This window comes from Aeromonas sp. HMWF015 (assembly GCF_963878965.1).
GTDB classification, from domain to species: Bacteria; Pseudomonadota; Gammaproteobacteria; order Enterobacterales; family Aeromonadaceae; genus Aeromonas; species Aeromonas veronii.
In genome coordinates this window covers 1-40,990 of record NZ_CAWNZT010000213.1, presented here as the reverse complement: position 1 = coordinate 40,990, position 40,990 = coordinate 1, and the positions used below count along the sequence as shown (strand labels likewise).

General features: G+C 61.7%; 38 protein-coding genes. 28 read left to right on the top strand and 10 right to left on the bottom strand.

Features of this window, described 5'->3' with window-relative positions:
* Positions 1-130 precede the first annotated feature (130 nt).
* The 3 genes from AACS18_RS11750 to AACS18_RS11740 are packed head-to-tail and all read left to right on the top strand — an operon-like array spanning position 131 to position 3,948.
* Positions 131-1,495, top strand: coding sequence for a sucrose-specific PTS transporter subunit IIBC (locus tag AACS18_RS11750; protein ID WP_043818633.1), 1,365 nt, complete (start codon positions 131-133; stop codon positions 1,493-1,495).
* Positions 1,495-2,910 (top strand): glycoside hydrolase family 32 protein, encoded by a 1,416-nt coding sequence (locus AACS18_RS11745; protein WP_108612367.1) that lies wholly within the window; start codon positions 1,495-1,497, stop codon positions 2,908-2,910. Before AACS18_RS11750 ends, AACS18_RS11745 begins: the two co-directional genes overlap by 1 nt.
* Positions 2,911-2,937: 27 nt before the next feature.
* The gene (locus AACS18_RS11740; RefSeq protein ID WP_108612366.1) at positions 2,938-3,948 is read left to right on the top strand and encodes a LacI family DNA-binding transcriptional regulator; all 1,011 of its coding nucleotides are present in this window, start codon (positions 2,938-2,940) and stop codon (positions 3,946-3,948) included.
* Between the two features lie 91 nt (positions 3,949-4,039).
* Here AACS18_RS11740 and AACS18_RS11735 read toward each other — a convergent pair whose 3' ends face one another.
* The 4 genes from AACS18_RS11735 to AACS18_RS11720 form a co-directional block, all read right to left on the bottom strand.
* On the bottom strand, positions 4,040-4,768 hold the full coding sequence (locus AACS18_RS11735) for an MgtC/SapB family protein (RefSeq protein WP_108612365.1): 729 nt from the start codon (positions 4,766-4,768) through the stop codon (positions 4,040-4,042).
* Positions 4,769-4,986: 218 nt separating this feature from the next.
* On the bottom strand, positions 4,987-5,391 hold the full coding sequence (locus tag AACS18_RS11730) for a hypothetical protein (RefSeq protein WP_108612364.1): 405 nt from the start codon (positions 5,389-5,391) through the stop codon (positions 4,987-4,989).
* A gap of 380 nt (positions 5,392-5,771) precedes the next feature.
* Positions 5,772-7,043 (bottom strand): NAD(P)/FAD-dependent oxidoreductase, encoded by a 1,272-nt coding sequence (locus AACS18_RS11725; RefSeq protein WP_108612363.1) that lies wholly within the window; start codon positions 7,041-7,043, stop codon positions 5,772-5,774.
* Between the two features lie 54 nt (positions 7,044-7,097).
* Positions 7,098-7,283: a YgaP family membrane protein gene (locus tag AACS18_RS11720; protein ID WP_108612362.1), complete on the bottom strand. Its 186-nt coding sequence runs from the start codon at positions 7,281-7,283 to the stop codon at positions 7,098-7,100.
* A gap of 88 nt (positions 7,284-7,371) precedes the next feature.
* Between AACS18_RS11720 and AACS18_RS11715 the strand changes: the two genes are divergently transcribed.
* The 9 genes from AACS18_RS11715 to AACS18_RS11675 are packed head-to-tail and all read left to right on the top strand — an operon-like array spanning position 7,372 to position 17,097.
* A complete protein-coding gene (locus AACS18_RS11715) occupies positions 7,372-7,686 on the top strand; it encodes an ArsR/SmtB family transcription factor (RefSeq protein WP_005338008.1) in 315 nt (104 codons plus the stop codon).
* On the top strand, positions 7,686-8,099 hold the full coding sequence (locus tag AACS18_RS11710; RefSeq protein ID WP_069554757.1) for a YeeE/YedE family protein: 414 nt from the start codon (positions 7,686-7,688) through the stop codon (positions 8,097-8,099). The genes AACS18_RS11715 and AACS18_RS11710 overlap by 1 nt, the downstream gene beginning before the upstream one ends.
* Before the next feature lie 13 nt (positions 8,100-8,112).
* A complete protein-coding gene (locus AACS18_RS11705) occupies positions 8,113-8,583 on the top strand; it encodes a YeeE/YedE family protein (protein WP_181363266.1) in 471 nt (156 codons plus the stop codon).
* 41 nt (positions 8,584-8,624) lie between these two features.
* The gene (locus AACS18_RS11700; protein ID WP_108612360.1) at positions 8,625-9,665 is read left to right on the top strand and encodes an efflux RND transporter periplasmic adaptor subunit; all 1,041 of its coding nucleotides are present in this window, start codon (positions 8,625-8,627) and stop codon (positions 9,663-9,665) included.
* Complete coding sequence (locus AACS18_RS11695) at positions 9,658-12,834, top strand: efflux RND transporter permease subunit (RefSeq protein WP_108612359.1); 3,177 nt, start codon at positions 9,658-9,660, stop codon at positions 12,832-12,834. Before AACS18_RS11700 ends, AACS18_RS11695 begins: the two co-directional genes overlap by 8 nt.
* Before the next feature lie 27 nt (positions 12,835-12,861).
* The gene (locus AACS18_RS11690; RefSeq protein ID WP_108612358.1) at positions 12,862-14,001 is read left to right on the top strand and encodes an efflux RND transporter periplasmic adaptor subunit; all 1,140 of its coding nucleotides are present in this window, start codon (positions 12,862-12,864) and stop codon (positions 13,999-14,001) included.
* Positions 13,994-14,683: an ABC transporter ATP-binding protein gene (locus AACS18_RS11685; RefSeq protein ID WP_108612357.1), complete on the top strand. Its 690-nt coding sequence runs from the start codon at positions 13,994-13,996 to the stop codon at positions 14,681-14,683. Before AACS18_RS11690 ends, AACS18_RS11685 begins: the two co-directional genes overlap by 8 nt.
* Positions 14,684-15,898, top strand: a complete 1,215-nt coding sequence (locus AACS18_RS11680; RefSeq protein WP_108612356.1) for an ABC transporter permease — start codon at positions 14,684-14,686, stop codon at positions 15,896-15,898. It begins immediately after the preceding gene.
* Positions 15,898-17,097, top strand: a complete 1,200-nt coding sequence (locus tag AACS18_RS11675; protein ID WP_108612355.1) for an ABC transporter permease — start codon at positions 15,898-15,900, stop codon at positions 17,095-17,097. The genes AACS18_RS11680 and AACS18_RS11675 overlap by 1 nt, the downstream gene beginning before the upstream one ends.
* Here the strand turns inward: AACS18_RS11675 and AACS18_RS11670 are convergent.
* Positions 17,094-19,556 carry a diguanylate cyclase domain-containing protein gene (locus AACS18_RS11670; protein WP_108612354.1) on the bottom strand — a complete coding sequence of 821 codons (2,463 nt, stop codon included), beginning with the start codon at positions 19,554-19,556 and terminating at the stop codon, positions 17,094-17,096. The two genes, AACS18_RS11675 and AACS18_RS11670, sit on opposite strands and share 4 nt — an antisense overlap.
* Positions 19,557-19,986: 430 nt before the next feature.
* Between AACS18_RS11670 and AACS18_RS11665 the strand changes: the two genes are divergently transcribed.
* Together AACS18_RS11665 and AACS18_RS11660 are read left to right on the top strand one after the other, a co-directional pair.
* Positions 19,987-21,003, top strand: a complete 1,017-nt coding sequence (locus tag AACS18_RS11665; RefSeq protein WP_108612353.1) for a lipoate--protein ligase A — start codon at positions 19,987-19,989, stop codon at positions 21,001-21,003.
* A gap of 202 nt (positions 21,004-21,205) precedes the next feature.
* Positions 21,206-22,900, top strand: coding sequence for a pyridoxal phosphate-dependent decarboxylase family protein (locus tag AACS18_RS11660; protein WP_108612352.1), 1,695 nt, complete (start codon positions 21,206-21,208; stop codon positions 22,898-22,900).
* Positions 22,901-23,058: 158 nt separating this feature from the next.
* Here AACS18_RS11660 and AACS18_RS11655 read toward each other — a convergent pair whose 3' ends face one another.
* The 4 genes from AACS18_RS11655 to AACS18_RS11640 form a co-directional block, all read right to left on the bottom strand.
* Positions 23,059-23,688, bottom strand: a complete 630-nt coding sequence (locus tag AACS18_RS11655) for an NAD(P)H-binding protein (protein WP_108612351.1) — start codon at positions 23,686-23,688, stop codon at positions 23,059-23,061.
* A gap of 182 nt (positions 23,689-23,870) precedes the next feature.
* The gene (gene bamE / locus AACS18_RS11650; protein WP_005337980.1) at positions 23,871-24,209 is read right to left on the bottom strand and encodes an outer membrane protein assembly factor BamE; all 339 of its coding nucleotides are present in this window, start codon (positions 24,207-24,209) and stop codon (positions 23,871-23,873) included.
* A gap of 125 nt (positions 24,210-24,334) precedes the next feature.
* Positions 24,335-25,039: a DUF1566 domain-containing protein gene (locus AACS18_RS11645; RefSeq protein ID WP_108612350.1), complete on the bottom strand. Its 705-nt coding sequence runs from the start codon at positions 25,037-25,039 to the stop codon at positions 24,335-24,337.
* A 1-nt stretch (position 25,040) separates the two neighbouring features.
* Complete coding sequence (locus AACS18_RS11640) at positions 25,041-28,052, bottom strand: DUF1566 domain-containing protein (RefSeq protein WP_108612349.1); 3,012 nt, start codon at positions 28,050-28,052, stop codon at positions 25,041-25,043.
* A gap of 221 nt (positions 28,053-28,273) precedes the next feature.
* On the opposite strand from AACS18_RS11640, the gene AACS18_RS11635 reads away from it, so the two are divergent.
* Genes AACS18_RS11635 through AACS18_RS11575 form a run of 13 tightly spaced genes read left to right on the top strand, consistent with a single transcriptional unit; the run spans position 28,274 to position 39,107 of the window.
* Positions 28,274-28,477, top strand: a complete 204-nt coding sequence (locus tag AACS18_RS11635) for a Flp family type IVb pilin (RefSeq protein ID WP_005350403.1) — start codon at positions 28,274-28,276, stop codon at positions 28,475-28,477.
* Positions 28,477-28,890, top strand: coding sequence for a prepilin peptidase (locus AACS18_RS11630; protein WP_181363265.1), 414 nt, complete (start codon positions 28,477-28,479; stop codon positions 28,888-28,890). Before AACS18_RS11635 ends, AACS18_RS11630 begins: the two co-directional genes overlap by 1 nt.
* A gap of 9 nt (positions 28,891-28,899) precedes the next feature.
* Positions 28,900-29,790: a Flp pilus assembly protein CpaB gene (gene cpaB, locus AACS18_RS11625; RefSeq protein WP_108612348.1), complete on the top strand. Its 891-nt coding sequence runs from the start codon at positions 28,900-28,902 to the stop codon at positions 29,788-29,790.
* A 19-nt stretch (positions 29,791-29,809) separates the two neighbouring features.
* A complete protein-coding gene (locus AACS18_RS11620; RefSeq protein WP_108612347.1) occupies positions 29,810-31,207 on the top strand; it encodes a type II and III secretion system protein family protein in 1,398 nt (465 codons plus the stop codon).
* Between the two features lie 11 nt (positions 31,208-31,218).
* A complete protein-coding gene (locus AACS18_RS11615) occupies positions 31,219-31,767 on the top strand; it encodes a pilus assembly protein FlpD (protein ID WP_108612346.1) in 549 nt (182 codons plus the stop codon).
* Positions 31,768-31,770: 3 nt separating this feature from the next.
* Positions 31,771-32,904 (top strand): AAA family ATPase, encoded by a 1,134-nt coding sequence (locus AACS18_RS11610; RefSeq protein ID WP_108612345.1) that lies wholly within the window; start codon positions 31,771-31,773, stop codon positions 32,902-32,904.
* On the top strand, positions 32,904-34,217 hold the full coding sequence (locus AACS18_RS11605; RefSeq protein WP_108612344.1) for a CpaF family protein: 1,314 nt from the start codon (positions 32,904-32,906) through the stop codon (positions 34,215-34,217). Before AACS18_RS11610 ends, AACS18_RS11605 begins: the two co-directional genes overlap by 1 nt.
* A complete protein-coding gene (locus AACS18_RS11600) occupies positions 34,214-35,098 on the top strand; it encodes a type II secretion system F family protein (RefSeq protein WP_108612343.1) in 885 nt (294 codons plus the stop codon). Before AACS18_RS11605 ends, AACS18_RS11600 begins: the two co-directional genes overlap by 4 nt.
* 3 nt (positions 35,099-35,101) lie before the next feature.
* Positions 35,102-35,986 carry a type II secretion system F family protein gene (locus tag AACS18_RS11595; RefSeq protein ID WP_108612342.1) on the top strand — a complete coding sequence of 295 codons (885 nt, stop codon included), beginning with the start codon at positions 35,102-35,104 and terminating at the stop codon, positions 35,984-35,986.
* Between the two features lie 19 nt (positions 35,987-36,005).
* Positions 36,006-36,764 (top strand): tetratricopeptide repeat protein, encoded by a 759-nt coding sequence (locus AACS18_RS11590; RefSeq protein ID WP_108612341.1) that lies wholly within the window; start codon positions 36,006-36,008, stop codon positions 36,762-36,764.
* Positions 36,761-37,234, top strand: coding sequence for a TadE/TadG family type IV pilus assembly protein (locus tag AACS18_RS11585; RefSeq protein WP_005359316.1), 474 nt, complete (start codon positions 36,761-36,763; stop codon positions 37,232-37,234). Before AACS18_RS11590 ends, AACS18_RS11585 begins: the two co-directional genes overlap by 4 nt.
* Positions 37,231-37,722: a pilus assembly protein FlpK gene (locus AACS18_RS11580; protein WP_108612340.1), complete on the top strand. Its 492-nt coding sequence runs from the start codon at positions 37,231-37,233 to the stop codon at positions 37,720-37,722. Before AACS18_RS11585 ends, AACS18_RS11580 begins: the two co-directional genes overlap by 4 nt.
* On the top strand, positions 37,722-39,107 hold the full coding sequence (locus tag AACS18_RS11575; protein ID WP_108612339.1) for a vWA domain-containing protein: 1,386 nt from the start codon (positions 37,722-37,724) through the stop codon (positions 39,105-39,107). Before AACS18_RS11580 ends, AACS18_RS11575 begins: the two co-directional genes overlap by 1 nt.
* 49 nt (positions 39,108-39,156) lie before the next feature.
* Here the strand turns inward: AACS18_RS11575 and yiaY are convergent, their stop codons facing one another.
* Positions 39,157-40,308: an L-threonine dehydrogenase gene (yiaY, locus tag AACS18_RS11570; protein ID WP_005359322.1), complete on the bottom strand. Its 1,152-nt coding sequence runs from the start codon at positions 40,306-40,308 to the stop codon at positions 39,157-39,159.
* Positions 40,309-40,690: 382 nt separating this feature from the next.
* Between yiaY and AACS18_RS11565 the strand changes: the two genes are divergently transcribed.
* A partial coding sequence (locus AACS18_RS11565) for a phosphorylase family protein (protein ID WP_445206798.1) occupies positions 40,691-40,990 on the top strand: 300 nt, incomplete at its 3' end.

The window sequence follows — 40,990 nt, the reverse complement described above, 5'->3', positions numbered from 1 at the left end:
GCTCCGAACTGGATGCCTTTTTGCGATCAGGCGCAAGCGGCTGTTGAGCTGAGGCTAGAAGCCCGGCTCGACAGCCCCTACTCTCATGTGACAAGGGCCCGCCAGCGTGGCGGGTCATAAGAGGAAGAATATGAATATCAGTGCGATAGCCAAGGATCTGGTGCCCCTGCTCGGGGGCAAGGAGAATATCGTCAGCGCTGCCCACTGCGCCACCCGGCTGCGGTTGGTGCTGGCCGATGACAGCAAGGTAAACAAGGCCGCCATCGACAAGCTGGAGGGGGTCAAGGGGTGCTTTAGCAACGCGGGCCAAATTCAGGTGATCTTCGGCACCGGTCTGGTCAACAAGGTCTATGCGGAGTTTGTGGCGTTGACCGGTACCGGCACCGCCAGCAAGGCGGAGCTGACCGACATGGCGGCGGCCAAGCTCAACGTGGCTCAACGGTTGGCGCGAACCCTCTCCAACATCTTCGTGCCGATCATTCCGGCCATCGTTGCCTCGGGCCTGCTGATGGGGCTGCTCGGCATGGTGCGCACCTACGGCTGGGCCAATGCCGACAGCGCCCTGTTTGTGATGCTCGACATGTTCAGCTCGGCGGCCTTTATCATATTGCCCATTCTGATCGGCTTTACGGCGGCGCGGGAGTTTGGCGGTAATCCGTACCTCGGGGCGACCCTTGGCGGTATCCTCACCCACCCGGCGTTGACCAACGCCTGGGGCGTGGCCGGTGGCTTCAAGACCATGGACTTCTTCGGGCTCGATGTCGCCATGATCGGCTATCAGGGCACCGTCTTCCCGGTGCTCTTGGCGGTCTGGTTTATGTCCCATCTGGAGAAACAGCTGCGCAAGCGCATTCCGGATGCGCTGGATCTGATCCTCACGCCGTTCCTCACCGTCATCATCACCGGTTTCGTGGCGCTGCTCTTTATCGGCCCGGCGGGTCGGGTGCTGGGGGATGGTATCTCGTTCGGTCTGAGCGCCCTCTATGAGCAGGCTGGCTGGCTGGCGGGGCTGGTATTTGGTGGCACTTACTCGCTGATCGTCATCACCGGCATTCATCACAGCTTCCATGCCATCGAGGCGGGGCTGCTGGCCAATCCGCAAATTGGCGTCAACTTCCTGCTGCCCATCTGGGCTATGGCCAACGTGGCGCAGGGCGGGGCTTGCCTCGCGGTCTACTTCAAGACCCGTGATGTGAAGATCAAGGCCATTACCGTGCCGGCGGCCATGTCCTGCCTGCTGGGTATCACGGAAGCGGCGATCTTTGGCGTCAACCTGCGCTACATCAAGCCCTTCTTGGCCGGTTTGTTCGGCGGGGCCTGCGGCGGCGCCTACGTGGTGGCGGCCAAGGTCGGCATGACGGCGGTGGGCCTGACCGGTATTCCCGGTATGGCCATCGTCCAGCCCATGAGCCTTATTCATTACATCATCGGGCTGGTGATCGCCTTTGGCGCCGCTTTCGCCGCTTCCTACCTGCTCAAGTACAAGGTGGAGTGATGAAGGAAAGCGATCTTCTCAACCAGATTGTCCGGTCGCTGCTGGCCGGACAGCTCAAGGCGGCGGCCGATCCCCATCGGCCCCGCTGGCATCTGGCAGCCCCGGTGGGGCTGCTTAACGATCCCAACGGCTTTATCGAGCACGATGGGCGCTACCACCTTTTCTACCAGTGGAACCCGCTGGGCTGCGAGCACCGCAACAAGGGCTGGGGCCATGTCACCTCCACCGATCTGCTGCATTGGCAGCACGAGCCGGTGGCGCTGTTGCCCACCGAAGCCTATGAGAGCCACGGCTGCTATTCGGGCTCTGCGGTGAGCGACGAGCAGGGGCGTCTGACCCTTATCTACACCGGCAATGTCAAATACCCGGATGGCAGCCGCACCGCCTATCAGTGTCTGGCCCGGGCCGACGGTGAGGGGGGCTTCGAGAAGCTGGGGCCTGTGCTGGATCTGCCCGAAGGCTACAGCGGCCATGTGCGCGACCCCAAGGTGTGGCACGACGGCCAGCAGTGGCTGATGGTGCTGGGGGCCCGCACCCTGAATGACAAGGGTGAAGTGTTGCTCTATCGCGGCGACACCCTGCAAAGCTGGCAGCGGGTGGGCTCCATCGCCGGTAGCGGGCATGGCGGTCTCGGTGAGTTTGGCTATATGTGGGAGTGCCCAGATCTCTTCCCGCTGGGGGAGCGCCATGTGCTGATCAGCTGCCCGCAGGGGATTGCTCCAGCAGGCGAGGATTATCGCAACCTCTACCAGTGCGGCTGGCTGGCGGGCAACTTCGACGGCGAGCGCTTCGAGCACGGGGCTTTCCACGAGCTGGATCTGGGCTTCGAGTTCTATGCGCCGCAAACTACCCTGGACACTCAGGGTCGCCGCCTCTTGTTTGGCTGGCTGGGTCTGCCGGAGGAGAACGAGATTAGCCAGCCCACTGTCGCTTACGGCTGGATCCACCAGATGAGCTGCCCGCGGGAGCTGTTCTGGCAAAATGAGTGGCTCTGCCAGCGGCCGGTGGCGGAGCTTGCGGCATTGAAGGGAGAGCTGACCCGTTTCGATGGGACGCTTGGCGAGTTTCCGGGGCTGGCCATCGACTCGGCCTGGCTTGATCTGGATCTCTGCGGTGAGGGGAGCCTCTGGTTCGGTGCCGTGGCCGAGCTGGTGTGGCAGCCGGGGCGCATCACCTTGCGGCGCCAGAACTGGCAGAGCGGAGCGTGGGAGACTCGCAGCAGCCCATGGGCTGGCGGGCGGATCACCGTGCTGTGCGATCGCTCCAGTCTGGAGTGTTTCATCGATGAGGGTCGTCACAGCCTGTCGGCGCGCTACTTCCCCGGAGAAAAGCCACAACTATCATCAGGTAACGGCGATGATGGCTGCAAAATTTGCCTCAATCACTGGCCGCTGTCGGCATGCCTAGTACAATAGCCCGGTTCTAGTCAGCCGGGAGGCCAGGTGGAGAAGAAGAAACGGATCACGATTGCCCAGATCGCCGAACTGGCGGGGGTGTCCAAGGCGACCGCCAGTCTGGTGCTCAATGGGAAGAGTGCGGAGTACCGGATCGCCGACGATACCCGCAAGCGCATTCAGGCGGTGGCGGAGGAGTGTCACTACCTGCCGAGCTTTCATGCCCGCTCCCTGCGCGAGACCCGCAGTTACACCTGGGGGCTGGTGATCCCCGATCTCACCAACTTCGGTTTTGCCCGCATCGCCCGCGCCCTCGAGGCCCACTGCCGGGAGGCGGGTATACAGCTGCTGATCGCCTGCTCCGAGGATGATCCCGCTCTCGAGCAGCGGGTGGTGGACAACCTCATCAGCCGTCAGGTGGATGGGCTGATTGTCGCCTCCAGCGGCCACAGCGATGACATCTATGCCCGCATTCACGACCGCCTGCCGGTGGTGCAGCTCGACCGCCATATTGGCGAGTCGCGCCTGCCCATGGTGATCTCCGATGCCTGCAAGGCGACCGCCGAGCTGGTGCGGGACATGGTCAGCGAGTGCGGAGAGGAGATCTACTACTTCGGTGGCCTGCTGGATCTCTCCCCCAGCCGTCACCGGCTGGCGGGCTATGAGCTGGGGCTCCATCGCGCCGGTTTTGAAGCCGATGCAGCCCGGGTGCGTCATCGCGACTATCAGCCGAGCTCCGGTTATCAGCTGATGGCCGAGCTGGTGGCCGAGCTGGGAGCGCCTCCCAGGGGGCTCTTTACCGCCTCCTTTACTTTGCTGGAAGGGGTGCTGCGCTACCTCAACGAGGCAGGGCTGATGGAGACAGGGATGCGCCTGTGTACCTTCGATGATCACGACCTGCTCGACTGCATTCCCATGCGCATCGACTCGGTGGCGCAGGATTGTCCGGCGCTGGCCCTCGCCGCTTTCGAGCTGATGCAGCAACTGATTGCGGGCAATCCCCCGGCGCAGACTGCCCAGGTGATCACCCCCAAGGTGCGCTGGCGCAGTCGCCGCTAGCCACTCTTCGCCCATCCATATGAGAAAGCCCCGCCATTGCTGGCGGGGCTTTTTGCTGTTGGCGGATGGAGCCATGACTCTGGCTGACAGCTCAGTCGGTGGTACTGGTGCGCCAGAACACCTGCTTGATATGGGGGTGGATGGCCAGCTTTTGCATCAGGGCATCCAGCTCGTCGCCATCGATGGAGGTAGCCAGCAACACCGCCGAGATCTCCAGATCCCCCTCGCCAAACGGCTCGATGTCGAGCTCGCTCAGGGGGTAGTTGGCCTGCTCCAGCATCTCCTCGAGCCAGTGCAGCACCTCCTTTTGATGCTCGCGCGGGGTCAGGGCCGTCACCTTGTAGGTCACTTCGGTGTCGGTATTGTCCACCGGGCGACGGTTGATCTGATTGACCAGCGGTCGCAGCAGGGTGTTGGCGGCGAGCACAAACAGGGCGCCCAGAATTGCCTCCATGGCCAGCCCGGCGCCACAGGCGGCGCCGACTGCTGCCACGCCCCAGAGAGTGGCGGCGGTGTTGATTCCGCGGATATTGCCCGACTCGCGCATGATGACGCCGGCGCCGAGAAAGCCGATGCCGGAGACGATATAGGCCACCACATGGACCACGTTGTAGTTGCCGCCGTGCAGGTCATAGATACGTTGGGCCAGACTGACGAACAGGGCGGCCCCCACGGCGACCAGCACGTTGGTGCGAAGGCCAGCGGTACGTTGGCGGTACTGGCGCTCCAGCCCGACCAGACTGCCGAGCACAAAGGCGAGCAGCAGGCTGGCCAGGGTGTCGAGCAGGGAGAGCATGTCAATTTGTTGCCACATCTTCATGGCGTACTCCTTCTGATAAGTGCTGGCTTGGCGCAATCCATGATGAAACGCCGGGAGGCGGATGGATCAGGGGATGATTGCGCGGCTGGCCAGCAGACAAACAAAAACGCGGCGTCCCGGGGCGCGAGCATCATCGGATGCCCTGACGCTTGGAAAGGACGCAACAAGCGGGGCCAGCGTGGCTGGCCCCTTTCACTGTGGTTAACGCAGGTGTGCGGTCAGTTGAGTTCGGGATCGCAGTTGATGCGCGGGCGCAGTTGCCAGCGCACCGGATGTGCTACTCCGACCTGATGAACGAACTGCACCAGATAGCGTCGCTGGGGCGGGGTGCACTGCAGGTTGAGCACCAGCTCTCGCCCGCCGCCGCGACCCGGCTTCATCGATTGCATCGGTTGCAGCCCCGCCGGTTGCAGGGTGTGGTTCACCATATCCAACACCTGCTCCATATCGGCGCGATCCTCACAGCGGATCTGCAGCCGGTAGTGGTGCTGACGCTGTTTGCCGCCCAGCCAGCGTGGCAGCATGCCACGGCCGAGCCGGCTCAACAGGGGGTGAGCCCGGGTTGCAACAGAACCTGTTGCGACCGCGCGATCCGCAGCCGGTTTGATTGAGATAAAACGCATAGCAGCCTCCTTGTGGGAAGCAGAAACTATGCAGGCATGGCGACCGTGGCGGTTGGCCACTGGTTGCCAGACGTCAAGTGTAAAAAGGGAGAAGAGGGGAGTGGATTTCCGCTTCTCGCAGGGTTGCGAGTTGCGGCAGAGAAAGACCTGCGGCTAGCTCGCGACCTTGGTACCGACGATGAGGGTCGGTCTACAACTGTCACTTGATGAGTTGCCCACTGATGGTCTCCGCTATTGATAAGAGGCTCGAATGATAGCCGAGGTGGCAGGCAGGGTAAACCCCGCGCTGCCCGCAGCAACATCTTGAAACATAATCGAAAGCCCCGTTTTGCCGAGCAGGGCCGCCAAAAGCAGACCCGGCGAGGGCCGGGTCTGCAGGGTCATTCGGTCTTGTCGATGCCGAGGTATTTGAGCATCAGTTTCTCGTAGATGGGCTCGGTATCCCCCACCTGCATCTTGTGCAGGAAGTACTTCTCGAAGGCGATCTTGGCCAGATGGACCCACTTTCCTTTCTTGAACCAGGCGACGTTGCGCGGCGGGATCTGCGGCATGGCGACGAAAGCGGCACCTGTGTCCCCCATGTCTGCCAGACAGATGGCATTCCATACTGCCTTGGTCACCGGCGGTTGGCCGCTGAGCTCCGCCTTGATGTTGTGGCTCAGGGTGCGCACCATCGCCTCAATCATATAGCCGGTCTTGGGCACCCCGGTTGGCACCGGCGTCTTGTACGGCGGGGCAATGGCGATGCAGACCCCGGCGGCGTAAATCTGCGGGAAGGCGGGGTTGCGCTGGTGTTCGTCGACGATGACAAAGCCGCGGGGATTGACCAGCCCCTCGATGCCCCGCAGCGGTGCAATGCCGACAAAGGCGGGCAGCATCATGGCGTGTTTGTAGGGCAGAGTGTGGGTGCGCTTGATGTTGCCCTCATCGTCCAGCTCCTCCACCGTCATCTGGCCATCTTGCGCCGCCACGGTGCGGGCATTGCAGATCCACTGCACGTCGCGCATCCGCAATTCGCTCTCCAGCATCCCCTTGGAGTCACCCACGCCGTTGAGACCCAGATGGCCGATGTAGGGCTCGCTGGTGACAAAGGTCATGGGCACATTTTTTCTCACCTTCTTGTCGCGCAGGTGGCGATCGAGGATGAACGCATACTCGTAGGCGGGGCCGAAGCAGGAGGCGCCCGGCATGGCGCCGACAATCACCGGGCCGGGCTCATCTACCAGGGCACTGACACTGTGGCGGCACTCTTCGGCGTGGGAGAGGGTGCAGACGCTGGTGGTGCCACCGGATTCGGGGCCAGCCCCCGTCACCTCGTCAAAGGCGAGGGCCGGGCCGGTGCAGATCGCCAGAAAGTCGTAACGCAGGGTCTGGCCATCGGAGAGGGTGAGCTGCTGCGCCGCCGGTTGCAGCTCGGTCAGGGCGGCATGGATAAAGCGGATCCCCTTTTTCTTCACATGGGGTTCGATGGGGATCGAGGTCTCCTTGCGCTCCCGCCACTGGACGGCAATCCAGGGGTTGGAGGGGGTAAATTCAAAGTCCGGCTTGTCATTGATGAGGATCACCTCATGCTGCTTGCCCAGTTCGGCCTTGAGTTCGTAGGCGGCAGACATGCCCCCGAGACCCGCGCCGATGACGATTACCGTTGCCATGTTCAGCCTCCTGCGTTTATTACACGCTCATGTGAGCCGGGTCATCCGACCCTGTTATTTAAATCCTATCCGTTTGAGGATCATCGCTGCCGGGCAGAAACCGGTGAAGGCGCTCTGGATCAGGTTGACCCCGACAAAGGCACTCAACCAGACAAAGCCCGGATGAACCCAGGTGGTAAAGATCAGCGAGAGCAGCAACATGCAACCCGCGACGATTCTGACTCCGTTATCTACTGTCATGGTCTTTCTCCTTCTCTACTTTAGATGTTGCTAATTTAGTGTTGTTTTATACAATAGAACAAATATCAGCAATTGCTAATTTACTCTTATGAGCCAATTCGACGAGATGAACAGACATGCGACAGCCGCCGCCTCCCTGCTCAAGGCGTTGGCTCATCCCGAACGCCTGATGGTGCTCTGCCAGCTGGTGGAGGGGGAGAAGGGGGTCGGGGAGCTGCTGGCCCATAGCCAACTCGGGCAGTCGGCCTTCTCCCAGCAACTTTCGGTATTGAAGCGCTACGGCCTGATCCGTTCGCGCAAGGTCTCCCAGCAGATCTACTACTCGCTGGTGAGCGAGGCGGCCGCCGATGTGTTGGGCGCGCTGCAAACCCATTTTTGTCACTCAGAAAATAAGGAATCTTGATGATGGAAAGCCAATGGCTGCTCTCTTTGGGCGGTGGCATGCTGGCGGGGCTGTCGGCCCTGATCCTGATGTTGTTCAACGGCCGGGTGGCCGGGATCAGCGGTATTCTGGCCGGTGCGCTGCAACACCGTGCGCCGTGGCGGGTGCTGTTTCTGCTGGGGCTAGGGGCGGGTGCCTGGTTGGCGCTGACCCTGGGCTGGGCCACCATGCCTGCATTCACCACGCTGCCCGGCTGGCCCGTTGTGCTACTGGCCGGTCTGCTGGTCGGGGTCGGTACCCGTCTTGGCAATGGCTGCACCAGCGGCCACGGCATCTGTGGCATGGGGCGGCTCTCCCTGCGCTCCATCGTCGCCACCCTGACCTTTATGGCGGCAGGCTTTATCACCGTCTTCGTCACTCATCATCTGCTGTAAGGGGCTGATCGCCATGAAGTTGCTGACAAGTTTGTTTGCGGGTGTGTTGTTCGGACTGGGGATGGCCATCTCCGGCATGGTGGATCCCGCTCGGGTCACCGGTTTTCTCGATCTGGCCGGGGCCTGGGATCCCAGCCTCGCCTTCGTGATGGGAGGCGCCCTGCTGGTCTTTATGCCGGGTTACTTCTTGCTGGTGAAACCCCGTCGTCAGAGCGTGCTGGGGGAGCCCATCGTTGCCGTACCGGCCCCTCGGCTCGAGCGCAGGCTGATCGGCGGGGCTGCGCTGTTTGGCATCGGCTGGGGATTGGTCGGTATCTGCCCGGGGCCTGCTCTGAGTCTCATTTCCAGCGGGCAGCCCATGATAATGTTGTTTATAGCAGCCATGGTGGCCGGGATCTTGCTGTTTGACAAAGGACTGGCCAGGGTGCTGACCAAGGCGCCAGTTCGGGGAGTGGATAAGGTGCGCCAGTCCCATACCGCCTGATCCCGTGAAGTGACTGATTACGCCAGGGAAGGAGAGTAATGATGGAAAAGATCCGGTTGCTGGGGATCACCATGTTGGTGATGACATCGCAGGCCATGACATCCCCCCGGGCCTTTGCCGCGGACGGGGAGCCAGAGCCCCTGTTGACAGTGGCGCCACAGCCGGTGACCGACTGGTTGACGCTGGATGGTACCGTCAGTGCCATCAATCAGGGGACGGTGGCGGCCCAGACCAGCGGCCGGGTCTCCCGCATGCTGGTGGATGTGAACGATCAGGTGCAAGCGGGGCAACCGCTGCTGGAGATCAGCGGCAAGGAGCAGTTTGCCGCCGTCACGGGTGCCGAGGCACGGCTGGCCCGGGCGCAGGCCCAGCAGGTGGAGGCAGAGCGCCAGCTTGCCCGCTTTCAGGCGCTGATCGCCAAGGGGGTGATCACCCGCGCCCAGCTCGATAATGCCCAGGCGACGGATCGCGCCGCCCGCGCCGAGGTGAATGCTGCCGATGCGGCTCTCACTCAGGCCCGCGAGGCCTACGGTTATACCCGCATTCTGGCTCCCTACGCCGGAGTGGTGACCAAACGGCTGGTGGAGTTGGGGGAGACAGTCGCCCCCGGCACCCCTCTGCTCTCCGGCTTCTCCCTAGACACACTGCGGGTGGAGGTGGAGTTGCCCCAATCCGCCCTGACGCTTGCTCGTGAGCCTGCGGATGTGCAGGTGCTGCTGCCCGATGGCAAAACCGTTACTCCGGTCAAATTGACCCGCTTCAACTATGCCGACAGCCAGAGCCACGCCTTCAGATTGCGCCTCGACTTGCCGCCGCAAACCGCCGGGGTATTGCCCGGCATGTGGCTCAAGGTGCAGCTCAAGCAGGGTGAGCGTCAGGTGTTGCAGGTACCGGATCGCGCCCTGTTGCGGCAAGGGGAGTTCAACGGCGTCTATCTGCAGCAGCCCGCTGGCTGGGCGCTGACGCCGGTGCGGGTTGGCCACTGCTTGGCGGGGCAGTGCGAGATCCTGGCCGGGTTGCAAGCGGGCGACAAGCTGGCCCCCGATGGCTGGGCGCAGCAGCAGGAGGTGGCCCATGAGTAGCGAGCTGAACGGCAACAGGGAGAGGCCGGGGCCTGCCGGTCGGCTGGCTGCGCTGTTTCAGGGCTCGGCCATCACTCCGTTGCTGGCGCTGGTGGGGCTGTTGCTCGGCCTGTTTGCGGTGCTGGTGACCCCCAAGGAGGAGGAACCGCAGATCGATGTCACCTTCGCCGATGTCTACATTCCCTTCCCGGGAGCCACCCCGGCAGAGGTGGAGTCTCTCGTCACTACTCCTGCCGAGCAGGTGGTCTCCCAGATAAAGGGGATCGATACCCTCTACTCCTTCTCCCAACCCGATGGCGCCCTGCTGGTGGTGGTGTTCAAGGTGGGGGTGAGCCGCGAGCAGGCCATTGTCGATCTCAACAACCAGCTCGACTCCAACCGCGACTGGTTGCCACAGGGGATCGGGGTCGGTCAGCCGCTGGTAAAGCCTAGGGGGATCGATGATGTCCCCATCGTCAGTCTCACCTTATGGAGCAAAGAGTGGGGCAAAGAGGGGAGCAAGCAACTGGGGGCACCCGAGCTGACCCGGGTCGCCCATGAGCTGGAGACCGAACTCAAGCGCATTCCCGGTACCCGCGATATTTACACGCTGGGCGGCCAGAGCGCCGTGCTGCGGGTGATGCCGGATCCGGCGGCCCTCAGCGCCCACGGCATCAGCTGGGGCGAGCTGAGCCAGCGACTTGCGGCCGCCAATCAGGTGGGCCCGACACAGGCCATCGAGCAGAACAACAGTGAGATCAAGGTACAGGTGGGGCAGTTCCTGCAAAGCGAGCAGGAGGCTCGTGAGCTGGTGGTGGGGCTGCACGACGGCAAGCCGGTCTATCTGGGGGATGTGGCCAGGGTCTCTCTGGGTCAGGAGACCCCGACCAAACGCAGCTGGATGGGGCTGGGGCAGGCCAGTTATCCGGCGGTGACTCTAGCCATCGGCAAGCAGCCGGGACAGAACGCGGTCGATGTGGCCAAGCGGGTGGAGGCGAGGGTCGAGAGTTTGCAGAACCGGTTGATCCCGTCTGGCGTCGAGGTGACGGTGACCCGTGACTACGGCGTCACCGCCGAGACCAAATCCAACACCCTGATCGGCAAGCTGATTTTTGCCACCACGGCGGTGGTGCTGCTGGTGCTGGTGAGTATGGGCTGGCGCGAGGCGCTGGTGGTGGAGGTGGCCATCGTCATCACCTTGGCGCTGACCCTGTTTGCCAGCTGGGCCTGGGGCTTTACCCTCAACCGGGTGTCGCTGTTTGCGCTGATCTTCTCCATCGGCATTCTGGTGGATGACGCCATAGTCGTGGTGGAGAACATCCACCGCCATCGCGGTTTGGGCAAGGGTGCGCTCAAGGATCTGATACCGGGGGCGGTGGATGAGGTGGGGGGGCCGACCATACTGGCGACCCTGACCGTGATCGCGGCCCTGCTGCCCATGGCCTTTGTCAGCGGCCTGATGGGCCCCTACATGAGCCCTATCCCCATCAATGCCAGCATGGGGATGCTTATCTCCCTGCTGGTGGCCTTTATCTTCTCCCCTTGGCTGGCGAGCCATTTACTTAATGGGGAGGTGCACGGTGCCCACGGCGAGGCCAAGGCGGGTCTCTTTCACCGGCTGATGACCCCTTTCCTGATCGGTGATGGCGCCAAGCGCGCCAGACGCAAGCTCTGGCTGGTGGTGTTGCTGCTGGTCGGGGCCGCCACCGCCATGCCGGTGGTGCAGTGGGTGGTGCTCAAGATGCTCCCCTTTGACAACAAGTCGGAATTTCAGCTGGTGCTTGATATGCCGGAGGGGGCGACCCTGGAGCAGACCGAGCGTACTCTGCTGGCGGTCGGGCGAGAGCTTGCCAAGGTGCCGGAGGTGAAGGATTACCAGATCTACGCCGGTACCGCGGCCCCCATCAATTTCAACGGGCTGGTGCGCCACTACTTTATCCGCAGCGGCGCCAACGTGGGGGATATTCAGGTCAATCTGGTGGACAAGCATGAGCGTGATCGCAGCAGTCACCAGATTGCCCAGTCGGTTCGGGAGCCGCTGCAGGCCATCGCCAGTGCGGCAGGGGGCAACCTGAAAGTCGTTGAGGTGCCCCCCGGCCCGCCGGTCTGGTCTCCCATCGTTGCCGAGATCTATGGCCCGACTCAGGCCGCCCGCGAAGCGGCCGCGCGCGCCGTACAGGCCCGTTTTGTGGCCACGGCGGATCTGGTGGATGTGGATATCTATCTGACCGACCCGCAGCCCAAGTGGCGGCTGGTGGTGGATCGCAGTAAGGCGGCCCTGCTCGGGGTCGATCTCGGGGATCTGGTGAACACCCTCAATGGCGGGGTGGGTTATCAGGATGCCAGCTGGCTGCAGGGGCACGGTGCCAAGTATCCGGTGCCGATCCGCATCGAACTGGCTCACGGTGACAAACGGGATCTGGCGGGCGTACTGGCCCTCAAGGTGCGCAGCCAGAGCGGCCAGCTGGTGCGGGTCTCCGAGCTGGTGAGTCGTCGTGATGAGCTGGCTCCCAGCTATATCATGCACAAGAACATGCAGCCCATGGTGATGGTGGTGGCCGACATGGGCGGCCACACCGACAGCCCGCTCTACGGCATGTTTGCCGCCGGTGCCGACATCGATCTGCCCCAATATTACGTGCAGCAGCCCGACAAACTGGGGGAGGTGGCGCTGTTGTGGGACGGTGAGTGGAAGATCACCTACGAGACCTTCCGCGATATGGGGCTAGCCTACGGGGTGGGGATGATCCTCATCTACCTGCTGGTGGTGGCCCAGTTCCGCTCCTATCTGGTGCCGCTTATCATCATGGCTCCCATTCCGCTCACCATTATAGGGGTGATGCCGGGCCACGCCCTGCTGGGAGCCCAGTTTACCGCTACCTCGATGATCGGGATGATCGCCCTGGCCGGGATCATCGTACGCAACAGCATCCTGCTGGTGGACTTTATCGAGCAGCAGCGCAGCGCCGGAGTGGCGTTCGAGCAGGCGGTGATCGAAGCGGCGCAGGTGCGGGCCAAACCCATCATGCTGACGGCGCTGGCGGCGATGATCGGGGCTCTGTTTATCCTCGATGATCCCATCTTCAACGGACTGGCCATCAGCCTGATTTTCGGGATCCTGGTCTCCACTTTGCTCACCCTGGTGGTGATACCCTTGCTCTATTATGCCCTGCTCTCCCGACGCACATGACGGGAGTCACTAGCGAAAGGATGCGCGATGAAGAGAGGTTGGCTGTGGTGGGGAAGTGGCGCTGTGGTAGCGGTGGCTGCTGTGGCATGGTGGTGGCGCCCACAGCCGACGCCGATCAGGCTGGCTGAGGTCGGGCGCGGGGATGTGCTGGTCACCGTGGTCAATACCCGGGCCGGCACCATCAAGTCGTGTCAGCGGGCTGGGCTCAGTCTGCCCGGGGGCGGCGTGGTGGAGCAGATCGCTGTCAAGGCCGGGGAGAGGGTGGCGCAGGGGGAGCTGCTGCTGACCCTCTGGAGCGACGAGATCCGCGCCGATCTCGCCCGTGCCCGCGCCCAGCAGGCGCTCGGCAAGACCCAGCGCGAGGAGCGTTGCAGCGAGGCGGCCTACTACGAGCGGGAGGCCAACCGGCTGGCCACCTTGCTGGCCAAAAACCTCACCTCCCGCACCCTCGCCGAGCAGGCCCAGAATCTGGCCGATACCCGCCGCTATGTCTGTCAGGCATCCCGTCAGCAGGAGCGGGTCGACGAGGCGCAGGTCGCCCAGGTGGAGGCCCGCTTGAGCGAGCGCCGCCTGCTGGCGCCGTTTGCCGGTGTGGTGGCGGAGGTCAACAGCAAGCTGGGCGAATACATGACCCCCTCACCGCCCGGAGTGGCCATGCCTCCGGTTATCGATCTTATCGACGATCGCTGTCTGTATGTCTCAGCTCCCATCGATGAGGTGGATGCCGCCCGCCTCAAGGTGGGTCAGTCTGCCCGGGTGCTGCTCGACGCCATGCCCGGGCGCGATTTTGCCGCCACCGTCATCCGTATCGCCCCCTATGTGAAGGAGCTGGAGAAGCAGGCCCGCACCGTCGAGGTGGAGGCGGCGCTCACTGCCCTGCCCACTGATGTGCCCCTGCTTATTGGCTACAGCGCCGACCTTGAAGTCGAGGTGACCCGCGCCACCGATGTGCTGCGGGTGGCAGCCAGCAGCCGGGCCGACGATGGCAGCGTGCTGCGGCTGGAAGGGGATAAGCTGGTGCGGGTGGTGCCCCGCTGGGGCGTGGAGAACTGGAACTGGATTGAGGTGGCCGAGGGGCTCGCCGCCGGTGATCGGCTGGCCGCCCAGCCCGGACAGATTGTTGGGGAGGGCCCTTTCAGCGCCGCCACGGAGCAGACGGATGAGTGATCTCATTCGCCTTGATGCCGTCAGCCGTCGTTTCACTCTGGGGGGTAGCGAGGTGGCTGCCCTCGATCGCGTATCCCTGCGGGTTGCCGAGGGGGAGTATCTGGCGGTGATGGGCCCCTCGGGCTCCGGCAAATCGACCCTGCTCAATGTGCTGGGGCTGCTGGATCGGCCCGATGAGGGGCGTTACTGGCTGGGAGGGGAGGATACCGCCACCCTGTCAGAGCCGGCGCTGGCCCAGCTGCGCGGTCATCGCATCGGCTTTGTGTTCCAGTCGTTTCACCTTATCTCCCGCCTCACCGCCCGTGAAAACGTCGAGCTGCCGCTGATGTTGTGCGGGATCGCCCCCGCCGAGCGCCATCGCCGAAGCCAGCAGTTGCTGGGGGAGCTGGGGCTGGAGAACTGGGCCGGGCACCGCCCCGCCGAGCTCTCCGGCGGTCAGCGTCAGCGGGTGGCCATCGCCCGGGCCATGGCGATGGCGCCGCGGCTGATCCTGGCCGATGAACCCACTGGCAATCTCGACTCCCGCTCCGGGGAGGAGGTGATTAGCCTGCTGGAGGGGCTCAACCGGGAGCAGGGGATCACGCTGGTGGTGGTGACCCACGACCCGCGCCTCGGTGAGCGGGCGGGCAGGCGGATCCTGATGAACGATGGCCACATCAACATTGATAGCGGCGGTGGCTGAATGCGGCGGCCCGATGTGATCCGCTTTGCCGCCGTGGCCCTGCTGCGTCAGCGCTCACGGGCGCTGGTCTTGATCCTGGCGGTGAGTCTGAGCGTCACCTCGGTGCTGCTGCTCACCGCGCTGGGGGAGGGGGCGAGGCGTTATGTGGCCGACCAGTTCAGCTCACTTGGCAAGGATCTGCTGGTGATGTTCCCGGGCCGCAAGGAGACCACCGGCGGGCTGCCGCCGGTCACCGGCAACAGTCTGCGGCAGATCACTCTCGATGATATGCACTACCTTGGCCAGCATCAGCCAAACGTGCGGCTGGTGCCGCTGGTGATGGGCTTTGCCGAGGCCAAACAGGGGGCGCGGCTGCGCCAGACCATGCTGCTTGGCAGCAGCAACGGGCTGCGCGATACCCACGGGCTGGAACTGCTCTCCGGCCGCTGGCTGCCGGGGGATGCCGCAGAGGACAGGCCGGCCGTCCTGCTTGGGGCCAAGGTGGCCCGTGAGTTGTTCGGTCAGGCCGATCCGGTCGGCCAGTGGCTGCGTTTTGACAATCGCCGCTTTCGGGTGGTGGGGGTCTTCACCAGTCAGAGCAGCAATCTGGGGATGGACATGGCCGAAGCCGCGCTGATCCCGGTCGGTAGCGCCATGCGGCTGTTCAATACCGAGGGGCTGTTTCGGCTGCTGATCCAGCCGCTGGCGGGGCAAGCCGTGCCGCCGCTGGTCAAGCGACTGGAGCAGCTGATGCAGGGGCGCCACGGGGTGCTCGATGTGACAGTGGTGCGCCGCGACGCCATGCTGGCCACCTTCTCCACCATTCTCTCGACCCTCACCCTGGCAGTTGCCGGCATCGGCGCCATCAGCCTGCTGGTCTCCGGCATCATGATGATGAATCTTGCGCTGATCAGCACCCGCCAGCGCACCGGCGAGATCGGCCTGCTCAAGGCGCTGGGGGCCGACAGTCGCCAGATCCGCCAGCTGTTTTTGTGGGAAGCTCTGTTGCTGAGCGGCGGTGGCGCGCTGTTTGGCACAGCCTTGGGCTATGCCCTGGTGGCCCTCGCCGGAGTGATTTGGCCCGGATTTCCGGCGGCGGTCCCTCTGCTCGCTACTTTCTGCACCATACCGGCGGCCCTGCTGACCGGGCTGTTTTTTAGTTGGTTGCCCGCCTCCCGTGCGGCACGGCAAGATCCGGTCAGCAGCCTGCGCAGCGGGCAGTGGAGCGGTGGCTGATGCGCGCTGTCGATCTGCTGTTCTGGCTCTGGCGCGCCTTGCTGGCGGGGCGCAGTCGCAGCCTGCTGTCGGCGCTCGGCATTGCCATCGGGATCGCTTCGGTGACCCTGCTCACCGGCATCGGCGAGGGGCTCAGGCTCTATCTGCTCGACAGTTTCTCCCAATTTGGCACCCGGCTGATCGCCGTGACCCCGGGCAAGACAGAGACCGCCGGCGGCCCGCCCGGCATCCTCTCCAGCAGTCGTCCCCTGCTGCTGGAGGACGCCGATGCCCTGGCCAAATTGCCGGGTATCGAGGCGGCGCTCCCTGTGGTGCAGGGGCAAGGGGAGGTGCGCAGCCGTGGGCTCACCCGCAGCACCGCCATTCTGGGCACCGGCCCGGCGGCGCTCTCCGGCTGGCGACTCACCCTGGTGCAGGGACGTTTTCTGCCCGCGGACGACAGTGCCATGCCCCGCGCCTATGCGGTGCTGGGGGCCAAGGTGGCGGCTGAGCTGTTTCCCGGTGGCGATGCGCCTGGGAGTCTATTGCGCGCTGGTGATCGCCGTTTTCGGGTGGCCGGGGTGCTGGCGCCCAAAGGGCAATTTCTCGGCTTTGATCTGGATGACATGATCTATCTGCCCGCTGCCCACGCCCAGGCGCTGTTCAACAAGGAGGGGCTGCAGGAGATCGATGTCATCTATCGCGCCGGACAGACGGAGGCCGAGATCACCGCCCAGATCCGGCGAGTGCTGATCGCCCGCCACGGCGCCGAGGATTTCACCCTCACCTCCCAGCAGGACATGCTGACCAGTCTCGACAAGATACTCTCCATCATCAAGCTGGCGGTCGGCGGGCTCGGCATTATCTCGCTGCTGATCGGGGCGGTCGGCATCTTCAGCATCATGAGCATCGCCCAGCAGGAGCGGATCCCCGAAGTGGGCTTGCTGATGGCGCTGGGTTGCCCGCGGCGCCGCATCCTTCTGTTGTTCCTGCTGGAGGCCGTGGTGCTGGCGCTGCTGGGCGGGGCCATGGGGCTGGCCCTGCTCGGGGGGCTCAAGCTGCTGCTCGCCCTGCTGGCGGCCGAGTTGCCGCTCACCCTCCATCCTCTCTATCTGCTGCTGGCGCTCGGTTGCAGCGCTCTGGTTGGTCTGCTGGCCGGGGTCGCCCCTGCCTTGCGGGCAGTGCGCCTCGACCCCGTGGTTGCCCTGCGGGGTGACTAGGTGACCACCTCCGCAACCGGCACGCTGCGCTCAGATCTGAACAGGGGGAAGTAGCGGCGATCCGCCTGACTCATGTGGCCGACCACCAGCTCCTGAATGATGAAGTTGAGCAACTCGTCGTTGCCCAGAGTCCCCGCTTTGGCAGCGTGCAGCAGCTGGCCTGCCTTGTTGAGCAGGCGCTGGTGATCCTGACGGTGGCTGACGAGCTCCCGATAGTCTATCTCCGCCAGCATCTGCTCTTCAAAGGCGAAGTGGTGGCGGGCCATGTCGAACAGGCTCTCCAGACTCTCCAGAAACGGGGCCGGATCCTCGTGCTGATCTTTCATCCGCTCCAGCAGCCGGTTGGTCAATACGAAGAGCTGGCGATGCTCGGCATCGATACGCGGGTGACCGCACTCGTGGCCGGGTTGCCACAGCAGGGCGCCCTGCTCGGGATCAAGGCCCTCGGTAAAGAGGCAGACCCGGCCGCGGCCGCGATTCTTCGCCTGATACATGGCCTGATCGGCGTGGTGCATCAGGGTTTTGGCATCCTCCCCGTGCTCGGGATAGAGCGCCAGCCCGATACTGCTGGAGATGAGCAGCTCCTGCCCCTCCAGCTGGAACGGATGGCGCAGCTGTTGGTGCAGCTTGTCAGCCACCGCCAGCACTTCGTCGCCACTCTCCGGAAGCAAGATAACGAACTCGTCGCCCCCCAGCCGTGCCACCAGATCCTGTTTGCGCACGCAGTGGCTCATCCGCTCGGCCACCATATTGAGCAGAATATCCCCGGTCTCATGGCCGAAGGTGTCGTTGATCGGCTTAAAGTGATCGAGATCGATAAACATCAATGCCAGCGGACGGGGTGCCTCCTGCTCCATCAGCTCCTTGAGCCGTTGTTGCAGCAAGCGGCGATTGGGCAGCCCGGTGAGGGGATCGTAGAAGGCGAGGCGGCGCATCATCTCCTCCCGTGCTGCCCGCTCGGTGATATCCCGGGTGACCCCGAGGATCGCCTCCGGCTGGGCATTGTGGTTGCCATGGAGGGTGGTGATGGTCTCGGTCGCCACCAGATGGCCATCCTTGTGGCGCAGCTGGGTGCGAATGACCCGGCGGGTCTGATCGTGTTCCCCCCGCTGCCAGGCCTCCAGAGTGGCGGAGATCTCCTCACGCAGCAGTTTCCTTGAGGCATCCGGCAGCAGCTGTTTGAGGGGCAGGGCAAACAGCTCGGGGGCCTCGTAGCCGCTCAGGGGGGCGATGGCTGGGCTGACATAGCGAAAGCGCAAGCTGGCGGCATCCATGGTCCAGATCACATCGGCACTGTTTTCCGCCACGAAGCGATAGTGCTGTTCGCTCTGGGCCAGTTCACGGGTCAGCCGCTGGCGATCCCGCGCCTCCTCGCGCAGGCGCAGATAGAGGTGCAAGAAGATGCCGAGCAGGGTCATCAGGGTAAAGGTGATGAGCATGGCCACCGCCACGCTCTTGTCGAGCAGCTGCCGTTGCTGGCGCAGCCGCTCCTGCGCCGGGTCGTAGATAAAGCGGTCGAGGTTGGGCAATACCGTGAGCATGCCCGCCTCCAGATAGGTTTTGGCGATCTGCAGCCAGCGCTCCTGCTGCATGTAGCCAGGTTCGATCAGATCCGGCTGCATCAGCGCTCTGGTTTCGCGAGCCTCGAACTCCAGCTGTTCACGGCCAGCCCCGGTCGGGTACTGCTCCATGATGAGGTTGATCATCTCTTCGGGGTGGTCCATCGCATAGCGCCACCCCTTGAGGCTGGCCTGCTGGAAGGCGTAGACCCGATCCTGTCGGGTGATCAGCTCCCGCTCGGAGGTAAACAGGTTGTCGCCGTAGAAGTCAAAGTCGATGGTGCGCGGGCTGAAGACCCGATAGGGGATGCCTCTTTGCTGCAGATAGAAGGGCTCGGTAGTGCTGTAGGCGCTGATGGCATCCACCTTGCCCGCCAGCAGTGCCTCTATCCCCTGTTTGTAGGGGAGGGTGACCCAGTCGCGGCTGCGGGTCTGGTGAGAAAGGTAGGTCAGAAGCTCGTTGGAGCCAGGCTCCAGCATCAGTCGCTTGTTGGCCAGATCGGCCGGGTTGCGAATATCTGGCCGATCCAGCGTGAGCAGGATCAGCGGCGAGTGCTGCAGCAGGGCGGCGAGCACCACCACCGGACGACCGGCAGCCCGATCCAGCAGCAGATCACTGCCGCTGATGCCAAACTGGGCCTTTCCCGAGAGCACCTCGCTGACCACATCGGTGCGGGAGTCTGCTTCGCGCAGGGTGACATGCAGACCGGCCTCCCGATAAAACCCTTTGGCGATGGCCGCGTAGTAACCGGCAAACTGGAACTGGTGTTGCCAAGGCAACTGGACGATGACCTGCTCGCCGGCTCGCACGGGGGGAGAGGTCAGGGTCGCGATGACCATACCGACCAGCATTGGCAGAAACCAGCTGAGGCGCTGGCGGGGGGCTGCGTTCTCCGTCATACAACGTTTCTCTCGGGAGCGGTGTCTAGGCTAGATTCAAGCAATTTTGTGTCACCTGCAAGGGGAGAAAAGGCGATTGCAATGGGGTACAGGGGGGTTGGAAAGTCATTTTTGTGTCGTTCATCACACGGGATGGATACATGCCGCTTTTTTGCAAGTTATGTGACCAATAAGAGAGTCATATGGCCTATCGAAGTGGTCGCATTCTAGCCACTTTTTCCCGTCTTTATCGTTATCATTGTGGCTAAACTGCATTTTTTTCGTGGTTGCACGTCAAGCTGTGTCGTTATATCAATAGATACTTTTATGGGGCGGTCAGGTGTGACGCAAATGTGTCGCGGCTGCTGCGCACCGGTTAATGTGCGACAACTCAGTGATGGTATCCCGTCAGTGTTATCATGTTGCCCCCAGTTCCGGATAAGGTCTTTTTATGTCCCGCTTGCGTCTGCTTGTCTCCGACTCTCACGATCCCCTGTTCAATCTGGCCGTTGAGGAGTGCATCTTCCGCCAGATGGACCCCGGCCAGCGGGTGCTGTTCCTCTGGCGCAATGCCAATACCGTGGTGATTGGCCGTGCCCAGAACCCGTGGAAGGAGTGCAACACCCGCCGGATGGAGGAGGACGGGGTGACGCTGGCGCGTCGCAGCAGCGGTGGTGGCGCCGTGTTCCACGACCTTGGCAACAGCTGTTTCACCTTCATGGCGGGCAAGCCGGAGTATGACAAGAGCGTCTCCACCGCCATCGTGCTGGACGGGCTCAAGCGATTGGGGATCGAGGCGTTTGCCTCCGGTCGCAACGACTTGCTGGTGGCGACCCCTGACGGGGATCGCAAGGTATCGGGGTCGGCCTATCGGGAGACTCAGGATCGCGGGTTCCACCACGGCACCCTGCTGCTGGACGCCGATCTCGGCCGGCTCGCCAACTACCTCAACCCCGACCCCAAGAAGCTGGCGGCCAAGGGGATCACCTCGGTGCGCAGCCGGGTGTCCAATCTGTGCGAACTGCTGCCGGGGATCGACCATCAACAGGTGAGCGAGGCGCTGCAGGAGGCCTTCTTCCACCATTACGGTGCGCGAGTTGAGCCCGAGCATATCTCCCCGGCGCAGATGCCGGATTTGCCGGCCTTTGCCGAGACCTTCGCCCGTCAGCGCAGTTGGGAGTGGAACTACGGTCATGCCCCGGCGTTCAGCCATCTGCTGGAGGAGCGGTTCAGCTGGGGCGGGGTGGAGTTGCACTTTGATGTGGAGAAGGGGGTCATCACCCGGGCGCAGCTTTTTAGCGATACTCTGGAGCCGGCCCCGTTTGATCTGCTGGCGGCCGAACTGGCGGGTTGCGGCTATCGACCGGACGCTGTCGCCGCACGCTTGCAGCCTTGGCTGGCGGCCTTTCCGCAGCAGCAGAGCGAGTTGACGGAGTTTGCCCGGTGGCTGTTGGCCTCCCTGCGTTGATGGCGGTCCGTTAGTGCGTTGTCAACCAGGATGGGAGCAAGATCACGAAATATAAAGAGGCGCCTCAAAGGCGCCTTTTTGCCAGCCCTTGTGATGACTGATACATGACAAAAAGTAGGGTAGGCCATTAGATATTGTCACTGTCGGCCCCGCTGGCACAGGGGTATAACGGCCGCACATTTGCTGTACTAATGGTATAAAAATGAGTGACTTAGTTTATCTTCAAGACGACAGCGTCAATGCCGTCCACCCCGATTTTTCCGCCCGTTTCGCCACCGTCAAAGCCAACTTTTTCTCGCGTAATCCCGATCTCTGGCCGGTCTTTCGCGAGCCCGGATTCGCCACCCTCAATGAATTTCGGGCCCGTGGTCTGGCTCCCGATACCCGTCTGAATGCCTGGCCCGATGGCCGCGCCCGCCTTGCCGATCTCTGCGAGACCATGCCGGTGCCCGCCACCATGCGCACTCCGGGCGAGCCGATGGCCGAGCTGCTGTTTGCCGGCGCCTTGTCAAAGGATTGGGAGAACCCCTCCAGCGTCGAGAACGTCATCACCATGTCGGCGGATCCCGCTATCTATGGCGCCCAGATGGGTATTCTGGCCAACCCCAATCTGGTCTACTCCGAATATGCCGGAGTGGCCGAGGAGCTGGAGAAGAAGGTGGTGCGCCAGATTGCCCTGCTGGCGGGTTACGACCCGGCTCGCGCCACTGGCATCTTCACCCAGGGGGGGACGTTTTGTAACCTCTATGGCTACCTGCTCGGCATTCGCAAAAGCCTGCCCGAGGCCAAGCACAAGGGGCTCGGCCACTATCAGGATTACCGCATCATCAACTCCCAGGGGGGGCATTACTCCAACATCACCAACCTCTCCCTGCTCGGGGTCGACATCGAGAACAAGACCATCCGCATTCAGGTCGGCGAGAACAACGACATCGATCTCGACCACCTCGAGCGCACCCTGACCGCCTGTTTTGCCCTGAAACATGTGGTGCCCACCATCATGCTCACCATGGGCACCACCGACACCTTCGGGGTGGATCAGGTGAAACCCGTGTTCGAGCTGCGCAATCGCCTCTGCGAGCAGTTCGAGGTTGCGGTCAAGCCCCATATCCACGTCGATGCCGCCATCGGCTGGTCGATGATCTTCTTCCTGGGTTACGACTTTGCCGCCAACCCGCTCGCCATCAACAGCGCCACCCTGGCCGGGATCGAGCGCAATGTGGCGCGCTTTGCCGAGCTCAAATATGCCGACTCCTTCACTGTCGACTTCCAGAAGTGGGGCTATGTGCCCTACACCTCCAGTCTGGTGATGATTAAAGAGCAGGATGACCTCAAGGCGATGGAGAATGACCCGGAGAACTTCTCCTACTTCGAGCGGGACATTCAGGGCCAGACCCACCTGCAATCCACCATCGAGTGCTCCCGCGGCGCGAGCGGCCTGTTTGGGGCCTATGCGGCGCTCAACTATATGGGAGTGGAGGGGTATCGCACCGTGCTGGCGCACTGCCTGCAAAATGCCAATTACTTCCGCTTCCGGTTAAGCCAGCTCGGCAACGTCAAGCTGGTGGCGCAGGAGAATCAGGGGCCGAGTGTCGGCTTCAAGATCTACAACCCCGAGTGGGTGGGCGATCCGGAAGCCGAGTTCGCCTTCGAGCTGGCCCGCTCCAGCGACCCTGACTACAAGGCGCGGCTGCAACGCAACACCGATTACCACCGCAGCCTGTTCAAGGGGCGCGGCAAGGTGGGGCTCTACACCAACTGGGTGGAGGCGGTGGCTCACTCCGACTATGACGCCCGCGGCAAGTACTCCTACATCGCCGGGGAGAAGGCGGTCTTTATGAACCCCGCCTGCACCCGCGAGCAGATCGACGCCTTTATCGACCATATTTGCGGTTGATGGATGTTGCCCTGACAGTCGAGCGCGGCCTGTGATGGCAAGAGGCGGTCAGGGTACCTCGCCAACAGATAAACAAAGGGCAAGCCAATTGGCTTGCCCTGCTGTTTTTGCGGCTCTGTTTTTGCAGCACTGTGCGTAAGTAGTGGGGAAGAGCGAGCTCAGAGAGCCAGCAGTTGCTCGTTTTCGACAATTTCGCACCCGGCGGGCAGTTTCGAGAGGGCGATCATAGCGCGAACCACCTGACGGGCCTCGATGGCGCGCCAGCGGGCGAGCTTGCCCACCAGCAGCGGCCGAAACAGCGGATAGATAGCTTGAAAGATCTGCTCCGAGCGGCGCGGTGGCTGGCGATCCCCGAGCAGCATGGCGGGCCGCACGATGGCGAGCCGTGGCCAGGATTGGGCCAGCAGGGCCTGCTCCATCTCCCCCTTGGTACGCGGATAGAGCGCCGGGGACGATGCGCTGGCTCCCATGCTTGAGACCACGATGAGGCGTTGACAGCCGTGGCGGCGGGCCAGTTCGGCAAAGGCGATCACATAGTCGAGGTCGACCCGGCGAAACGCCTCGGCAGAGCCCGCCTCCCTACGGGTGGTGCCGAGGGCACAGAAGGCGATATCCACCGGGCGGGAGAGGGTGACGCTGGCCAGATCATCAAAATTGACCGGCAGCCAGTGGTGCGCCTCCTTGCCCGGCTTGCGACAGAGCAGGGTCAGTTCATGTTCGGCAGGCAGTTGCTGCACCAGTTCGCGACCGATCAGGCCGCTGGCTCCGGCAATCAGGATCCGGCTCATGGGGATGCTCCCTGTGTCATTCGATGGTGTTGATGCCATGGTGGCTGTTCATCAGCATCAGGCAATTTGCGAGCAGCTGCAATGGGGGAGATGACACTGCATCCCCTGACAGGATCACGGGCAGGATGAATTACGCGGGGCTGGATAAAACAAAACCGGCGCGAGGCCGGTTTTGCGGGATATCAGAGTGGGGTATTGAAAGCTGCTGGCAGCGGGAAGTCACCCGTCACTGTGGTCAGCCTGTCATTGGCGAAGGTGACGGTGAGCTCCTTGCGCTCCTTGTCGCCGTGGCCTGGCTGGAATTCATAGAGGTAGTACCAGGTGTTGGGGTCAAAGCCGTCGCGCAGCATGGGGGTCCCCAGTACATAGCTGACCTGCTCGCGGGTCATCCCCTGGCGCAGTTTGTCGACCTGTTTTTGTTCCACATAGTTGCCTTGGGGAATATCGATACGATAGACCAGGCTGCAACCGGAGAGGGTGAGGGCGGTCAGGGCCGCGGCAATCAGGTGTTTCATCCGCATATCGAGTTCAGATCATCCATTCAAGTCTTTTTACGCTGGCCGAATCATACCTACTCCCTTGGCGGAAGTAAAAAGCCAAGGCAAAAATAGCCAAAGGGAGTTACCCCCCTTTGGCCAGCACGGCATCATTCACTGTGGCTAGGGATTGGCCTGACGAGCCTAAGCATAGGTGCACTGTAGCCGCCGTCATGAAACACTTCATGTGATGGTTCGAACTGCAGGTAGTTGTATCCATCTCCAGAGGAACTGTCAGAAATAAACTGGAGCCTGGTTAAGGCATTGCTTTGCTCGGTGAGCTTGTTGCAAGCCTGTGCCTGCTCTTCGGTCGGCTCAATATATTCATTGGTCTCCGGATCATATCTGGCTTCGCACGCACGCTGTTTGAGGGTTTCAGTGTCCGCGGCCAGCTGAGGGTCTGGAAAGCCCACTGCGCTGTAGGTAGCAGGTTGGCACTGAGGGTTGTAGAGGGTAAACAGCTCCTTGATGTCTGGGGCCCGCCAAGGTTGTGCAGGGGGGTCAAGCCGGTCGTTGGCTTGCACGATGATGGTCATCAAGGGGTTGTCGCTCTGGCTTGCTCTGCTGTTGATCACCTCGGGCATGCCCTCGCAGCCAGAGCCATTATCACTGACTTGTTGACCGTAGGGGCAGTAGAGCCACTGCAGACCGGTGGCTCTGTCATTGACTACCTGCAGCTTGCCTTCGGCCGTGTCGATCAGTTCGCTAACGAAACGGGTATCATCGTCCTGATAGCCAGGCAGGCATTCACGGGCCAGGCTTGCTGCCGGCAACAGGGCGGCAGCAAGTAATAAGGGGAAGAGAGAGTGGTACATTTTATTCTCCTGTGACCTTGAAGCCATCGCTCACCAGCATGACGTAGTGGGGTTGATACTGACGGGCAACGCTGCCACGCAGCTGGGTATCCGGGCGAACTTCATATGCATCAGGCCCGCCATCATCTTTTGCCCAAGTGCTGTTGGTACGACTGACCGGCATCACATCCGAGGTCCAGAAGCCGTAGAAGATCCCCTCCAGCTCCTGCCATTTGCCATAGGTGTATTGCAAACCTGAATAGAGCGGGAAGTAGCGGGTATCGAGGGCAATGGGGTTATCCCGGGTCAGGGTCATGATGCCGTAGAACTCCTGCTGGCTGGGGGCGCGCCAGTTGGAGAGGCCGCACAGCTTGCTCTGGTTGACCTGGCTTATCTGGCGTTTCAGATTGCAGCGGCTGCGGTCACTGGCCAGGGCGCCACTTTGCGGGTCATAGCAGCTGCCGTTGAAGGCGTTGTTGCTCTGGATATCGTCATAGGCAAACAGGCTCTTGTCATCGTGCAGGGAAGATTCGCCATCCTTGTGTTGTACCTTGGTCTCCCATACCAGCCCGCTCAGGGCGTCGGCCACGCAGGCAAACGGCATCTGTTTGTAGGAGAGATCCTGGCGTGGCAGGGGTTCTCCCCGGTTGTCCAGCTTGATGTAGCGAGCGCCGAGCACTCCATCCAGATTGCTGTTGACCGCTTGTCCACTCAAGGGATCGCAGCGGCTATCCAGATCCCGACCACGCTTGCCATCATCCAGCCCCATGCTGTGAGTGATACGGGTATCGGCCACATGCAGCTGGCCGGCCCGGTAGGACAGTGGGGCACTGATGGTGCCCCCCTCGCTCATGACCCGGATCTGATAATTTCGATAGGGTTGCAGTCCGTTCAAGGTAATGCGGGTCTGTTCACTGCTACGCAACTGTCCGGCCTTATCCATCCGGGTAAACGGCGTCTCTCCCCAACCGATCTGATAGCGGGAAACGCCCGCTTGGGGCAACCAGCCCAGTGTCACCCAGTGATTGCCATTACGCTCTTTCCCCTGGCCGAGGATTGCCAGCCCGATCACCTGATCTGATAACACTTCCTGCTGGCAAACCGGGGCGATTGGGCTATTCGGGTAGAGAGTGATCCAGTTTCCCGGCGTGCTGTTGCTGGGATAGAGAGGTGCATCTGTCTCTGAATTGCGAATGAACGCTGCGGCATCCTTGAGCAGATGGGAGATGTTCTTGTCGGTACTGACATTGAACAGCGGGCCAAGACCGCTATTGTCGCTGATGGCACTTTGTAGTTTGAAGATATCCGGGATGACATTATTGCGACCATAGAGGCCATATTCGTTTGTCATGTTCATCTCCAGCCAGCTGAGCAGTTGCAGATGAAAAGCACTGCCCTCGATGAGGTTGACGGGCTGGTTCCAAAGCTCCCCCTCTGCTTGCAGGGCAATCATGGCGGCTAGCATCTCCAGTTGATGCCTCGGGAGGGCATTGAATTTTTGGGTCAGCTCATCAAGGGTCCATGCTTGCCAGCCTGACATGGCAGAGCCCGTGCTCGGGTTGAGGGTGCTTTTTAGCAGCAAAGCCCACTGCGCCGTGGTGGTATAGCCCACATTGAGGCGCGGGTATTCGCTGGCGCCGAGCATGCCATCGCGATTTTCATCGCGCTTGACCAGCTCGCAGAAAGAGCCAAGCACCGAGCGCAGTTCCACCTCACTCTTGGCATCCTGTACCACCAGGGTCAGGGTGTCTTCCATCAGATCATCACTGGTCTCGCTGCTGCCCGGTTTGCAACTGGCAAAGCTGTTGTTGAGGTCAGCGAGCGTGAGAGTGATGTTGTACTGGTTGCCCTGTTCGATGGGCAGAGACTCTTGCATCCGGCCACTCTGTGCCATCACCGCAAGCCGTTGTGGCCGAATGGGGCGTTCGGGTTTGAAATAATAGCCAGCATCTAGCCCATCGTGGTTGGGGTTGGCACCAATCTCTACCGATACCGATGCTTCGCTCAGACGAGAGGGGAATTGTCCCAGCAAGGTCAGTTGACGCTGTGGATAGAAGGTGGTGAGCAGCTTGTAGGTCGCTGTGCGGGTATCCAGTTTCTCCATGGCAGCGAGGGCATCGTTCAGCCGGGTTTCGGCGTCGTCAGGTAATGTTGTGCCTTGGCTGGTGGCCAGCATCGTCAGGTGTGCAAACAGGGTGGATGTCGGGTTGGACTGTTGCTGGCTGACCAGTGCAGTTGCCAGTGCACTGAGTTGCTGGGCCGGGTTCGGCATATCGCCGTTCAGGGTCAACTGCAGCAAGGCGGTGAGATCTCGGGCAAAACGGTGATTGAGATGAGGGTCACTGAAGAGCTGGCCAGAGACATCCTGTTTTCCCTCCTGCTTTTGCAGCGCTGCCATGATGCTCTGATATGCCAGCGGCATGGGGGAGAGGTGCAGGCGAGGGCTCTCTTGCTCGGTGATGATGCCATCCCCGTTTTGATCCTGTTTGAGCAGTTGTGTCAGCGCAGGCAATTCACTGCTGAGGGATAGCCCGCTGTTCTGACGGTGGCTGGCGACAAGGCGCAGCGCCTTGTCTTGTGGCCATTGGCTCAATTTCAGTTTGAAGCCGAAACTGCCATCAGCCTGAGCGCTCTGGGTGACGCAGACCTTGTCGGCACAGAGCTGAATATCAAATTGCCCACCCTGTTCGTGAGTCAGCGGCAGTGCGCCGGCCAGATCCAGCGAAGTGGGTGGGGCGGGTTGTGTCGTCTCCGTTGTTGGTTGGCCCGATTGGTCTGGTGACGTTGTTCCCGAGCCGCTACCTGAGCTCCCTCCGCTGCTACTGCTGGTGCTTCCTCCGCTGGCAGTACCTCCCGCAGTGCCCGGGTTGTTGCCACTTCCGCTATCCGGTGTGGTGGGTTGCTGGTTGCTACCGCTTCCTCCGCTGTTGCTTGCGTTATTTCCCGCCTGCTCGGGGCGGCCCAGCTCTGCCTTGCATGCCAACAATGTGGCGCAGCAAAGGAGCAATAGCAGTGGTTTCGTTGTCCTGAACACGTTCGACTCCGTTATTGTTGTTTAGATTATTAATCTGCCAAGTCCGGTTTTTAGCGCGCACATGAAACTCATTGCAGATGCTTTTGCTGTTAACTTCGTTAAATTTGCAAATTCACTCTGCGAATTATTTCATTTCGCGATAATGATATTGATTCTCGTTCGCGATCTCAATATCATCTTGTCGTTGTTTAATTTCAGGCATAAAAAAACAGGGACAAAAAATGACGATGCGAGTTTGGGATTACCTTCGTGACTACCTGAAGGATGAAAGCGGTGCCACGGCCATTGAGTACGGCATCCTGGCTGCCGGGTTGGCGGCCGGGATCCTGGCCATATTTGGCTCGGACGGGATCTTCATCACGGCGTTGAAAGAGAAGTTCACCGCTATCGTTGCCGGGTTGAATATGGACGCGGCTGGCAAGTGATGGCGTGGGGGCAATGGCTCGCCATACTGATGGCCTGCTGGTGTCTGGTCAGTGATCTGTTCGAACGGCGGATCCCCAATCTGGCGGTGCTGGTACTGGCTCTCTGGGTTGGCTGGTTGTTGCCGTTCAATCCGCTGTCACTGGTGTTGGCCATACTGACCTTGCTGTTGGGGCTGGTTGCCTATCACCGAGGCTGGTGTGGCGCCGGGGACAGTAAGTTGCTGGCGGTCTGCCTCTATGGGGCAGGCGAGCAATGGCCCGAATTATTGCTGTTGATGGCGTTCTCCGGTGGCCTGCTCAGCCTGGTGTGTTTTATCCATAGCCGCCTGCGCCCTTCACCCAATCCAACTACTGTGCCTTATGGGGTTGCCATCCTCTGGGCGACAGCTCTGACCACACCTCTATTTATGTAGTCACACCTTATGAAGAAACTCTTTTTGCTTATCGCTGCACTGCTGGTGCTGGCGGCGATGCTGGCTACCTTGTGGCCAGCTGAACCTGCGCCGCAGAGCGGTACGTCCTCACAGGATCCGCCAGCAGAATCGTTGGCGCCGGATCGGGTGGCCCAAGTGTTGGTTGCCACCCATCGGGTGCAGGCCGGTTCTTTCATCCATCCCGAAGATCTGGGCTGGCAAGCCCTTCCCGAAGCCGAAGAGAGGAACCTGCCGGGTCTATTTCTGTTTGGTTTTACCGATACCAAGGCCCTCAAGGGGAGTCTGGTGACCCGCACGCTGGAGGCGGGCCAGATCGTCTCTGCCGATGATTTGGTTCGTCCCGAGCAGAGTCACTATCTCTCCGCCATGATGGCGCCGGGCATGCGAGCGGTGACCCTGGCGTTGGGGAGGGAGGCGGCCAGCCACGGCCTGATCCGGCCCGGTAACCGGGTGGATGTGATCCTCACCAGCAAGCATGCGCGTCAACACAATGCCCAAGGGGCAGAGGTAACCAGCAATCAGTCGGTCGAGATCATTCTGACCGATATCAAGCTGCTGGCCATCGATGCCCAGGTGACCGATATCGCCGCGCTCAACGGCAATCCTGCGGCACAGGATAATTTCGACCAGGTCGCTGTCACCTTCGAGTTGCCCCCTCGGGCGGCAGCACGCTTGTTGCTGGCACATCGCTTGGGAGAGCTGGCTCTGGTGCTGCGTTCGGCACAGAGCGCACCGGCGGGCAGCCCTGCGATGGCGCTGCCGGAGGGGAGTCTGATATGGGCTGAACAGGTCGCTCGCGGCCAGAACCCGAGAGCCATTCCAGGTCACGGGGTCAAGATCAGTTATGGCGACGGCAACGACCGAACCCGTCAACCCTAATCAACACAGAAAGGAAATGATGTTGCGAACATTTGCCATATTGCTCGCCATGCTGCCGCTCTGGGCCGCAGCCGCCGAGAGCCTGACGCTCACTCCCGAGCAATCCACTCTGCTCAATTTTGATGAACCTGTGCTGGATGCCTTTGTCGCCAATTCGGAGTTGGTCAGAGTGCACAGCCCCTCTGATCAGCAATTGCTGATCTATGGCCGCAAGGTGGGCAACACCGATCTGGTGGTGACTGCACTCGATGGCCGAACCCTGGGTCACTATCGGGTAACCGTCGTTGCTGACCTCGCACCGCTTGAACAGCTGGCCCGTCAGCATTTCCCCCAGAGCCGGCTCACCTTTAGCGAGTCGGGCGGTGCCATCGTAGTAGCAGGAGAGGTGACCAGCCCGCTGCAGGCGCATGAAATCCTCAGCATGGTGGAAGGCTTTGCCAAGGGACTGCAACCGCAATCCGTCGCCCAGAGTACGGTGATGGCCCCTTCGCCTCAGGCGGGTAATCAGGATGAAGGTGCAGCAGTCGCCGGTGGGGGCAGCGGTCAGTACGCCAATGTCATCAACCAGCTGCGACTGGCCGGATCGGATCAAATCAACATATCGGTGCGCATCGTCGAGATGCAGCGTACTACCAGTGAACAGCTGGGACTGCGCTGGAGCGCGATGGGGGAGTATCTGCAGTTGGGTGTCTCGCCGGGTAACCGTTTCCCGAAGCCGCTGGAGCGAGGCAGCTGGACTGGCAAGAAAGATGTGGTCTACATCAACGCCATCATCGATGCGCTGGTAGAAAACAGCCTGGTCAATGTATTGGCCGAGCCCAACCTGACGGCCAAATCGGGAGAGGCGGCGACCTTTATGTCCGGCGGTGAGTTCCCCTTTCCGGTTGGCAACGGGGATAACGGGCCCGAGATTGAGTTCAAGAAGTTCGGCATCTCGCTGGAGTTGACCCCGACCCTGCTGGATAACAATCGCATCAGCCTGACGGTCTCCCCGGAAGTATCGACCCTGAGCCGGGAGAACAGCGTCACCATTGCCGGGGTCGTGGTACCGGGCATCGAGACTCGTCGTACCACCACCACCATCGAGCTGGCTGACGGCCAGAGCTTTGCGCTGGCAGGTTTGGTGCGCAGCCATCGCAACCAGAATAACGAAGCGCTGCCCTTCCTGGGAGAGATCCCCGGGCTGGCCCCCTTCTTTGGCAGCAACAGCTTCAAAAATCAGGAGAGCGAGCTGGTGATCATCGCCACCGCCCGTCTGGTGCAGCCCACCAGCGATCCCCTCTCCCTGTCGACGCCGCTGGATCACTATCGGGCTCCGAGTCGCTTCGAGCGACTGTTCTTCACCGACATGGGGTCAACCCAATCGCCGGCGGCGCAGACAACCCGCCTGTTCGGCAACTATGGCTACAGCTACTGAGGAGGATGACCATGTTGAAAGAGACGCTGTTGCTGGCCATGACGTTGCCGCTACTGGCTTGTACCACTCCACCTCCGGCTTCCCCTCTCAAGGATCAGTTGCAATTCCGGGTTGCCCCGTCGCAGTTGCAACAGCAGTTGCAATGGCAACTGGCCCCTTTGGCCAATCGGCTGGAGGCGGGCACCGTCACGCTGCAGATCAGCGGGCCGCAGCCAGCAAGCCATGCGCCAACGCCGGAGGCGCTGCGCCAGCAGCTGGCTCAGTGGCTGGCGCTCGATACCCGGCTCATCTTCACCCCGACCGGGCAAGGTGACTATCAGGTGCAACTCGATGCCACCTTGCAGCCGGATAGCTGCCGTTATGCCAGAGGCGGGGTGTCAGCCCCTGCCAGCGCCTGTCTGGTGCTGCGCAATCAATATCGTGCCCAAAGCCATGGCGAGCACTGGGCTCGTGGTGCCCGTTATGACGGCAGTGGTAGCGCCCTCGATGCCGGCGCGGTACAGCGCCTCTATCAGGGCAAGGCCAAATCAGCCAAGAAACAGCAGACGACCGGGGAGTAAGTCATGAGTGAACAAGCCAAACGGCTGGTGGCCGTGACGCGCCAGCGCGCCTTGAGTGCCGGGGTCGAGCGGGTGATGGCCGGGTTGAGCGATGTGGAGCACCTGCAGCTGACGGGCTCTCTGGCGGAGGCCAGAGCGCACTGTCTGGCTCACGGTGCGCCCGATATCCTGCTGGTGGAGGTGGAAAATCAGCAGACGCTGGCGGCCGATCTGGCGGCGCTTGCCGAATGTTGTCCACCCCAGATGCGGCTGGTGCTGCTGGGGGAGCGGGGGGATGTTGCCCTGTTTCGCTGGTTGATCTCGGTGGGGGTGGATGATTACTACCCGGCGCCGCTGGATCCTGATGCGCTTCGTGCAGGTCTGTTGCGTCTGCTGGGGGTGCCGCTGGTGACCTCCTTGCGTAAAGGGAGAGTGATCTGTGTCGTGGGGGCCGCGGGTGGCGTGGGCACCAGTACTGTCTGCGCCAATCTGGCACTGGAGCTGGCAGAGCAGCATCACCGTCAGGTGGCCCTGCTGGATCTCAATCTTTATCACAGCCGTCACCCCATTTTGCTGGGCAGCGACTATGCCTCGCCCGGCGAGCAGTGGTGGCAGGCGACCGATCGGTTAGATGGCACCCTGCTGGCCCACACCGCTCATCAACTCGGGTCGCGGTTGTTCCTTTTCTATGACGAGGGTGCTGAGCTGGTGCTCGGCGCCGAGCAGCTGGTGGCCGCGGTCAATATGATGGCGGAGCACTACAGCACCCTCATTATCGATGTGCCGGACCTGCGCAGCCATGGGTTACGCACCTTGCTGCAAGAGGCAGATGTGGTGATCTGGTTGCACGATTTCAGTCTGGCGGCATTGCGACTGTTGGGGAACTTGCCCAAAGGGGGGCAGGCTCAACGTCACCTGCTGGTAGGCAACCATTGCCGCGGCAAGGCGGGGCGAGTGCCCGCCACGGAGCTGGAGCGGGTCTGTGGTCAACCTCATGCCGCCGTGTTGCCTTATGACCACGGCGCCTTTGTGCGAGCCGAGCGGGCCGGCATGGCGCTTATCAAGCAAAAAAGCAAACTGGCCCGAGCAATCAAGTGGCTGGCAGCCGAGCTGGTTGGCACTCAACCAGCGGGACGCCGCCGGGGAGGATTGCGCTGATGTTCGGACAAGCCAGCAATCGGCAGCCGCCGGTACAAGGGGCGCTGCTGACCATGTCTGAGGCGGCGCGCGAGGCGTTTTACGATCTGGTGGAGCCCTCGGTGGCAGCCACCTTGCCCCGTGATGCATTGCTGGAGCGGGTCGCCAATGCTCTCGATCAGCTCTCGAGCCGCCGCATGCTCCCTTACAACCGTCAGGAGTTGCTCCTGCTGGGGCGGCAACTGGTGGACGAGATGGTGGGGGTCGGGCCGCTGCAACCCCTGCTCGATGATCCCGAGGTGTCGGACATTCTGGTCAATGGTCCGGACAAGGTCTATGTGGAGCGGCACGGCAAGCTGGTGTTATCAGGGGTGCGCTTTCGCGACCGTCAGCATGTGTTCAATGTGGCGCAGCGGATCGTCAATGCGGTGGGACGGCGGGTGGATGAGTCCACCCCGATGGTGGATGCCCGTCTGGCCGATGGCAGCCGGGTCAATGTCATTGCACCGCCTATCGCCCTGTGCGGCACCTCCATCTCCATTCGCAAATTCCCGAGTAGCCGCCTGACGTTGGCTCATCTGGTGGAGAAAGGGGCCTTGTCGGATGCCATGGCCCGCTTTCTAGGTCTGGCTGCTCGCAGTCGTTTCAACGTGTTGATCTCGGGGGGGACGGGGTCGGGCAAGACCACCCTGCTCAACGCCCTGAGCAAGCACATCAACGACGACGAGCGGATCATCACCATTGAGGATGCCGCCGAGCTCTCTCTTGAACAGCCGCACTGGGTACCGCTGGAGACGCGCAACGAGAGTGCCGAAGGCAAGGGGGAGGTGAGTGTGCGGGCGCTGGTGCGAAATGCGCTGCGGATGCGGCCGGACCGGATCATCTTGGGGGAAGTGCGCGGCGCCGAGGCGTTCGACATGCTGCAGGCGATGAACACCGGCCATGACGGTTCACTCTGCACCCTGCACGCCAACACCCCGGAAGATGCGTTGCTGCGCCTGACCAACATGTTGCAGATGGGGGCGGAGCGCCTCTCCGAGCAGATCATTCAGGCCCAGATCGCCAGCGCGGTGGATCTGGTGGTGCAACTGGAGCGAATGCGCGATGGTCAGCGCCGCATTACTGCCATCAGTGAAATCACGGCGCTGGAGGGAGGCCAGATCAGGATGCAACCGGTGTTTCGTTTCGTGCTGGAGTCCGAGCTGCATGGCAAGTTGCAGGGGCGCTTCATGGCCCATCCGCTCTCGGCCGGGGTACAAGAAAAGGCTCGTCAAGCGGGCCTGCTAGCCGAGTTGCAGGCGTGCATGGATGAAGATGGGGAGGAGGGCGCATGAGTATGCTGTTATCCGTCTGCCTTGGCTGGGGGGCGGCTTGTCTGCTGCTCTGGCAGTGGCAGAGTCGGCGTGAAGCCTGGCTGCAACAGAGCCAGCGTTATGGCGGGCAACCGGAGTCCCGGGAGGCGGCGCGTCCCTTGCCCCAGTGGTATCAGCAGATGGTGACCATGGTGGGGCAGGAACAACTGACTCGCTGGTGTTGGCAGGGGCCGGCAGGCGCCGCACTAGCCTGCATCTTGCTGGTCGCCAATGGCATGCCGCTTTGGCTGGCGTTGTTGCTGGCGGTTGGTGGCGCGCTGCTGCTTGGTCTGCTGCTCTATCAACAGCTGCAACAGCGGGCGCTGGAGCAGTTTCGCACCGGCCTGCCCGAGGTGATTGACGGGATGATCCGGGCGCTGCGGGTGGGGGCGCCGCTGGCCGATATTTTCCAGCAAGTGGCACGGCAGCAGCGCGGCTTGATGTCACGGCTGTTTGCCCAGATGCACGACGAGTTGCAGGTGGGGCAACCGGTGGCGCAGGTGATGCGACAGGCGGCAAGCAGGGTCACGGTGGCCGAGTTCCAGTTTCTGACCATAGTGCTCAGCCTGCAGCAAGAGACCGGTGGTCGCCTCTCCGACGTGCTGGCACAACTGGTTGAAACCCTGCGTGCCCGTCAGACCCTGGCGGCCAGCATCCAGACCATCACCGCCGAGAGTCGCAACTCTGCCAAGGTATTGGCCGCTCTGCCTGTCATCATCCTGCTGGTGCTGTTCAGTACCGGGCGGGAGCACTTTACCTATCTGATGACCACGGCCAGCGGCCAGTGGGTGATGGGGTATGTCTCATTCAGCGTGGCGGTGGGGCTCTGGCTTATCCGCCGGCTCACGCGTCTGCAGGGGTAGGTCATGGCTGTTACCCAACTATTCGCATTGGCACTGCTATCGCTTGCGCTTGCCGCAGTGACGGGCTGGTACGGTTACCGGCAACAGCAACAGTGGCAACAACAGTGTCGCCGTTATGCCACTCTTGCCGCGGCAAAGGTGCCGGGGCGTGAGTGGCTGGCGTGGTGCGGCCGCGGTTATCCGGTGGGCAGCCGCGAGCAGGCACGCTTGCAGCAGTTACTGGCACAAGCCGGGATCTTTGCCAGCCAGGGTTTTGACCGGTTACGGGGTGCCAAGCTGCTGGGGGGGCTGGGGTTGGCCATCATGGTGCTGACATGGCGCCTGCTGGTTGCCCCGGCCGATGGATTCACCCTGATGTGGGTACTGATGGCCTATGTGGTAGGGGCCGGTTTGCCGGAGCGCTGGCTGCAGTGGCGGGCCCGCAAGGTCAAGGCGGCTCAGCAGAAGGTGGTGCCTGATGCCATCGACCTGCTGGTGATCAGTGTCGAGGCGGGGCTTGCGCTGGATCGGGCGTTGCTGCGAGTGGGTCACTATCTGGAGGCGTTGGAGCCGGGGCTTGCCCGGCAATTCTTGCGTACTCATGCCGAGATCCAGATGCGCGGCGATCAGGCCAGCTGTCTGGCACGGCTTGCCTGGCGGACCGGCTTGCCCGAGCTGGAGCGTCTCGCCAACACCTTGCAGATGGCTCAGCAGTACGGGTCGCCATTGGCCGAGACCATGCGCACCATCAGTCAGGAGGCGCGCCAGATGCGACGACTGGCACTGGAGGAGCAGGCTGGCTCCCTACCGGGCAAGATCACCCTCATCCAGATGGCGCTCATCATGTTGCCCATGCTGGTGCTGATCATTGCCCCCACCCTCAATTTGTTGATCAACAGCCTGCGTTGAGCAGGCGATGGAATCGGATATGAAATCGAGCTATTACCTCATTTTTATCTTGCTGCTTCTGCTGGCGGGATGCAGCAGCCATGGTGATGCATCGGCGCAGAGTCAAAGCAATGGCATGGCGGTGGCCAAGGCCGCTTTTGATTCTGCCCAGTATGAGAAGGCTGAACGCCTCTATCTGGCGCTCTTGAGCAGTGATGCCTCGCTGGAAGAGGCGCAGCTGATGCTGGCGCGAACCCGTTATCAGCAAGATAAAAAGCAGGCCGCGCGCGATGGTCTGCAACAGCTGCTAGACCGCGCTGGCAAGCAGGCACCGGAGGCGGCCAATTATCTGGGCAAGTTCCTGCTCGATGATGGTCGTACGGAGGAGGCCGCAACCGCTTATCGTCAAGGGCTAGCCTTGCCGGAGCTGACACCGCTGGCACGGGCCCGGCTCAGCAATGGACTGGGGGTAGCCAGTCTGCGGCAGGGGGCGTTTGCCAAAGGGCGTGCGCTGTTTGAGGCGGCGGTCGCCGCTGCTCCGGATGAGCCTGACTATCGCGGCAATCTGGCATTGGGCTGGCTGATGGAGGGTAACCGGGTCGCAGCTCGTCAGGCCTTCGAGCCGCTGCTGCATTATCAGAGTCTGCCACCCCAGGTGGAGATGAACTACGCCCTGCTGCTGCTGGCCGAGGGCAATGAACCTCAGGCTCGCCTCATCCTGTCGCGCTTTCTCAGTGCCAGCCAGCTGGAACACGATATCCGTCTGCTCAAGGCGCAACTCAGAGGGCAGTCTGTGTGAATCATCAGCGTGGCGTGGCCAGCATCGAACTGGTGATCATCTTGCCACTGCTGCTGGCGTTGTTGCTGCTGGTGGTGGATGTGCTGCGGATACAGCTGCAATACAGCACCCTGGAGTATGGCCTGCGCGCTGCATTGCGGGAGCTGCAGGCCGAGTCGGCCGCAGGGCGTATCCCCTTGGCTGGCGCTATTCGGGAGCGGTTACTCAAGCAAGGGCACGGTGAATTGGCCGGGGTGGAGGTGACAGTCAGGCATCATGTGTCACTTGCAGCCATGTTGGGGCAACAAGAGGGGGGGCTGGATCCTGGCAGTGACACCCGTGCGCCGGCCGATCCCGTGCTGGAGGTGACTGCCAGACTTCGCCCCCGTTTGCTGCTGACCCCGAGCTGGCTGGTAGCCGATCGCCAGCTGGGTTATCAGAGCACCTTGTTGTTGTTGACTGACCGGTTGCCGGCAGGTGGTGCAGGATGAGCAGAACCATCTCTCGACCCGCACAAAACAGAGGGAGCATCAGCATCGAGGCGATGCTGTTTATCCCCGCGCTGCTGGCCCTGCTCAGTTTTGGCAACGAGGCATTGCAACTGCTGCGCCTTGAACAGCGGTTGCACAATGTGGCCTATAACGTGACGCAGATCGTGACCCAGCAAGGGGTCACGCAGGATACGGCGGCAGTTTCCCAGCTGGCGTTTTATCAAGGATTTGTGCAGCAGCAACTGGCGGCTCTGCATGGTGGGCAAGCGGCGTTGACCATAGAGCAGTACAACAGCGCCAGTGGTGAACTGTTGCCGATGTTGCAGGGAAGTGGCTGTGCCGGGCAGGGCAATTGGCCGCCGTTGCGGGTTGGCACCTTGATGCGGGTGACCCTCTGCTATCGCCCGGATGTGGACGGGGGGGGCATGTTTAGCCGCCTGTGGGGCGATCGTGCGTTGACCACCCACTTTATTCAGGAGGTTCACTGATGCCACTATTGTCTGAACAGCGTGGCGGCTTATCTCCGGCATTCGCATTGATGCTGGTCGGGGTATTGGCGCTGACCGGGGTCGCCATCGAGCTGGTGCGCGGTTACAACGGCCAGAGTCTGCTCAGCGCCGCTGCCGATGCAGTCATCTACTCTGCGGCAGATAGCGATACAACCTTGCAAGATGCCCAGGCGCTGATGCAGGCCAATCTGAGCGGGCGTAACCTGCAGGTGGCTACTCCCCGCCTGAACCAGGGAGAGCAGGGGGCGCAAGTGATCTTGCAGGGAAAAGTGCCCGCTCTGATGGATCTCTCGGCGATAGATGAAGGGGAGGAGGGGATGCCGATTGCGGCGGCTGCGCGTGCCAGCAGTGCACGAAGCCGGATCGAAGTCGCGCTGGTGCTGGATATTTCCAATTCCATGTCAGGTGCCCCCATGAAGGCAATCAAGCAGGGCCTTGTCGAGTTTGGCGAGGTGCTGTTTGGTCGCGAGCGGCGCAATCAGGATCGGGTGGTCAGCATCATTCCAGCCACCGGGCTGGTCAATATCGGCGATCATCCCGAGCTGTTTCATCCCGAAAGTATTGAGTTTCCCTTCGGGTTGCGGACGCTCGCAGAGGAGCGTGGTTGGCTCAATCTGTTGTCGCGGGAGGTGCCGGGGCGCCAACGCAAGGCATTCTGTGCCAGATTGCCGGAGCATGTGGATGGTATCGACCGGGTGGTGGAAGTGACTCCTGGCTGGATCCGCAAACTGGAGCAAGCCCCGCGGGATGAACTGAGGCCCCATCTTTTTTACAGCACCAAGCCTCCCCCCATTGCCCGTTATGGCGATGGGACGTCCTTGCTGGCCTTTGCGCCCAAAGATAATCCGCTGGACCGCTATCTGGAGAACCGCCGTGACAAGCTCGGCATCTTCGATGATCCGGATTGCGGGGTCAGTCCGATCCAGCCTCATCTTGCGACCCGTGCCGACTATCGTCAGGCGCTTGATACCCTCTATGCCGCATTCAATACCAACACGGCAGAGGGGGTGATGTGGGGTTGGCGGCTGCTTTCACCAGAGTGGCAGGGACGCTGGCGGCAGGGGGCGGCAGCTTTACCGCGCCCATATGGGTTGCAGGATAACCGCAAGATCATGGTGCTGTTTTCCGATGGGGAACACATGGGGTCCGAGGCGGCATTGCGGGATCGCAAGCAGTTGCTGTTATGCCGGGAGATGAAACGCAAGGGGATCCAGATCTACACGGTGGCATTCGAAGGGGATACCCGTTTCGTGGCCCAGTGTGCCAGTGATCGCTCCCTGGCCTTCAAAGCAACCAAAAGCAATATTCGTACTGTGCTGACCCGGTTGGCGAGCTCCATCAACGATGTCGTGTTGACGAAATAATGCAAAGAGGGGCCTGATCGGCCCCTCGATATTCAAGGTGTTAACAGGGTCACATCGCCGCGCGGAAGATGGCGACGATCTCTTCGTGGCTGGCCTGTTTCGGGTTGGTGAAGCCGCAGGCATCTTTCAGGGCGTTGCTGGCCAGGGTATCGAAGTCATCGGCCTTGACGCCGAGCTGCTCCAGACCGGCCGGGATCTTCACATCCAGCGCCAGCTGCTTGATGGCGGCAATGGCAGCGGCGGCGCCCTGTTCGTCGCTCATGGCACTCACGTCCACCCCCATGTAGCGGGCGACATCCTTCAGACGAGCCGCGCTCACCTGGGCGTTGAACGCCTGAACGTGGGGCAGCAGCACGGCGTTACAGACACCGTGGGGCAGGTCATAGAAACCGCCCAGCTGGTGGGCCATGGCGTGCACGTAGCCAAGGCTTGCGTTGTTGAAGGCCATGCCGGCCAGGAACTGGGCATAGGCCATCTGCTCGCGGGCATGCAGGTCATCGCCATGGTGAACTGCGGTGCGCAGGTGCTTGGCAATCAGCTCGATGGCCATCACGGCGCTGGCATCGGTCACCGGGGTGGCGATGGTGGAGACATAGGCCTCGATGGCGTGGGTCAGGGCATCCATACCGGTGGCGGCGGTGAGACCAGCCGGCTTGGCCAGCATCAGCTCGGGATCGTTGACCGACATCAGCGGGGTAACGTGCTTGTCGATGATGGCCATTTTCACGTGGCGCGCTTCGTCGGTGATGATGCAGAAGCGGGTCATCTCGGAGGCGGTACCGGCGGTGGTGTTGATGGCGATAAGCGGCAGTTGCGGTTTGGCGGAGCGATCCACCCCTTCGTAATCCTTGATGCTGCCACCGTTGGCAGCGACCAGCGCGATGCCCTTGGCGCAGTCGTGGGGCGAGCCGCCACCCAGCGAGATAACGCAATCGCAGCCGTTGGCCTTGATCATCGCCAGACCCGCTTCGACGTTGCTGGTAGTGGGGTTGGGTTTGGTCTCATCGAAAACAGCGCTTTCAATGCCATGTTCAGCCAGCAGGGTGGTGAGCTTGGCGACCACGCCGATCTGGTTGAGGATCTTGTCGGTGACGATCAGCGCCTTGCGATAGCCGTAACCCTTGATATCGGCGGCAGCCTCTTGCAGACAGCCGGCACCCATCAGGTTGATAGCGGGAATATAGAACTTGAATGTAGCCATGATGGACTTCCTATAGTTAGCCATTAAGTGGTATTTGAGAGCTAGGCTACCATCTAGAAAGGGATACAAAAGCATCTTGTTTACAACTTTACGGGGTCGATCACGAGTCGTTAATTAAGCGCTGAACCAGGCTTGACTTTCCCGCATCTGACTCGATTTGCAGAAAAACGTTTGTCAATTATTTCATTGAGTTAGCAAACGTTTTGCGCAATGTTTGTCACTGTCAATGCGTGGAAGTGTGAGGCGCTTCAAGGAATTGGAAAGCGCTTTCGACCATAGTTGGCGCCTCCCCGAAGAGGGGGGTAAAGGCTTGAAAGTATCATAAAGAATCATCTTAACTTGTGCCCTGACCATGCTGGCAGGGGGCAACCAGGAGTCCAATATGTCTGATGTATTTCACTTGGGTTTGAAGAAAGCGGATCTGCAAGGCGCCACCCTGGCGATCGTCCCCGGTGACCCCGAGCGCGTGAAGCGTATCGCAGAGCTGTTGGATAACCCGGTGCACCTGGCCAGCCATCGTGAATTCACTACCTGGCGCGGCGAGATGGACGGCAAGGCCGTGATCATCTGCTCTACCGGTATTGGTGGCCCGTCCACCTCCATCGCGGTAGAAGAGCTGGCCCAGCTGGGTATCCGCACCTTCCTGCGTATCGGCACCACCGGCGCCATCCAGCCGCACCTG

What these genes read in the sequence shown, in the direction of transcription:
- AACS18_RS11745 (WP_108612367.1), top strand. Translation starts at nt 1,495, where the DNA reads ATGAAGGAAAGCGATCTTCTCAACCAGATTGTCCGGTCGCTGCTGGCC.
- bamE (WP_005337980.1), bottom strand. Translation starts at nt 24,209, where the DNA reads ATGCGGATGAAACACCTGATTGCCGCGGCCCTGACCGCCCTCACCCTC.
- AACS18_RS11695 (WP_108612359.1), top strand. Translation starts at nt 9,658, where the DNA reads ATGAGTAGCGAGCTGAACGGCAACAGGGAGAGGCCGGGGCCTGCCGGT.
- AACS18_RS11635 (WP_005350403.1), top strand. Translation starts at nt 28,274, where the DNA reads ATGACGATGCGAGTTTGGGATTACCTTCGTGACTACCTGAAGGATGAA.
- AACS18_RS11690 (WP_108612358.1), top strand. Translation starts at nt 12,862, where the DNA reads ATGAAGAGAGGTTGGCTGTGGTGGGGAAGTGGCGCTGTGGTAGCGGTG.
- AACS18_RS11630 (WP_181363265.1), top strand. Translation starts at nt 28,477, where the DNA reads ATGGCGTGGGGGCAATGGCTCGCCATACTGATGGCCTGCTGGTGTCTG.
- AACS18_RS11710 (WP_069554757.1), top strand. Translation starts at nt 7,686, where the DNA reads ATGATGGAAAGCCAATGGCTGCTCTCTTTGGGCGGTGGCATGCTGGCG.
- AACS18_RS11725 (WP_108612363.1), bottom strand. Translation starts at nt 7,043, where the DNA reads ATGGCAACGGTAATCGTCATCGGCGCGGGTCTCGGGGGCATGTCTGCC.
- AACS18_RS11580 (WP_108612340.1), top strand. Translation starts at nt 37,231, where the DNA reads ATGAGCAGAACCATCTCTCGACCCGCACAAAACAGAGGGAGCATCAGC.
- AACS18_RS11665 (WP_108612353.1), top strand. Translation starts at nt 19,987, where the DNA reads ATGTCCCGCTTGCGTCTGCTTGTCTCCGACTCTCACGATCCCCTGTTC.
- AACS18_RS11675 (WP_108612355.1), top strand. Translation starts at nt 15,898, where the DNA reads ATGCGCGCTGTCGATCTGCTGTTCTGGCTCTGGCGCGCCTTGCTGGCG.
- AACS18_RS11590 (WP_108612341.1), top strand. Translation starts at nt 36,006, where the DNA reads ATGAAATCGAGCTATTACCTCATTTTTATCTTGCTGCTTCTGCTGGCG.
- AACS18_RS11730 (WP_108612364.1), bottom strand. Translation starts at nt 5,391, where the DNA reads ATGCGTTTTATCTCAATCAAACCGGCTGCGGATCGCGCGGTCGCAACA.
- AACS18_RS11610 (WP_108612345.1), top strand. Translation starts at nt 31,771, where the DNA reads ATGAGTGAACAAGCCAAACGGCTGGTGGCCGTGACGCGCCAGCGCGCC.
- AACS18_RS11670 (WP_108612354.1), bottom strand. Translation starts at nt 19,556, where the DNA reads ATGACGGAGAACGCAGCCCCCCGCCAGCGCCTCAGCTGGTTTCTGCCA.
- cpaB (WP_108612348.1), top strand. Translation starts at nt 28,900, where the DNA reads ATGAAGAAACTCTTTTTGCTTATCGCTGCACTGCTGGTGCTGGCGGCG.
- AACS18_RS11655 (WP_108612351.1), bottom strand. Translation starts at nt 23,688, where the DNA reads ATGAGCCGGATCCTGATTGCCGGAGCCAGCGGCCTGATCGGTCGCGAA.
- AACS18_RS11600 (WP_108612343.1), top strand. Translation starts at nt 34,214, where the DNA reads ATGAGTATGCTGTTATCCGTCTGCCTTGGCTGGGGGGCGGCTTGTCTG.
- AACS18_RS11645 (WP_108612350.1), bottom strand. Translation starts at nt 25,039, where the DNA reads ATGTACCACTCTCTCTTCCCCTTATTACTTGCTGCCGCCCTGTTGCCG.
- AACS18_RS11605 (WP_108612344.1), top strand. Translation starts at nt 32,904, where the DNA reads ATGTTCGGACAAGCCAGCAATCGGCAGCCGCCGGTACAAGGGGCGCTG.
- AACS18_RS11595 (WP_108612342.1), top strand. Translation starts at nt 35,102, where the DNA reads ATGGCTGTTACCCAACTATTCGCATTGGCACTGCTATCGCTTGCGCTT.
- AACS18_RS11735 (WP_108612365.1), bottom strand. Translation starts at nt 4,768, where the DNA reads ATGAAGATGTGGCAACAAATTGACATGCTCTCCCTGCTCGACACCCTG.
- AACS18_RS11685 (WP_108612357.1), top strand. Translation starts at nt 13,994, where the DNA reads ATGAGTGATCTCATTCGCCTTGATGCCGTCAGCCGTCGTTTCACTCTG.
- AACS18_RS11700 (WP_108612360.1), top strand. Translation starts at nt 8,625, where the DNA reads ATGGAAAAGATCCGGTTGCTGGGGATCACCATGTTGGTGATGACATCG.
- AACS18_RS11615 (WP_108612346.1), top strand. Translation starts at nt 31,219, where the DNA reads ATGTTGAAAGAGACGCTGTTGCTGGCCATGACGTTGCCGCTACTGGCT.
- AACS18_RS11750 (WP_043818633.1), top strand. Translation starts at nt 131, where the DNA reads ATGAATATCAGTGCGATAGCCAAGGATCTGGTGCCCCTGCTCGGGGGC.
- AACS18_RS11705 (WP_181363266.1), top strand. Translation starts at nt 8,113, where the DNA reads ATGAAGTTGCTGACAAGTTTGTTTGCGGGTGTGTTGTTCGGACTGGGG.
- AACS18_RS11720 (WP_108612362.1), bottom strand. Translation starts at nt 7,283, where the DNA reads ATGACAGTAGATAACGGAGTCAGAATCGTCGCGGGTTGCATGTTGCTG.
- AACS18_RS11620 (WP_108612347.1), top strand. Translation starts at nt 29,810, where the DNA reads ATGTTGCGAACATTTGCCATATTGCTCGCCATGCTGCCGCTCTGGGCC.
- AACS18_RS11680 (WP_108612356.1), top strand. Translation starts at nt 14,684, where the DNA reads ATGCGGCGGCCCGATGTGATCCGCTTTGCCGCCGTGGCCCTGCTGCGT.
- AACS18_RS11715 (WP_005338008.1), top strand. Translation starts at nt 7,372, where the DNA reads ATGAGCCAATTCGACGAGATGAACAGACATGCGACAGCCGCCGCCTCC.
- yiaY (WP_005359322.1), bottom strand. Translation starts at nt 40,308, where the DNA reads ATGGCTACATTCAAGTTCTATATTCCCGCTATCAACCTGATGGGTGCC.
- AACS18_RS11575 (WP_108612339.1), top strand. Translation starts at nt 37,722, where the DNA reads ATGCCACTATTGTCTGAACAGCGTGGCGGCTTATCTCCGGCATTCGCA.
- AACS18_RS11660 (WP_108612352.1), top strand. Translation starts at nt 21,206, where the DNA reads ATGAGTGACTTAGTTTATCTTCAAGACGACAGCGTCAATGCCGTCCAC.